This is a genomic window from Pseudomonas paraveronii (assembly GCF_963681955.1).
GTDB lineage: Bacteria > Pseudomonadota > Gammaproteobacteria > Pseudomonadales > Pseudomonadaceae > Aquipseudomonas > Aquipseudomonas paraveronii.
This window is the reverse complement of the sequence record NZ_OY817130.1, coordinates 4,615,998-4,672,544: the sequence shown is the minus strand read 5'-3', so window position 1 is coordinate 4,672,544 and position 56,547 is coordinate 4,615,998. Positions and strand designations below refer to the sequence as shown.

53 protein-coding genes and 1 riboswitch (2 of these 54 running past the window's edge) are annotated in these 56,547 nt (G+C 61.8%); of the genes, 33 read left to right on the top strand and 20 right to left on the bottom strand.

Translation table 11 applies throughout. From position 1 onward, the window contains the following. The 4 genes in view from U5A08_RS21510 to speB are tightly spaced (at most 34 nt apart) and all read right to left on the bottom strand, a layout consistent with a single transcriptional unit that may run on beyond the window. On the bottom strand, window positions 1-397 hold the 5' portion of the coding sequence (locus U5A08_RS21510; RefSeq protein ID WP_321848491.1) for a sodium:solute symporter family protein. Its footprint begins 986 nt before the window's first position; the window shows 397 of its 1,383 coding nt (coding positions 1-397); the start codon lies at window positions 395-397; the stop codon falls past the left edge of the window. A gap of 34 nt (window positions 398-431) precedes the next feature. Continuing rightward, window positions 432-1,943 carry a purine-cytosine permease family protein gene (locus U5A08_RS21505; RefSeq protein ID WP_321848489.1) on the bottom strand — a complete coding sequence of 504 codons (1,512 nt, stop codon included), beginning with the start codon at window positions 1,941-1,943 and terminating at the stop codon, window positions 432-434. 21 nt (window positions 1,944-1,964) lie between these two features. After that, complete coding sequence (locus U5A08_RS21500) at window positions 1,965-2,387, bottom strand: YybH family protein (RefSeq protein WP_321848487.1); 423 nt, start codon at window positions 2,385-2,387, stop codon at window positions 1,965-1,967. Then, complete coding sequence (gene speB / locus U5A08_RS21495; RefSeq protein WP_253397789.1) at window positions 2,387-3,337, bottom strand: agmatinase; 951 nt, start codon at window positions 3,335-3,337, stop codon at window positions 2,387-2,389. Before speB ends, U5A08_RS21500 begins: the two co-directional genes overlap by 1 nt. A gap of 149 nt (window positions 3,338-3,486) precedes the next feature. Here speB and U5A08_RS21490 point away from each other — a divergent pair, with 149 nt between their 5' ends. The 8 genes from U5A08_RS21490 to U5A08_RS21455 all read left to right on the top strand — a co-directional run bounded on the left by U5A08_RS21490 (window position 3,487) and on the right by U5A08_RS21455 (window position 17,214). After that, window positions 3,487-4,380 (top strand): LysR family transcriptional regulator, encoded by an 894-nt coding sequence (locus tag U5A08_RS21490; protein ID WP_017845303.1) that lies wholly within the window; start codon window positions 3,487-3,489, stop codon window positions 4,378-4,380. Window positions 4,381-4,386: 6 nt separating this feature from the next. Then, window positions 4,387-4,977, top strand: a complete 591-nt coding sequence (locus U5A08_RS21485; protein WP_321848486.1) for a tRNA-uridine aminocarboxypropyltransferase — start codon at window positions 4,387-4,389, stop codon at window positions 4,975-4,977. Window positions 4,978-5,048: 71 nt separating this feature from the next. Continuing rightward, window positions 5,049-10,916, top strand: coding sequence for an NEL-type E3 ubiquitin ligase domain-containing protein (locus tag U5A08_RS21480; protein WP_321848484.1), 5,868 nt, complete (start codon window positions 5,049-5,051; stop codon window positions 10,914-10,916). A gap of 107 nt (window positions 10,917-11,023) precedes the next feature. Next, window positions 11,024-11,926: a cysteine synthase CysM gene (gene cysM, locus U5A08_RS21475; RefSeq protein WP_253397781.1), complete on the top strand. Its 903-nt coding sequence runs from the start codon at window positions 11,024-11,026 to the stop codon at window positions 11,924-11,926. Then, entirely contained in the window at window positions 11,926-13,278 is a 1,353-nt protein-coding gene (gene rlmD / locus U5A08_RS21470; protein WP_253397779.1) for a 23S rRNA (uracil(1939)-C(5))-methyltransferase RlmD, read from the top strand. The genes cysM and rlmD overlap by 1 nt, the downstream gene beginning before the upstream one ends. A 134-nt stretch (window positions 13,279-13,412) precedes the next feature. Then, entirely contained in the window at window positions 13,413-15,656 is a 2,244-nt protein-coding gene (gene relA, locus U5A08_RS21465) for a GTP diphosphokinase (RefSeq protein WP_253397777.1), read from the top strand. 153 nt (window positions 15,657-15,809) lie between these two features. Further along, the gene (gene mazG, locus U5A08_RS21460) at window positions 15,810-16,643 is read left to right on the top strand and encodes a nucleoside triphosphate pyrophosphohydrolase (RefSeq protein WP_253397775.1); all 834 of its coding nucleotides are present in this window, start codon (window positions 15,810-15,812) and stop codon (window positions 16,641-16,643) included. 25 nt (window positions 16,644-16,668) lie between these two features. Continuing rightward, window positions 16,669-17,214, top strand: a complete 546-nt coding sequence (locus tag U5A08_RS21455; RefSeq protein ID WP_247397034.1) for a DUF2058 domain-containing protein — start codon at window positions 16,669-16,671, stop codon at window positions 17,212-17,214. Window positions 17,215-17,305: 91 nt separating this feature from the next. On the opposite strand, the gene U5A08_RS21450 is transcribed toward U5A08_RS21455, so the two are convergent. The 4 genes from U5A08_RS21450 to purM form a co-directional block, all read right to left on the bottom strand. After that, complete coding sequence (locus U5A08_RS21450) at window positions 17,306-17,494, bottom strand: hypothetical protein (RefSeq protein WP_247397035.1); 189 nt, start codon at window positions 17,492-17,494, stop codon at window positions 17,306-17,308. 311 nt (window positions 17,495-17,805) lie between these two features. Continuing rightward, on the bottom strand, window positions 17,806-18,519 hold the full coding sequence (locus U5A08_RS21445) for a DUF3108 domain-containing protein (protein WP_253397773.1): 714 nt from the start codon (window positions 18,517-18,519) through the stop codon (window positions 17,806-17,808). Window positions 18,520-18,527: 8 nt separating this feature from the next. After that, window positions 18,528-19,178, bottom strand: a complete 651-nt coding sequence (gene purN / locus U5A08_RS21440) for a phosphoribosylglycinamide formyltransferase (protein WP_253397771.1) — start codon at window positions 19,176-19,178, stop codon at window positions 18,528-18,530. Next, the gene (purM, locus tag U5A08_RS21435) at window positions 19,178-20,236 is read right to left on the bottom strand and encodes a phosphoribosylformylglycinamidine cyclo-ligase (RefSeq protein WP_247397040.1); all 1,059 of its coding nucleotides are present in this window, start codon (window positions 20,234-20,236) and stop codon (window positions 19,178-19,180) included. Before purM ends, purN begins: the two co-directional genes overlap by 1 nt. A 356-nt stretch (window positions 20,237-20,592) precedes the next feature. Here purM and U5A08_RS21430 point away from each other — a divergent pair, with 356 nt between their 5' ends. The 5 genes from U5A08_RS21430 (at window position 20,593) to U5A08_RS21410 (ending at window position 25,183) form a co-directional block, all read left to right on the top strand. After that, window positions 20,593-21,633 (top strand): DUF2066 domain-containing protein, encoded by a 1,041-nt coding sequence (locus tag U5A08_RS21430; RefSeq protein ID WP_253397769.1) that lies wholly within the window; start codon window positions 20,593-20,595, stop codon window positions 21,631-21,633. A gap of 43 nt (window positions 21,634-21,676) precedes the next feature. Continuing rightward, window positions 21,677-22,750, top strand: a complete 1,074-nt coding sequence (locus U5A08_RS21425; RefSeq protein WP_253397767.1) for an AI-2E family transporter — start codon at window positions 21,677-21,679, stop codon at window positions 22,748-22,750. A gap of 203 nt (window positions 22,751-22,953) precedes the next feature. Then, window positions 22,954-23,658 (top strand): DnaA regulatory inactivator Hda, encoded by a 705-nt coding sequence (gene hda / locus U5A08_RS21420; protein WP_247406650.1) that lies wholly within the window; start codon window positions 22,954-22,956, stop codon window positions 23,656-23,658. 214 nt (window positions 23,659-23,872) lie between these two features. Continuing rightward, window positions 23,873-24,502, top strand: a complete 630-nt coding sequence (locus U5A08_RS21415; RefSeq protein WP_253397765.1) for a C40 family peptidase — start codon at window positions 23,873-23,875, stop codon at window positions 24,500-24,502. Between the two features lie 144 nt (window positions 24,503-24,646). Beyond that, on the top strand, window positions 24,647-25,183 hold the full coding sequence (locus U5A08_RS21410) for a C40 family peptidase (protein WP_253397763.1): 537 nt from the start codon (window positions 24,647-24,649) through the stop codon (window positions 25,181-25,183). 77 nt (window positions 25,184-25,260) lie between these two features. On the opposite strand, the gene U5A08_RS21405 is transcribed toward U5A08_RS21410, so the two are convergent. Continuing rightward, window positions 25,261-26,574 (bottom strand): PQQ-dependent sugar dehydrogenase, encoded by a 1,314-nt coding sequence (locus U5A08_RS21405; RefSeq protein ID WP_321848468.1) that lies wholly within the window; start codon window positions 26,572-26,574, stop codon window positions 25,261-25,263. A 99-nt stretch (window positions 26,575-26,673) separates the two neighbouring features. Continuing rightward, a riboswitch (cobalamin riboswitch) is annotated at window positions 26,674-26,917 on the top strand. A 79-nt stretch (window positions 26,918-26,996) separates the two neighbouring features. Between U5A08_RS21405 and cobO the strand changes: the two genes are divergently transcribed. The 14 genes from cobO (at window position 26,997) to U5A08_RS21335 (ending at window position 38,331) form a co-directional block, all read left to right on the top strand. Further along, window positions 26,997-27,608, top strand: coding sequence for a cob(I)yrinic acid a,c-diamide adenosyltransferase (gene cobO / locus U5A08_RS21400; RefSeq protein ID WP_253397759.1), 612 nt, complete (start codon window positions 26,997-26,999; stop codon window positions 27,606-27,608). Continuing rightward, window positions 27,605-28,972, top strand: coding sequence for a cobyrinic acid a,c-diamide synthase CobB (locus U5A08_RS21395; protein WP_253397757.1), 1,368 nt, complete (start codon window positions 27,605-27,607; stop codon window positions 28,970-28,972). Before cobO ends, U5A08_RS21395 begins: the two co-directional genes overlap by 4 nt. Then, on the top strand, window positions 28,969-29,619 hold the full coding sequence (gene bluB / locus U5A08_RS21390) for a 5,6-dimethylbenzimidazole synthase (RefSeq protein WP_253397756.1): 651 nt from the start codon (window positions 28,969-28,971) through the stop codon (window positions 29,617-29,619). Before U5A08_RS21395 ends, bluB begins: the two co-directional genes overlap by 4 nt. Continuing rightward, window positions 29,616-30,524: an adenosylcobinamide-phosphate synthase CbiB gene (cbiB, locus tag U5A08_RS21385; protein WP_321848467.1), complete on the top strand. Its 909-nt coding sequence runs from the start codon at window positions 29,616-29,618 to the stop codon at window positions 30,522-30,524. Before bluB ends, cbiB begins: the two co-directional genes overlap by 4 nt. Further along, window positions 30,517-31,506, top strand: a complete 990-nt coding sequence (gene cobD / locus U5A08_RS21380) for a threonine-phosphate decarboxylase CobD (RefSeq protein WP_253397751.1) — start codon at window positions 30,517-30,519, stop codon at window positions 31,504-31,506. The genes cbiB and cobD overlap by 8 nt, the downstream gene beginning before the upstream one ends. Then, a complete protein-coding gene (locus U5A08_RS21375) occupies window positions 31,503-32,954 on the top strand; it encodes a cobyric acid synthase (protein ID WP_321848464.1) in 1,452 nt (483 codons plus the stop codon). Before cobD ends, U5A08_RS21375 begins: the two co-directional genes overlap by 4 nt. An 85-nt stretch (window positions 32,955-33,039) precedes the next feature. Continuing rightward, window positions 33,040-33,561, top strand: coding sequence for a bifunctional adenosylcobinamide kinase/adenosylcobinamide-phosphate guanylyltransferase (gene cobU, locus U5A08_RS21370; RefSeq protein ID WP_253397747.1), 522 nt, complete (start codon window positions 33,040-33,042; stop codon window positions 33,559-33,561). Next, a complete protein-coding gene (cobT, locus tag U5A08_RS21365) occupies window positions 33,558-34,613 on the top strand; it encodes a nicotinate-nucleotide--dimethylbenzimidazole phosphoribosyltransferase (protein ID WP_321848462.1) in 1,056 nt (351 codons plus the stop codon). The genes cobU and cobT overlap by 4 nt, the downstream gene beginning before the upstream one ends. Continuing rightward, entirely contained in the window at window positions 34,610-35,185 is a 576-nt protein-coding gene (gene cobC / locus U5A08_RS21360) for an alpha-ribazole phosphatase family protein (RefSeq protein ID WP_321848460.1), read from the top strand. The genes cobT and cobC overlap by 4 nt, the downstream gene beginning before the upstream one ends. A gap of 2 nt (window positions 35,186-35,187) precedes the next feature. Then, entirely contained in the window at window positions 35,188-35,916 is a 729-nt protein-coding gene (locus U5A08_RS21355; protein WP_321848458.1) for an adenosylcobinamide-GDP ribazoletransferase, read from the top strand. 42 nt (window positions 35,917-35,958) lie between these two features. Beyond that, window positions 35,959-36,363 (top strand): MarR family winged helix-turn-helix transcriptional regulator, encoded by a 405-nt coding sequence (locus tag U5A08_RS21350; RefSeq protein WP_247405041.1) that lies wholly within the window; start codon window positions 35,959-35,961, stop codon window positions 36,361-36,363. 63 nt (window positions 36,364-36,426) lie between these two features. After that, on the top strand, window positions 36,427-37,626 hold the full coding sequence (locus U5A08_RS21345; protein WP_321852266.1) for an MFS transporter: 1,200 nt from the start codon (window positions 36,427-36,429) through the stop codon (window positions 37,624-37,626). Further along, window positions 37,623-37,745 (top strand): hypothetical protein, encoded by a 123-nt coding sequence (locus tag U5A08_RS21340; protein ID WP_269816499.1) that lies wholly within the window; start codon window positions 37,623-37,625, stop codon window positions 37,743-37,745. Before U5A08_RS21345 ends, U5A08_RS21340 begins: the two co-directional genes overlap by 4 nt. A gap of 34 nt (window positions 37,746-37,779) precedes the next feature. Next, a complete protein-coding gene (locus U5A08_RS21335) occupies window positions 37,780-38,331 on the top strand; it encodes a glutathione peroxidase (protein ID WP_198718059.1) in 552 nt (183 codons plus the stop codon). 65 nt (window positions 38,332-38,396) lie between these two features. Here U5A08_RS21335 and U5A08_RS21330 read toward each other — a convergent pair whose 3' ends face one another. From U5A08_RS21330 to U5A08_RS21315, 4 genes are all read right to left on the bottom strand, one after another. Next, on the bottom strand, window positions 38,397-39,668 hold the full coding sequence (locus U5A08_RS21330) for an OmpP1/FadL family transporter (RefSeq protein ID WP_253397739.1): 1,272 nt from the start codon (window positions 39,666-39,668) through the stop codon (window positions 38,397-38,399). Window positions 39,669-39,813: 145 nt separating this feature from the next. Next, window positions 39,814-40,296: a hypothetical protein gene (locus U5A08_RS21325; protein ID WP_253397737.1), complete on the bottom strand. Its 483-nt coding sequence runs from the start codon at window positions 40,294-40,296 to the stop codon at window positions 39,814-39,816. Between the two features lie 280 nt (window positions 40,297-40,576). After that, window positions 40,577-40,801, bottom strand: coding sequence for a hypothetical protein (locus U5A08_RS21320; RefSeq protein WP_007898912.1), 225 nt, complete (start codon window positions 40,799-40,801; stop codon window positions 40,577-40,579). 443 nt (window positions 40,802-41,244) lie between these two features. Then, window positions 41,245-41,550 (bottom strand): hypothetical protein, encoded by a 306-nt coding sequence (locus U5A08_RS21315; RefSeq protein ID WP_321848456.1) that lies wholly within the window; start codon window positions 41,548-41,550, stop codon window positions 41,245-41,247. Window positions 41,551-42,007: 457 nt separating this feature from the next. Here U5A08_RS21315 and U5A08_RS21310 point away from each other — a divergent pair, with 457 nt between their 5' ends. Then, on the top strand, window positions 42,008-42,331 hold the full coding sequence (locus U5A08_RS21310; RefSeq protein ID WP_253397733.1) for an SEL1-like repeat protein: 324 nt from the start codon (window positions 42,008-42,010) through the stop codon (window positions 42,329-42,331). Between the two features lie 175 nt (window positions 42,332-42,506). Continuing rightward, entirely contained in the window at window positions 42,507-43,871 is a 1,365-nt protein-coding gene (locus U5A08_RS21305; RefSeq protein WP_198718061.1) for a DNA recombination protein RmuC, read from the top strand. 55 nt (window positions 43,872-43,926) lie between these two features. On the opposite strand, the gene U5A08_RS21300 is transcribed toward U5A08_RS21305, so the two are convergent. The 3 genes from U5A08_RS21300 to U5A08_RS21290 all read right to left on the bottom strand — a co-directional run bounded on the left by U5A08_RS21300 (window position 43,927) and on the right by U5A08_RS21290 (window position 48,521). After that, window positions 43,927-47,397, bottom strand: a complete 3,471-nt coding sequence (locus tag U5A08_RS21300; protein WP_321848454.1) for a hybrid sensor histidine kinase/response regulator — start codon at window positions 47,395-47,397, stop codon at window positions 43,927-43,929. 132 nt (window positions 47,398-47,529) lie between these two features. Further along, entirely contained in the window at window positions 47,530-47,913 is a 384-nt protein-coding gene (locus U5A08_RS21295; RefSeq protein WP_198718053.1) for a YbaN family protein, read from the bottom strand. 20 nt (window positions 47,914-47,933) lie between these two features. Continuing rightward, entirely contained in the window at window positions 47,934-48,521 is a 588-nt protein-coding gene (locus U5A08_RS21290; RefSeq protein ID WP_198718052.1) for a UPF0149 family protein, read from the bottom strand. Window positions 48,522-48,795: 274 nt separating this feature from the next. On the opposite strand from U5A08_RS21290, the gene recQ reads away from it, so the two are divergent. Together recQ and U5A08_RS21280 are read left to right on the top strand one after the other, a co-directional pair. Beyond that, entirely contained in the window at window positions 48,796-50,922 is a 2,127-nt protein-coding gene (gene recQ / locus U5A08_RS21285) for a DNA helicase RecQ (protein WP_198718051.1), read from the top strand. A 121-nt stretch (window positions 50,923-51,043) separates the two neighbouring features. Then, entirely contained in the window at window positions 51,044-51,478 is a 435-nt protein-coding gene (locus U5A08_RS21280) for a MarR family transcriptional regulator (RefSeq protein WP_198718050.1), read from the top strand. Between the two features lie 83 nt (window positions 51,479-51,561). On the opposite strand, the gene U5A08_RS21275 is transcribed toward U5A08_RS21280, so the two are convergent. Beyond that, the gene (locus U5A08_RS21275) at window positions 51,562-53,751 is read right to left on the bottom strand and encodes a patatin-like phospholipase family protein (protein WP_321852264.1); all 2,190 of its coding nucleotides are present in this window, start codon (window positions 53,749-53,751) and stop codon (window positions 51,562-51,564) included. A gap of 84 nt (window positions 53,752-53,835) precedes the next feature. Here U5A08_RS21275 and U5A08_RS21270 point away from each other — a divergent pair, with 84 nt between their 5' ends. Continuing rightward, the gene (locus U5A08_RS21270) at window positions 53,836-54,120 is read left to right on the top strand and encodes an Rdx family protein (protein WP_198718048.1); all 285 of its coding nucleotides are present in this window, start codon (window positions 53,836-53,838) and stop codon (window positions 54,118-54,120) included. Between the two features lie 44 nt (window positions 54,121-54,164). Here the strand turns inward: U5A08_RS21270 and U5A08_RS21265 are convergent, their stop codons facing one another. From U5A08_RS21265 to U5A08_RS21255, 3 genes are all read right to left on the bottom strand, one after another. Further along, window positions 54,165-54,446 (bottom strand): hypothetical protein, encoded by a 282-nt coding sequence (locus U5A08_RS21265; RefSeq protein ID WP_253397728.1) that lies wholly within the window; start codon window positions 54,444-54,446, stop codon window positions 54,165-54,167. Between the two features lie 127 nt (window positions 54,447-54,573). Further along, window positions 54,574-55,458 (bottom strand): DMT family transporter, encoded by an 885-nt coding sequence (locus U5A08_RS21260; protein ID WP_253397727.1) that lies wholly within the window; start codon window positions 55,456-55,458, stop codon window positions 54,574-54,576. A 96-nt stretch (window positions 55,459-55,554) separates the two neighbouring features. After that, a complete protein-coding gene (locus tag U5A08_RS21255) occupies window positions 55,555-56,307 on the bottom strand; it encodes an AraC family transcriptional regulator (protein ID WP_321848447.1) in 753 nt (250 codons plus the stop codon). A gap of 137 nt (window positions 56,308-56,444) precedes the next feature. Here U5A08_RS21255 and U5A08_RS21250 point away from each other — a divergent pair, with 137 nt between their 5' ends. Continuing rightward, on the top strand, window positions 56,445-56,547 hold the start of the coding sequence (locus tag U5A08_RS21250; protein WP_198718044.1) for a UDP-2,3-diacylglucosamine diphosphatase. The gene runs 707 nt beyond the window's last position; the window shows 103 of its 810 coding nt (coding positions 1-103); the start codon lies at window positions 56,445-56,447; its stop codon lies beyond the right edge, outside the window.

The following is a 56,547-nucleotide window of genomic DNA, read 5'->3' as shown; positions in this document are numbered from 1 at the left end:
AGGTCACGCCGATCATCAGCGCGTAGGCCAGCATGATCACCGCACTCGCCTGGCGGGCCATGGGGTTGTAGCGTTTTTCCAGGACCTGGGTGACGGTGAAGATTTTCAGCTTCAGCAACGGTTTGGCCAGGAACAGGTTCAGCGCAATGATCCCCATGCCCAGCGCTGCGCACAGCCAGAAGCCGGAGATGCCGTGCACATAACCCAGGCGCACGGTGCCGACGGTGGACGCACCGCCCAATACCGTGGCGGCCATGGTGCCCATGTACAGCGACGGGCCGAGATTGCGCCCGGCGACCAGGTAGTCTTCGTGGGTTCTGGCGCGGCGCATGCCGTAATAGCCGAGCACGAGCATGCCGGCGGCGTAGAGGAGTACGACGAATAAATCCAAAGCCATGATGGCGGGTCTCCGATTATCTTTTTTATGGAAATCAGGCGGCTTTTTGCAGCGCCGGTTCAGCGCGCACGTCCGTGCGTTCGCTGCGCGGATCGGTAGGGCCGTACACGGCAGCCGGTTCCGGGAACAGGCGCAGCAAGCTCAGGTACACCACCGAGGCCAGCCCCAAGGTCACCGGCAGGCTGATATCGATGCCCTCGGCGAGGTTGCCCAATGGCCCGACAAACTGCCCCGGCAGGTTGACGAAGCACAGCCCCACCAACGCGCTCGGAATCCAGGCCCCCAGGCCGCGCCAGTTCCAGCCGTGGCTGAACCAGTAGCGCCCGCCGCGTTCGCCGCGGGTAAATACTTGGAGGTCGTCCGGGCAGTAGAAGCCGCGACGCACGATCAGACCGATGATCATCATCACCATCCACGGGGTGGTGCAGGTGATGATCAGCACCGCGAAGGTCGACACGCTTTGCACCAGGTTGGCGGCGAAACGTCCGATGAAGATGAAGGCAATCGACATCAGCCCGATCAGCAACGTGGCCTTGACCCGCGACAGCAGACGCGGGAACACGCTGGACATGTCCAACCCCGTGCCATACAGCGACGTGGTGCCGGTGGACATGCCGCCGATCACCGCGATCAGGCACACCGGCAGGAAGAACCAGCTCGGCGCCACCGCCAGCAGACCGCCGACGTAGTTGTTGGCCGCGATGTAGTCCGGTGCCTTGACCGCGACGATGGTCGCGGTGGCCAGGCCAAACAAGAACGGGATCAAGGTGGCGATCTGTGCCGCGACCACTGCGAGCATGATGCGAATTTTCGGCGTTTCACGCGGGATGTAGCGCGACCAGTCACCGAGAAACGCGCCGAAGGAGATCGGGTTACTCATCGCCACCAGCGCCGCGCCGATAAACGCGGCCCAGAAGCCGCTCTGGCCGAGGGCCACGCTGCCGGCGAAGTGGCTGTCGAAGGTCGGCGCGAACGCGAAGATCCCCAACAGAAACAGCAGGCTCGCCGCCCATACCGCGATGCGGTTGACCCACAGCATGAAGCGAAAGCCGTAGATGCACACCGTCAGCACCAGAATGGCAAACACGCCGTAGGCCAGGCCCAGGGTCAGGTCGGTTTCCGGCAGGCCGATCAGCCGCTTCGCACCGCCGACCAGTGCATCGCCCGAACTCCACACCGACAGTGAGAAGAAGGCAATCGCCGTCAGCAATGACAGAAACGAGCCGACAATCCGCCCATGCACACCGAAGTGCGCCCCGGACGACACGGCATTATTGGTGCCATTGATCGGCCCGAACAGGCCCATGGGCGCCAGGATCAGCGCACCCACCAGCACGCCCAGCACAATCGCCCAGACACCGGCCTGGAACGACAGGCCGAACAGCACCGGAAAGGCGCCCAGCACCGCCGTGGCAAAGGTATTGGCGCCGCCGAAGATCAGGCGAAACAGATCCTTGGGCCCGGCGCTACGTTCGTGGTCCGGGATCTGTTCGACCCCGTTGGTTTCTATCTTGCGAATACTGTTTTCGTTGTTTTTATTATTCATGATCAGCTCCGATCACATTGGCTAATGGGGCGGCAGCCCTTCCGGCATAGCGGACAAATGTTCGTGACAGGCCAGCCACAGGCCTTGTTTTTGTTGTACGTCTAACCCTTGCCGTGTGAAGACAATGGTCTCGCGTTCCTGGCTATTGAATTGCTCCCCGTTCATGCGCAGCTCGGTGGCCACGTCATGCATAAAAATCGCCACATCACCCTGCAGGCTGACAACGGCGTTGCTCGAGACGCAGGACAGCACCTCGAACCCCTCGTCCCGGCGCCAGCTGTCCCACAACGCCTGGTAGGCATCGCGACTGAGCAGCGGCTGGGGCAGGGTGTAGAACACGAAGCTGGCGTCGGCGCTGAATGCGCCGAAGTAAGCCTCGCGGTCGTTGCGTGCGAAGGCCGACACTAGGTCGGCCGCCGCTTTCAACACCTCATGGGTGCTCATCAGCGGTGCACCACACCGGGCAGTACGCAAAGCATTTCGTACAGCAGGTTGGCGCCCAGCAGCGAGGTGTTGCCGGTGGTGTCGTAAGGCGGCGAAACTTCTACCAGGTCGCAACCAATCAGGTCGAGGCCTTGGCAGCCGCGGATGATTTCGATCGCCTGGATGGTGGTCAGCCCGCCGATTTCCGGGGTGCCGGTGCCGGGCGCCCAGGCGGGGTCGATACCGTCGATATCAAAACTCAGGTACACCGGGCCACCCCCGACTTTTTCGCGTACTTCGGCCATCAACGGCGCGAGGGAGTGGTGCCAGCATTCTTCGGCCTGCACCACGCGAAAGCCCTGCTTGCGGCTCCAGTTGAAGTCTTCGGCGGTGTAGCCCTGGGCGCGCAGGCCGATCTGTACCACGCGGTCGCAATCGAGCAAGCCTTCTTCCACCGCACGGCGGAAGGTGGTGCCATGGGCGATTTTCTCGCCGAACATATGGTCGTTGACGTCGGCATGGGCATCGATGTGTACCAGCCCGACCTTGCCGTGTTTCTTGTGGATCGCCCGCAGGATCGGCAGGGTGATGGTGTGGTCGCCGCCCAGGGTCATGGGGATCACGTTGTGCTCGAGGATCTCGTCGTAGGCTTCTTCAATGATGCGCACGGCGTCGAGCAGGTTGAAGGTGTTGATCGCCACGTCGCCGATGTCGGCCACCGACAGCGAGTCGAACGGTGCGGCACCGGTGGCCATGTTGTACGGGCGGATCATCACCGATTCGGCGCGGATTTCCCGCGGGCCGAAGCGGGTGCCGGCGCGCAGCGAGGTGCCGATGTCCAGCGGCACGCCGATAAAGGCCGCGTCCAGGCCCTTGGCCGATTGCAAATGGGGAAGACGCATCATGGTGGCGATGCCGGCGAAGCGCGGCATTTCGTTGCCGCCCAGTGGTTGGTGGAAAATCTTGTCCACGGGATTGCCTCATCGTGTTGTGTTTATTAGTGGCCGATTCTGCGAAAAGCCCGGGGTAGGAAGAATCGCTAGGGGTAAATACTTAGTTCAGATTTTTCTAAACTAATGCCGGCAGGTAGACTGCTGCGATCACCTCCCCGGAGCCGACCATGGCCAACGCCTTGCCCGACCTGAAACTCCTGCGCATCTTCGTCAGCGTCGTGCGCCACCAGGGGTTCGCCAATGCGCAGCACGAACTCAACCTCTCGACCTCGGCGATCAGCACCTATATGAGCCAGCTCGAATCGGCGTTGGGCCTGGTGCTGTGCCATCGCGGCCGGGGCGGGTTCAGCCTGACCAGCAAGGGCGAGCTGTTCCATCAGGAAACCCTGCGGCTACTGGGCGAACTCGAAGGCTTCGAGCAATACGCCGCCGCGCTCAAAGGCGAACTGCGTGGCACGCTCAAGCTCGGCGTGCTCGATTCCACCGTCAGCGACAAGGCCCTGCCGTTCGCCGAGGTGATCGGCGCCTACAGCCTGGAACACCCGGCGGTGCACCTGCATTTGTCGGTGCTGAGCCCTTACGAACTGCAACTGGGCGTGCAGGACAACCGCCTGGACCTGGCCATCGGCGCGTTTTCCAACCGCATGAGCGGGCTGATCTACATGCCGCTGTACCGCGAGCAGCACTGGTTGTATTGCAGCACCCGGCACCCGCTGTTCAATGAGCGGCGCATCCCTGAACAGGTGATCACCCAACAACGCATGGTCGGACGCGGCTACTGGAGCCAGGCGGAGTTGGCACGCCATGGCTTCAAGCACAGCGCCGCCACCGTGGAAAGTATGGAGGCGCAACTGATCCTGGTGTTGTCCGGCGCCTACATCGGCTACCTGCCCGAGCACTACGCCCAGGCGTGGGCCGACAAGGGCGACCTGCGGGTGCTGCTGCCGGCGACCTTCGGCTACCAGGCGCCGTTCTCGATGATCATGCGCCGTGGCCGTAGCCGTGAACCGCTGATCCAGACCTTTCGCGACTTGCTCAAAACCCAGCTCAACCAGGCCTGAAAAACCATGTCCAGACCCCAATGCTCCCGTTGCCTGCGGCCCGCCAGCCATTGCCTGTGCGCGCTGATCCCCAGCCTCGACAGCCGCACCCGCGTGTTACTGCTGCAGCACCCGAGCGAGGTCAACCATGCGCTCAATACCGCGCGGCTGGCGGCGTTGGGCTTGAAGAATGCGCAGTTGGTGGTGGGCGAGGTATTCGATGATCTGCCGAGCTTGTTGAACCCGCCTGGTTATCAGGCGCGCCTGTTGTTTCCCGCTGACGATGCCCAACCGCTGCAGGCGTATGGGCCGGGTGACGAGCCGGTGTTGCTGGTGGTCCCCGACGGCACCTGGCGCAAGGCGCGCAAGCTGTTGCACCTCAACCCGCTGCTGGCGGCGCTGCCCAGGGTGACGCTGGCCGCGGGCGCCGTCTCGCGCTACCGCCTGCGCAAGGCGCCGGGCCCCGGTGCGTTGTCGACGGTGGAGGCGATTGTGCAGGCGTTGCAGGTGCTGGAGGCGCCGACATCGTTCGAGCCGTTGCTCAACCCCTTCGATGCGTTGATCGAGGGCCAGATCGCGGCGATGGGGCCGGCGGTTTTCGACAAGAACCACAGCTGATCCATGGCGCTACATAGCTACCTGAGATGCTGACGGCGAGGCGCTAGGCTGAGCTTTTCAGGAGCGACACCATGGGCGAGCCGATTAACCCCGCGCCGCAGAACGAACTGACCGATTTTATCGCGCAGCAGCGCGCGCCCTTGATGGCTGGCCCGGAGTGGTCGGCCTTGCAAGCCCTGGATGCCTTGAGAACCGAGTTCGACGGCCTTCTGGGCGTGCTAAACCTCGCAGAACAACGCGAGTACGTGAGCCTGCAAAGGGCCTGGATCGATGCCCAGCACACCCTGGAGCGCGACATTCGCCAATTCACCGTTGCGTTCGAAGAACACGCCATGGCGTCGTTGCGCAGTGAATTGAAAGCCCTGACCGGCCAGGACATCGACCCTACGGTCGCGAAGATCCATACCCGTTACCTCAAGCCGTCCGGTCGAGTCCGGCGCGAATTTAAAGGCGATGAGATCCTGGTCTCGCACGTGACCCTATGGGACGCCGCCTGTATGAACTATGACGGCCTGACCGGTTGGAGCTACCCCGGCCGCACCGGCCTGGCCGATGCCAGTTACCTCGACCAGGGCGTCAATGCGACCGCCAGCGATTTCATTGCGCTGGTGCGCCGGCTCGATCTCGGCGGGCAACTGCGCGACCATCTCGACCAGGCGCTGCAGGCCAACGCTTCGCTGGGCAGCGGCATCATGCGGTTAGCCAATGCCGAGTTTGCGTTTGCCCTCATCGACGCCTTGAGGGACACCAAAGCCAGCCGCGTCGACCGGGACAAATACCAGCAGGTGAAACGTGCGTTGGCGGGAGAGGCGCGCTGGGAGCACGTAGAGGAAATGCTGTTGTTCGTGCCCCATGGGACGGACAACGTCAGTTGGCTGCCACAATCGATCGGCTTTGTCGGGCAGTACGTCGGCAAGCCTCCCGGCGACAGCTTGAGCATTCCCCACATCGTGTTTTCCGTCAGCGGTTGCAAGGGGGCCTTCAGTTTTATCCCGAATCGCCCCGGCGGGTCCCTGCGTCATCACGACAGCCATCGGGAAGCCTGCGAGGTGTTTCATGCGCAGTTTCATTCGGCCTACCGCGAGGGGCAGACCGGTTGGCTGTACCAGATCATGTGTCTGAGTGACTGTGCGCGGCTCAAGCAAATCGCCCAGACCGCGCAGCCGCGTCGCGACCTTGAGGGCCTGGAAAAGCTGGTCGACTGGCTGGCCCGAGCGATTCCGAAAGTCGATATCGTCGACAAGGTCGGCTATGTGCGCAACGCCGTGCAAAAGGTCCCGCCGGTGAGCTTGAACGATTTCTATCTCAAGCGCAGTCGCGCCAATCTGCAAGAACTGGCCCACCAGACGCCCGGGTTTATGTCCACGATGCTTGAGCTGTTCCAGACCCTCATCAGTGAAATTCTCGATGTGCTGTTGATCCCGGTGCCGGGGGCGTTGAAAGGGTTGGGGCGGGTAAGGGCCTTTGCGATGTTCGTGGCGATGGAGCAAGCGCTGGTCGAAGGTGGGCAGCGGGCGCTGCTGGGGGAGCCGGTCGAGTTGGTCCAGGGGTTTGCCGACCTTGCCGATTTGCTGATCAGTGGCCGATTGCATACTCGTTTGGCGCGCAGCGTGCAGCGTCGCCATCAGCACTTGTATCAACGCTTGTCCCGGCAGCACAGTGCAGGGCCCGAGCATCGGCAGCTGACGAGCCCGCAGGTGCTCGAAAGAATGCTCGGCAGTCAGGACGTACCGCTACGGGACATTGAGGTTGTCCTCGAAACGAGCGCTACCTCGGCGCAGACCTTGAGCCAGGTATGGGAGGGCGCGCCCGCGTCGGCGTCCCTGGTCGACGCGGTGCATCGGTTGCGCGCCGACCGGCTGATCGATTGGGTGGCCACGGCCGACCCCGAACGCCCCGCGCCGATCGACGCGCTGGACGTCATGGCGCCGCTGCTCACCCAACTGCAGGGTTGGCCGGTGGAGACCTGCTTGAGCATTGAAAACCATCAGGGCCTGGAGGTGCGTCGCTACAGCAAACAGGCAACGCGCGCGACAACCGCGGTGGTCACGCTGACCGCGCTGGAAAACCATGCGTTCGCCTATGCCACGCCGCGCCGCTTCACCGCCCATCCGGCACAGGCTATCGTGGCGTTGTTGCCGACGCTTGTTTCAGGGGGCGTGCAGGTGCTGTGCCAGCAATTGGCGACTAAAGCCAGGGCCTTGAGGATCGACCTGTTTGACGCGCTCACGCGGTTTGCCCAGACCCGGCGTGCTGACGCAGCGGGCGCGAGTGCGTCGGTGCTCAGCTTGTTGCCCGACCGTGTCAACCTCGATCAGCCCGTACCGGCGGTGATTGCCCAACTACGGACCTTGCACCCCGAATTGAGCCTGGCGCGGCTGCTGGAGGTGTTGCGCGAACACCCGTTATCGGCGCATCAGCAGACCCAATTGCTGCAGTCGCAACTGCAACCCGAGGCGCTTTACGACGCATTGCGCGCCGCGCGCCAGGTGGCGCGCCGCGAAGCCATCGTCGATGGTCTGTTTCATCCGCGCCGGTATGCCCGGCAAACCCAGGACTGGGCCGCGCATTTCGCCCACAGCGTGCTGCGCGACGGCAGCGCCCAGGCGTTGCTGGTCAGCCCGGCCACGCGAGCGGTGCCCTATGTTTCGCAGGGGGCGCAAGACCGCAGCGTGGTGGTCATTGATCAGGACCAAGGACGATTTTCACCGTATTACCACCGTGAGTCGCGCACCGGCGCCATGCTGAGCGGCGCCAACGCTTTCTATCTGGCGATCATGCGCCAGTTGTCCGACGATGAGCAGCGTCGACTCGGGTTGGATGCGCAGCACCGCGTCGCCGATTTTCGCAATCAGGTCGCTCGCGCCCTGTTGCGCCATCGTGCGCCGGACGGCTCGTTTTATCCCGACCGGCGCGACATCGCGCACTACGTCAGTCACGTCGATACGGCCCATATCGCCGCAGAGCCCGATGCCCTTGGCCTTTACCGTCAGGGGACGGAGCGCTACCTGCGGCTGGACGATGCCTATTTCAAGGTGGCGGAGCAGCCATGGCGCATCGTACACCCGTCCCTGAACGATGCGTATTCCCCGTTGTTGAGCCACAACGGCGCCGGCGCCTGGCGGCATGAATGGGAAAACCCGCTGACGTGGGACGGGCACAAGGCGTTCCAGCGTCTTGGCCCGTTTGCCCGCGCGTTGCCGGCGGATGCCATCGAGCAGATTCAGCGGATCAGCGGGGTGACAGCGGACATCCTGCGCCGGATACATACAGGCAATGAACGCCCGCCGGTGGCCGTGCTGGAAACCCTTGAGCGGTTCACGCTTCATCAACGGGTCAGCAGCGGCGTGGACGCGGGGCGGGACTTTTTCGACAGGGTGCTCGGTGAGGTCGGCAACGAAAGCGCCGAGGCGTTGGTGGGGCAGGCGGGGGGCAGCCGTGTCGAGCAAGTCGCGCTGATCGAGGCCAAGGTGGCGCGCGACCGGCCCCACATGGAGCGCCTGTTTTTCAAGGCGCTGAGCCCAAAACAGGCGCCATCGAGCGATCCGTTGGCGCAGGTGCTGCAGCGCGATTTTCCCAGTTTGACGGCGGCACTGGCCGAAGAACTGGTGCGCGACATCACCGCGCAGGAGCGCCTCAGCCTGCAGGCCGGCCGCATCCCCTTGAGCCTGATGTCGGCCGTGCGTTGGCGGGTGAGTGCGGCGCGCAAGATCAGGGCGCTGCAGGGATTGTATCTGCCGGCTGCAGCAAGTGAAGAGACCTCAAGACTGATCCTGCATACATTGCCGGACATCGACGGATGGCCGAGCCACCTGCGGGTCGAGGTGTGGGAGCGCGGTCGCCTGATCGATAGGATCGGCCCGGTCGACGCTGCGCTCAGACGGATATTGGAACCGGTCGACGTGGATTATCAGGCCTACATTCTTCTCGCGAACGGTGAGCGGCAACCGACGGGGCGTCCTGGGGCGTTCCTGGCTGTGCTGCTGGACGCATTACCGTCGATTGAACGTGACGCCCTGCACTACACCCACGATGCGCTGCGCCAGGAGATCGAACAGCGTTCGCAACACACGCTCAGCCGGTTCGACCCACAGCGACGCCCCTGGTACATCCCGCCGCAGCGCCTGGCGGATGGGCGCGTGGGTTACCCGCTGAGCGGCGGTGAGCATTGGGGACCGGTGGACCGTGAACAGGTCGCCCGGCTGCGGCAGTTGTTTCCAACGAAAACCGATGAGCAGGCCTTCGAGCTGCTCAATAACCTGAGTGATTCCGTTCAGGAGCGGGAAGCCTCGATCAACTTCATGTTCAAAGAGCGCGCCGTCTTGAATGACAACCTTGACCGATGGTGCCTGCTGGGGAAGCCCGAGCACTTGTCCGCACAACGTGAGGCGGCTGCGCGCATTCGGCGTTGCTGGGCTAAAGAAGACTCCATTCGCGGGGTACCGTATGAACTCGTCCTGGATGACTTGGCATTGAGTGACTTGCCGACGCTGGGCGCCTATTTCGGCCATGTCGAAGTGTTGAGCCTGAAAAATAATCGGCTGCAGGCCATTCCCGCGAATTTCCTCAGGTGTTTCCCGCAAGTGCGCTGGGCTTTTTTCAATGGCAATCATCTGCAGCGCTTTCCCGTCGGGTTGACACAGCTGGGCTATTTATCGCTGCTCAACCTCTCGAACAATCAGCTCAGGTTTCGACTGGGGGACGTGGAGCGGCTCGCGGACATGACCAGCCTGGTCAAGCTGGATTTATCGGTAAACCCATTGCGGCAGGGGCAACGCTTGAAGCTGCATCAGTTGAAGAAGTTGCGTGTGCTTAACCTGCGCAATACGCAAATTGAAAGCCTGCCCCTTGGCGCCACCAGCTTGCGATCGCTGGAGCGCTTTGATTTGCGTGACAATCGAATATCGGTCTTGACCAGCCTCGATTTGTTTATTTTCCCGAACGTCTATCGCGCGATGAATTTGCAAGGTAACCCGCTTTCACAGGGCTCCTTGCAAGTGATACGCCGCTACCGTGAGGTCCCAGGCCAATCGGATATCGATTTTGGCCTGGACACCCAGCCCACAGCGGCCCCCGCGGGCTCCGACAGATGGTTGGTGGTGCTGCCTTTCGATGAGGTTCCCCGCTATAAAGAACTCTGGAAACAACTGCAGAAACGCCAGATGGCGGAAGATTTTTTTGCGCTGCTGGAACGTATCGCTGCCTATCCTCCGCTCGTCGCTCCCGGCTTTCGGGCACTACGGAACGATCTGACGTACCGTGTGTGGCAGTTGATCGAGAGTGCGATCCATAACGAGCAACTGGCCGTGATCCTGTTTCAGCACCGCTTCGAGCTCAATCGCGGGGTGGATGGCTGGCTGTTATCATTCAACGCGCTGGAGCTTAAGTTCCTACCGATCGAACTGCTCGCCCGCGACGCGGACGGGGATGCCGCGCCACTCCTGAACTATTTTCGAGCGATGCGCCGGTTCCGGATCATTGATGTGATTGTGGAGCGTTCCCACGTCGCTCCAGAGCCAGAGGCGCAGAGCAGCATTATTCTTGCCTGCCGCATCGCGTTGGCGTACAGCCTGGATTTACCCCTGGGATTCGACGAGCGTTTGGCCAGGACAATGCCAGGCCCCAACGCAGACTTCATCGCCACGACGCACGGCTTCATCGTGGCCGCCGAGGCGGATGTCGACTGGCCGGCTTTATTCGCGCAAGAGGACTACTGGAGGCAATTTCTCATGCGTAAATACCACGCGCGGTTCGACGCGCAACTTGGGCGTTACGATCGAGAAATGGAGCGTGCGCAGGAGGGCGTCGAAAGCGGGGAGATGAGCGAAGGCGCGTATCTGCGGCGGGTGCGTCAGATTCAAGTCATGAGGACACGCGACGAGGAGCAATTGATTGATCAACTGACACGCGAGGAATGGACCCGCTTCGTGACCGGCTGATTGCGTGCTTATGCCTTTAAGCCATAAGCACCGCACTTTGCGTGATATGGCGCGCCAGGCTTTCCCGGTATGATGTTCGCCCCCGCAGTCTGGATTGCGAATACGCCATGACCTTGCAGTACCCTACAATCGCCGATTGCGTCGGCAACACGCCCCTGGTCCGCTTGCAACGCATGGCGGGTGAAACCAGCAATACCCTGTTGCTCAAGCTCGAAGGGAACAACCCGGCCGGTTCCGTGAAGGACCGTCCGGCGCTGTCGATGATCACCCGCGCCGAGCTGCGCGGGCAGATCAAGCCCGGCGACACCCTGATCGAAGCCACCTCCGGTAACACCGGGATCGCCCTGGCCATGGCTGCGGCGATCAAGGGTTACAAGATGGTGCTGATCATGCCCGACAATGGCAGTGCCGAGCGCAAGGCCGCGATGACCGCCTACGGTGCCGAATTGGTCCTGGTCACCCAGGAAGAAGGCATGGAAGGCGCCCGCGACCTCGCCGAGCGCATGGCCGCCGAAGGCCGTGGCCAGGTGCTGGACCAGTTCGCCAACGGCGACAACCCCGAGGCGCACTACACCACCACCGGCCCGGAAATCTGGCGCCAGACCCAGGGCACGATTACCCATTTCGTCAGCTCCATGGGCACCACCGGCACCATCATGGGCAACTCGCGCTACCTCAAGGAGCAGAACCCGGCGATCCAGATCGTCGGCCTGCAACCAATGGAAGGCGCGTCGATCCCCGGGATTCGTCGCTGGCCTGAAGAGTATTTGCCGAAGATCTACAACGCCACGCGTGTGGATCGCATCATCGACATGGCCCAGCGTGAAGCCGAAGACACCACGCGCCGCCTGGCGCGTGAAGAAGGCATCTTCTGCGGCGTGTCCTCCGGCGGCGCCGTGGCCGGCATGTTGCGATTGTCCAAGGAAGTGGAAAACGCAGTGATCGTCGCGATCATCTGTGACCGTGGCGACCGTTACTTGTCGACCGGCATTTTCGACGAACCCAACTGATGGCCAAGCACGAGAGAGGCCTGCGCTTCCAGCCGACGGGCGGCAGCCGTACCCCACAGATTCCGGTGGGCAAGAAGCAACGCCTGACCATCGAGCGCCTGGCCAATGACGGTCGAGGCATCGTGTTCTTCGAAGGCCGCACCTGGTTCGTCAACGGTGCGCTGGCCGGCGAAGAGGTGGAAGCACGGGTGTTGGGCGCCCACGGCAAAGTGGTCGAGGCGCGCACCGAGCGGGTGTTCAAGGCCAGCGAGCTGCGCCGCCCGGCACCGTGCGCGCACTTCGGCCGTTGCGGCGGTTGCAGCGTGCAGCACCTGCCCCATGCTGAACAACTTGCCCTGAAACAGCGCATGCTCGCCGAGCAGTTATCGCGTGTGGCGGGGGTCGAACCGCAAGCGTGGGCCGCGCCGTTGAGCGGGCCGGAGTTTGGCTATCGGCGTCGCGCCCGTGTGGCCGTGCGCTGGGATGCCAAGGCCAAGAAACTGGAAGTCGGTTTCCGCGCCGTGGCCAGCCAGGACATCGTCGCCATCGACGATTGCCCGGTGCTGGTACAGGCCTTGCAACCGATCATGCAGCGCTTGCCCGGCATGCTGCGCCGCCTGAGCAAACCGCAGGCATTGGGGCATGTGGAGCTGTTCAGCGGGTCGTCCATCGCCGTATTGTTGCGGCATATGGCGCCGTTGTCGGACGCCGACCTGCAGATCCTCAACGAATTTTGCGCCTTCCATGAGGCCCAGTTGTGGCTGCATGGCGAGGGCCAGCCGGAGCCGGTCGCGCCTGACCAGGCCCTCGGTTATCGGTTGGAACAGTGGGATCTGGAACTGGCGTATCGGCCGGGCGATTTTGTCCAGGTCAACGCCGGGGTCAACGCGGCGATGGTCGCCCAGGCCCTCGAATGGCTGGCGCCGCAAGCCGATGAGCGGGTGCTGGACCTGTTTTGCGGCCTGGGCAACTTCGCGCTGCCACTCGCTCGCCAGGTGCGTGAAGTGGTGGCGGTGGAAGGTGTACAGACCATGGTCGAGCGCGCGGGGCTCAATGCCATCAGCAATAATTTGCATAATGTGCAGTTTTTTCAGGCCGATTTAACCCAGTCGTTGACTGACGCGGAATGGGCCAAACAGGGCTTTTCTGCGGTACTCTTGGACCCACCCCGCGATGGTGCCCTGGAGGTTGTGCGCAAGCTCGCCACTCTGGGAGCCAAGCGCCTGGTGTACGTGTCCTGCAACCCGGCAACGCTGGCGCGGGACACGGTTGAGCTGGTCAAGCAGGGCTACCGGCTAAAACGTGCCGGGATTCTCGACATGTTTCCGCAAACTGCGCATGTTGAGGCGATGGCGTTATTTGAAGCGGGCTAGGATGCCCGTTTAATCCGACTGGCCTGCATTCTCCTGGGCCGTGATCTGCCTGGGAGTGTGTGAGCTTTAGTGATAAAGCAGGTCAGCGATGATTTTTGGCGCATCGAAGGTGCGTCGTAGGGAAGGTAAGCAAGATGGTACAGGTGAGAGCACACCAGCCGATCAACACCGACGGTAGTATCAATCTCGAGGCATGGCTGGATCATGCCGTCAGTGTCGACCCGGCACTGGACCGTGAAGCCTTGAAAGCAGCCTGCGAGTTCGCTCGCGAGTCTGAACAGCAAGACAATGCGGCCAAGAACCTGTGGGCGGAGGGCACTTCAAGCTTTCGTACCGGGTTGGAAATCGCTGAGATCCTCGCCGATCTCAAACTGGACCAGGATTCACTGATCGCCGCCGTGCTCTATCGCGGCGTGCGGGAAGGACATATTGCCTTGCCGCTGGTCAGCCAGCGTTTTGGTACGCTGGTGGCCAAGTTGATCGACGGCGTGCTGCGCATGGCCGCCATCAGCGCCAGCCTCAGCCCGCGCCAGTCCATGGTACTGGGCACCCAGGGCCAGGTGGAAAACCTGCGCAAGATGCTGGTGGCGATGGTCGACGACGTGCGCGTCGCCTTGATCAAGCTGGCCGAACGCACCTGCGCGATTCGTGCGGTGAAGACCGCCGACGACGAAAAGCGCAACCGCGTCGCCCGCGAAGTCTTCGACATCTACGCACCCCTGGCGCACCGCCTGGGTATCGGCCATATCAAGTGGGAGCTGGAGGACTTGTCCTTCCGCTACCTCGAACCCGACCAATACAAACAGATTGCCACGCTGCTGCATGAGCGCCGGCTCGACCGTGAGCGTTTCATCACCGACGTGATGGGCCAGTTGCGTGCCGAGCTGCAGGCCACCGGCGTCGATGCCGACATCAGCGGCCGCGCCAAGCACATCTATTCGATCTGGCGCAAAATGCAGCGCAAAGGCCTGGCGTTCAGCCAGATCTACGACGTGCGCGCCGTGCGGGTGCTGGTGCCGGAAGTGCGCGACTGTTACACCGCGCTGGGTATCGTCCACACCCTGTGGCGGCACATCCCCAAGGAATTCGACGACTACATCGCCAACCCCAAGGAAAACGGCTATCGCTCGCTGCACACTGCGGTGATCGGCCCCGAGGGCAAGGTGTTGGAAGTGCAGATCCGCACCCACGCGATGCACGAAGAGGCGGAGTTGGGGGTGTGCGCGCACTGGCGCTACAAGGGCACCGACGTCAAGGCCGGGTCCAACCAGTACGAAGAGAAAATCTCCTGGCTGCGCCAAGTGCTGGAATGGCACGAAGAACTCGGCGACATCGGCGGCCTGGCCGAACAACTGCGGGTGGATATCGAACCGGACCGGGTCTACATCTTCACCCCCGACGGCCACGCTATCGACTTGCCCAAGGGCGCCACGCCGCTGGACTTTGCCTACCGCGTCCACACCGAAATCGGCCACAACTGCCGGGGCGCCAAGATCAACGGGCGCATCGTGCCGCTCAACTACAGCCTGCAGACCGGCGAACAGGTCGAGATCATCACCAGCAAGCACGGCACGCCGAGCCGCGACTGGCTGAACCCGAACCTGGGCTACATCACCACGTCGCGGGCGCGGGCGAAGATCGTCCACTGGTTCAAATTGCAGGCACGTGATCAGAACGTCGCCGCCGGCAAAACCCTGCTCGAACGCGAACTGGCGCGCCTGGGCCTGCCCCAGGTGGACTTCGACAAGTTGGCCGAAAAAGCCAACATGAAGATCGCCGAAGACATGTTCGCCGCCCTCGGTGCCGGCGACCTGCGTCTGGCGCAACTGGTCAACCTGGCCCAGCAACTGGTGGAGCCGGAGCGGGGCAACGAACAACTGGAGTTGATCCCGCGCAAAGCCACCGGCTACAAGCCTGGCAAGCGTGGCGATATCCAGATCCAGGGCGTCGGCAACCTGATGACGCAAATTGCCGGTTGCTGCCAGCCGCTGCCGGGCGACGCCATCGTCGGCTACATCACCCAGGGCCGTGGCGTGAGCATTCACCGCCAGGACTGCGCCTCGGTGCTGCAGTTGGGCGGGCGCGAGCCGGAGCGGATCATCCAGGTCAGTTGGGGGCCGGTGCCGGTGCTCACCTATCCGGTGGACATCATCATCCGTGCCTACGACCGTTCCGGCCTGCTGCGTGACGTGTCGCAAGTGCTGCTCAATGAGCGGATCAACGTGCTGGCCGTCAATACCCGCTCGAACAAGGAGGACAACACCGCGTTGATGTCCCTGACCATCGAGATTCCGGGGCTGGACGCGTTGGGGCGGTTGCTGGGGCGGATTTCCCAGTTGCCGAACATCATCGAAACCCGGCGCAACCGCACGCCATGAACATCTGGATGAACACAGTCTGAAAGGTGGGAGGCGGCTTGGCCCCGAAAGCGGAGTGTCAGGTACCCGATTCTTGGTTGACCCACCGCAATCGGGGGCAAGCCCCCTCCCACATTAGATCGGCGGCGTTCTGAACTGATCGGATAGAGATCGATGTATTCACTTGAAGACCTGCTGCACCTGATGAGCCGCCTGCGCGACCCGAAGTACGGGTGCCCGTGGGACATCAAGCAAACCTACGCGAGCATCGTCCCGCACACCCTGGAAGAGGCCTACGAAGTCGCCGACGCCATCGAGCGCGGCGACTTCGATCACCTGCAAGGCGAACTGGGCGACCTGCTGTTTCAAGTGGTGTATTACAGCCAACTGGCGCGCGAAGAAGGGCGCTTCGAGTTCGCGGGAGTGATCGACAGCATCACCCGCAAGCTGATTCGACGTCATCCCCATGTATTCCCCACCGGCGATCTGTACGCGCCGCTGGATGTCCCGCAACTGAGCGAGGAGCAGGTCAAGGCGCGCTGGGAGCAGATCAAGGCCGAGGAGCGTGCGGAAAAGTCCGATGCCCCCGAGCAACTTTCCCTACTCGACGATGTGCCCACCGCTTTACCGTCCCTGTCCCGTGCCGCCAAATTGCAAAAGCGCGCCAGCCAGGTCGGTTTCGACTGGCCCGCTGCTTTGCCGGTGGTGGATAACGTCCGCGAAGAGCTGGATGAAGTGCTCGAAGCCATGGCCGATAACGATGCCGTGGCCATCGCCGATGAAGTCGGTGACCTGCTGTTTGCCGCGGTCAACTTGGCCCGGCACCTCAAGGTCGACCCGGAAACTGCCTTGCGCGGTGCCAATGCCAAGTTCGAGCGACGTTTCCGATTTATCGAACAGGCATTGCGCGATACGCGCCAATCCATGGAAGATTGCACCCTCGAAGAGTTGGACGCCCTGTGGGGCGAAGCCAAACGCCAGGAAAAGAATGTGTCCAGCTGCGGTTGAGCAGTTGCCTAAGTGAGTAAGCACCATGAGCCTTTCCCTTCGCGACCAGTTGCTCAAAGCAGGTCTGGTCAACCAAAAGCAGGCCAAGCAGGTCGGCAAAGACAAACAGAAACAGCAACGTCTGGTCCACAAGGGCCAGGCCGAGGCCGATGACACCCAGGCACGCCTGGCCCAGGAAGCGATGGCCGAGAAGGTCAAGCGCGACCAGGAGCTGAACCGCCAGCAGCAGGAAAAAGCCGAGGCCAAGGCCCGCACGGCCCAGGTCAAGCAACTGATCGAGACCTCGCGCCTGCCCAAGCTAACCACCGAGGACTACTACAACTTCGTGGATGACAAGAAGGTCAAGCGCCTGTCGGTCAACACGCTGATGCGTAACAAGCTGAGCAACGGTTCCCTGGCGATCGTGCATCACGCTGGCAGTTACGAGGTGATCCCGCGCGAAGCGGCGCTGAAGATCCAGGAGCGTGCGCCGGAGCGTATCGTCCAGCTCAATATCCTGACGGAAAGCCAGGTGCCGGATGAGGATGATCCATACGCCGCCTACCAGATCCCGGATGATCTGATGTGGTGAGGCTGTAGAGCCAACAAAACCCGCTCAAAGGCGGGTTTTTGTTTTCAGGCAACCAAGCTGCGTAGGCCTGGCGCCTGAGTCTTGCGAATATTCAGACGCTTTGTGCCTGGCGTTTCATCTCAAGGCTTTCGAGCTCGTTCTTATAATTATGAGCGTCGCTCTCGTTATGAAACATGCCGACCAGCAGGTCTTGTTGGTGTACATCCCAGATGTGAATCCCATGGCCCAATGCTTCGTGGGACATATGTTCGTCGTCGCGTTCAGTTACTTTTACAGTCATCTGCTTGCTCCAATCTCTGGTTGATCTGCGGCAAGTCGTCGCAGGCTTTTGTTATATGTTTTGTTAGCTTGCTAGGTAAACTGATTTTTCCTGCAACAGTTCTTTGCAGTATTCGCAACAATCCCGCAGGCCGCGTAAGCCGCGACATTGCGCCGCAGGCTGCTGAGTTTTATGACAAAAGTTTCATCTTGGCGTAAGGCTTTGGCATTGGATTGGCGTTGTTCGCGATGGCGATAGTGGCCTTGCCTAAAAAATCCCAGGCGAAAAAAAGCCCCGCATTGCGCGAGGCTCTTTTTAACTCATCGGCGCTATCAGCTACCTTTGACAGACTGACCGTCAACCGTACCGTCTTGCAGCATGATGTTGTATTCCTTGCCGTCGGTTTCCACCTGACGCAGAGCAACCAGGATGCCGCCCCAGTCCTTGGCAAACCACATCTGGGTGATGCGCTTGCTTTGAGTCGGATCGCGCACGCGCTCGACCTTGATCGCGTCGATGGAGCCGGCTTTGGTCTGGACCTTTTCCGGGCCGATCACGCGGAAGTCGTAGGTGTCGACGTCGGTGCCTTCAACCACGTTGTAGCTCATGCTCTTCTTGCCAGCCGCGACATCGCGCTGCAGCGCCAACTGGTAGGTCGACTTGTCGAGCATGCCGCTTTGCAGGGCAACGTTGACCGGATCTTTGTTTTCAAAGCCGGTGACTTTCTTGGCCGTCTGGTCGAAGTCCAGGTTGATCTTCTTCGCCTTGCCCAGGCCGCCGCGTTCGAAGGTGTAGCTCTTCGGTTGCAGGGCGTCCTTGTCGAAGTGGAGCACGCTGGTTTCGGTGAGGCTGGCGATCATCATGGACGCCTTGAAATTCAAGGTCCAGGTGCCGTCGCCATTGTGGGTCAGGCTGCGCTCGGCCGAGCCGCTCATGGGCAACTGTTTCCAGTCGGCGGTATAGCTGGCGGAGAAAGGATGTAAATCTGCTGCTTGCACCGCAGGCAAGGCGAACAGCGCAAAAGCGAAGAGCAAGGCGCGACGCATAAAAACTCCTAGGTTCGAATCAAGTGGCCGCTGGCCGCGAGTAACTGGCCGTCCAATAATGCACCCTGTTTACCAAGAATCAACCGTCCCTCGGCAAACCAGCGAACAGCCAGCGGGTAAATCCTGTGTTCCTGGGTATGAACCCGTTGCGCAAGCGTCTGCGCCGAGTCGTCAGACTCTACCGGAACCACTGCCTGTACGACCAGAGGCCCGCCATCGAGTTCCTCCGTCACAAAATGCACGCTGCAGCCATGCTCGCTGTCGCCCGCGTCGAGGGCGCGCTGATGGGTGTGCATGCCTTTGTACTTGGGCAGTAGGGAAGGGTGGATATTCAGCAGCCGCCCTGCGTAGTGCCGCACGAAATCCGCGCTGAGGATGCGCATGAAGCCGGCCAGTACCACGAGTTTGGGGTTAAAGGTATCGATCAGTTCGATCAAGGCGCTGTCGAAGGCCTCGCGACCTTCGAAAGCCTTGTGATCCAGGGTGCGCGTGGCAATGCCAGCGTCCCTGGCGCGTTGCAGGCCATAGGCGTCGCTGCGGTTGGAGATCACCGCAGCGATGCGCGCCGGGCTGTCGCCGGTGCGCGTGCTGTCGATCAGGGCCTGCAAATTACTGCCGGTGCCGGAGAGCAGCACCACGACATCACAGGTTGCAGGCATCAGTGCGCCTTAAGGTTCTTCAGTTCAACCTGAGCCGCGCCTTCAGCAGCGGCGGCGATCTGGCCGATGACCCAAGGCTGCTCGCCGGCTTCGCGCAGTACGTTCAACGCAGTTTCCACGTGCTCTTGCGCCACGCAGATCACCATGCCCACGCCGCAGTTCAGCACGCGGTGCATTTCGGTTTCGTTGACGTTGCCTTTCTCTTGCAGCCAATCGAATACCGCAGGACGCTGCCAACTGGCCACGTCGACAATCGCCTGGGCGCCTTTGGGCAGGACGCGCGGGATGTTGTCCAGCAGGCCGCCGCCGGTGATGTGGGCCATGGCTTTGACCGCGCCCGTGTCCTTGATCAGCTTGAGCAGTGGCTTGACGTAGATGCGCGTCGGGGCCATCAGCAGGTCGGTCAGTGGCTTGCCGTCGAGCTGGATGTTTTCGATGTCGGCGCCGGACACTTCGATGATCTTGCGGATCAGCGAGTAACCGTTGGAGTGCGGGCCGGACGATGGCAGGGCAAGCAGGGCGTCGCCGGCAGCGACTTTGGAGCCGTCGATGATCTCGGCTTTTTCTACCACGCCGACGCAGAAACCGGCCAGGTCGTAGTCTTCGCCTTCGTACATGCCCGGCATTTCAGCGGTTTCGCCGCCAACCAGGGAGCAACCCGACAATTCACAGCCGGCGCCGATACCGGTGACCACCTGGGTGGCGGTCTCGACGTTGAGCTTGCCGGTGGCGTAGTAGTCAAGGAAGAACAACGGCTCGGCGCCGCACACCACCAGGTCGTTGACGCACATGGCGACCAGGTCGATGCCGATGCTGTCGTGTTTGTTCAGGTTCAGTGCCAGGCGCAGCTTGGTGCCCACGCCGTCGGTGCCGGAGACCAGCACCGGCTGTTTGTAGCCGGCCGGGATTTCGCAGAGGGCGCCAAAACCGCCCAGGCCGCCCATGACTTCGGGGCGCGCAGTGCGCTTGGCGACGCTCTTGATGCGTTCGACCAATGCTTCACCGGCGTCGATGTCTACACCGGCGTCCTTGTAGCTCAGGGAGGGTTGCTTGCTCATGATCCAGGCCTTTAGGGGGGATTCAGGGGTAACGACCGAGTGGGCAAGGGCGCTTGTGAAAAGGCCCAGCCGCTGACGGTCTGCGAAGGCGCGCGATTTTATCAGGCTTGAGGGGCAGCGGCCATCCTCGGGCCGACGGGCAGGGCCATATAGATTAAAAAAGCCGATTAAAAAAATGCTAATCGGGTCTGCTTCGGTGCGTATTAAGGTATAGCCTTGAACCCGCTATCGTTATGACAGTAGGAAAACTTACCGAGACTCCGTGAATGTTTTACCGGTCGCTGGGGTCACAGCCTTGGCAAACCGAGATCACGCGGTCTGTTCCAGTCGCTAATTTTGTCGTTCGGGAATCTTCCATGCGTCTGTGTAATGTCTTTTTTGTAGGCTGCTTGTCGTTGGTCAGCCTGGCGAGTCATGCCGAAACCCTCAATGGTCTTTATCAAGTACTCGAACCGGTCAGCAGCCAGTCCCCGCAAGAACGCGACCAGGCGACCCAGCGCGCCGTTCAAACCCTGGTGCTCCGCCTGACTGGCGACGCCAAGGCCGCCGATGGCCCTGGCCTGGCGGCGGTGCGCAAGGACCCGCAACAAATCATCAGCCAATACGGCTACGACGCCGGGCCACCGGAAAGTCTGCAAGTGGATTTCGATCCGGTCAGCACCGATCGCGCGTTGCGTGGGGCGGGCTTGTCGATCTGGGGCAGCAATCGGCCGTCGATCCTCGGTTGGTGGCTGAACGACTCCACCGACGGCAGCAACCTGGTAGGGGATGGCCAGGCCGTCGCCCAGGCGCTGCGTCGTGCGGCGCAACACCGTGGCTTGCCGCTGCGCCTGCCGTTGGGGGATCTGGATGAACAGGTGGTCGCCACTGCGCCGAATCTGGAAAGCGCGGACGCCACGCCGTTGCGTGCGGCCTCGGAACGCTACGGCGCCGATGCGATGCTCGCGGTGCATGCGCGCCAGGAAGGCAGCCAATGGCAGGCCAAATGGCGCCTGTGGCTGGGCGACAAGAGCGAGCAGGGCACCGCGCAAGGGGCCGACACCGCCGCCGTGGCCGATGCCGTGATGCTGGCCGTCAGCCAAAAACTGGCGCCCCGCTTTGCCGTCAAGCCGGGCGTGAGCACCGAGCAATTGCTGGAAGTGCAGGGCATGACCCTGGAACGCTATGCGGCGCTGGGCCACTTGCTCGAGCCGTTTGGCGGCCAGCCGCAGCGTGTGGATGGCAATCGTATTGTGTATCGCGTCAATGGCAGCGCCGATCAGTTGCGTACTCAACTGAGCCTGGCCAGGTTGCAGGAGATTCCCGCGGGTGAAGCACTGGCTGCGCAACCGCCAGTGGACGGCACGCAGCCGGCCGCCGCCCCTGAGCCGCAGGCGCAACTGCGTTTTCGTTGGTAAATGTTCTGCTTTATATAGCAGCCGATAAAAGATGGAGTGGTGTATGGCGGATACGCGTCGTTGGGTTTGGCTTGGCGGGATCGCCCTGCTGTGCATTTTTGTGTTCTTGCTGCATTCGATCCTGACGCCGTTCCTGATAGCGCTGTTGCTCGCCTATCTGTTCGATCCCGTGGTGGATCGCCTGGAGAAAGCCGGCCTGTCACGGACCTTGGGCGTGGTCACGGTGTTTGCGCTGTTTACGCTGATCATCACGGCGCTGGTGCTGGTGCTGGTGCCGATGCTGGCCAAGCAATTGTTCCGTCTGTATGAGCTGGCGCCGCAAATGCTCGACTGGCTGCAGCATACGGCGATGCCGTGGGCCCAGGCCAAGCTGGGGCTGGCGGATGGCTTCTGGAAGTTCGACAAGGTCAAGGCCGCGATCAGCGAGCATATGGGCCAGACCACCGACATCGTCGGCGTGGTTCTCAGTCAGGCCACGGCATCCAGCCTGGCGCTGATCGGCTGGTTGACTAACCTGGTGTTGATCCCGGTGGTGGCGTTCTACCTGTTGCGGGACTGGGACATCATGATGGCCAAGATTCGCAGCCTGCTGCCGCGCGCCCGTGAGGCGCGCATTGTGTCCCTGGCCGGGGAGTGTCATGAGGTACTGGGGGCGTTCGTGCGTGGCCAATTACTGGTGATGCTGGCCCTGGGAATTATCTATGCCGCCGGCTTGATGGCGATCGGTCTGGAGTTGGGCCTGTTGATCGGCTTGATTGCCGGCCTGGCAGCCATCGTGCCGTACATGGGCTTTGTGATTGGCATCGGTGCTGCGCTGGTCGCCGGGCTGTTCCAGTTTGGCGGTGACCTGTACCCGATGCTTGGGATTGTCGCGGTGTTTATGGTCGGCCAGGCCCTCGAAGGCATGGTGCTGACCCCGCTGCTGGTGGGCGACCGCATCGGCCTGCACCCGGTCGCGGTGATCTTTGCGATCTTGGCCGGCGGTGAGTTGTTCGGCTTTACCGGCATCCTGCTTGCGCTGCCGGTGGCGGCGGTGATCATGGTGCTGGTGCGTCATGTACACGATCTGTACAAGGATTCGGATGTGTATACGGGTGTCGAAGACCCCGACTTGTAATCGCGGTGTCACAAACCCGGCTCAGGCCGGGTTTGTTGTTTCTGGCACTGTCGCGTCAAACAATTCGCGTAAATCCAGCAAGTTAACGCAAACCTTTGATTTTGCTTGTGGTCTGCTGCATTGTGCGCCCAGCGTCACGGGTATAAACTTTGCAAACTTTTCACAGAGGCCACTAACGGTTCGATCGGAGCCGTTCAGTCAGCATGAAACCGATTCAGCTGCCCTTAGGTGTGCGTCTGCGTGACGACGCCACCTTTATCAATTACTACCCAGGCGCCAATGCCGCTGCACTCGGCTATGTCGAGCGGCTCTGCGAAGCCGACGCCGGGTGGACTGAAAGCCTGATCTATCTGTGGGGCAAGCAGGGCGTGGGGCGCACCCACCTGTTGCAGGCCGCGTGCCTGCGCTTCGAACAAATGGGCGAACCGGCGGTTTACCTGCCGTTGGCCGAGTTGATGGATCGCGGGATCGGGATTTTCGACAACCTCGAACAATACGAACTGGTGTGCCTGGATGATCTGCAGGCCATCGCCGGCAAGGCGGATTGGGAAGAGGCGCTGTTTCATCTGTTCAACCGCCTGCGCGACAGCGGCCGCCGCCTGTTGATCGCGGCTTCGACCTCGCCCCGTGAGTTGCCGGTCAAGCTGGCCGACCTCAAGTCGCGCCTGACCCTGGCGCTGATCTTCCAGATGCGCCCATTGTCCGACGAGGACAAATTGCGCGCCCTGCAATTGCGTGCGTCCCGTCGCGGCCTGCACCTCACCGACGAGGTCGGGCACTTTATTCTCACCCGTGGCACCCGCAGCATGAGCGCGTTGTTCGATTTGCTCGAACAGCTCGATCAGGCCTCTTTGCAGGCCCAGCGCAAGCTGACGATTCCCTTCCTCAAGGAAACCCTTGGCTGGTAGCAAACCCTTGTATTTCGTAGGGCTTCAGCAGATTTCAGGCGCCAGAAAACCTGCGTTTGGGCCGGCTTGGCCACGCAAAACACGTGCATAGGGTATTAAGGGCTTAGATGTCATAGCGCAAACAATAAGTCACATAGGTCACGATTGAATTTGCAAATCGATGTGATAGAAGGCATAGTCTCGACTTCTTTACACATTTGCCACGGTCGTGCCCATGCTAAATCGCTTCGCACCCCTCGTGCCTCTCGCACTTGTAGCTCTGTTGTTTGGTTGCGCCTCCCACCCTCAACAAGTGGCCGAGCAGCACGCTCAACAGTATAAAAATCAGGCAAAATTCGTTGCTGCGCAGTCTTCCACTGTTTATGAGGAAGAGCTGGCAACCGAAAAAGAACTGGCCGCCTTCGCTGGCAACAAGCCTTATCAGCTTCCCGTTCTGGCCGACAGCATTCTCGAGCGCGGCATGTCCCTGATCGGTACCCGTTACCGTTTCGGCGGTACTTCCGAAGCCGGTTTCGATTGCAGCGGTTTTATCGGTTACCTGTTTCGTGAAGAAGCTGGCATGAACCTGCCACGCTCCACTCGCGAAATGATCAACGTGAATGCACCGTTGGTCGCGCGTAACAACCTCAAGCCGGGTGATCTGCTTTTCTTCAGTACCAGTGGTCGTGGTCGCGTCAGTCACGCCGGTATCTACCTGGGCGATAACCAGTTTATCCACTCCAGCAGCCGCCGCAGCGGTGGTGTTCGAGTCGACAGCCTGGGCGACAGCTACTGGAGCAAAACCTTCATCGAAGCCAAACGCGCACTCGCCATGGCCCCGACGACGATTACCGCCAGCAAGTAAAGTTAAAGTGATACTTGAAGTTTGACGTGTAAGCGCTAGAATCCTTGAATATTGTTGTAATCCGTTCGCGCAAGCCTTGCTTGCGCGTTCTGGTTTTCAGCGTTCGGCAGCGAAAGCCGCATCCAGACCAGGATTGTTCTGCACATGTCGACCTCGGCCCGCCTGATTCTTATTGTTTGCGCCGCGCTGATCAGCGCCTGCGCAAGCCGACCGCAGCCTGCGCCCGTAGCGGCCAAGCCTAAACCGGTGTTCAACACCAGCCAGAGTTTCTCGCCAGCCGCCGAAGACGTGCTCTTCCGAGCGCTGGGCCTGGTCGGTACGCCTTATCGTTGGGGTGGCAACACGCCAGACTCGGGGTTCGATTGCAGCGGGCTGATCGGGTTTGTCTACCGTGATGCCGCCGGCATCTCCCTGCCGCGCACCACGCGCGAACTGATCGTGATGCGTGGCCAGGACGTCAGCGAGCAGAACCTGCAAACCGGTGACCTGTTGTTCTTCGCCACGGGCGGTGGCTCGCAGGTCAGCCACGCCGGGATCTATGTCGGCGAAGGGCGCTTTGTGCATGCGCCGCAAACGGGCGGTACGGTGAAGCTGGACACCTTGTCCAAAGCCTATTGGCAGAATGCCTACCTGAGTGCCAAGCGTGTGTTGCCGGCTGAAAATCTGGCGCGTAACCCTTAAGTCAAACCAGGATCCCAATGTGGGAGGGAGCTTGCTCCCTCCCTCCCACATTTGTTTTGTGGCGGTCTTGAGAATAGTTACTTAGCCGCAGAAACCCGCCACACCTTATTCCCCACATCATCCGCCACCAGCAAACCGCCTTGCTTGTCGATGACCACGCCAACCGGTCGGCCCATGGCTTGCCCGTCGCTGTTGAGGAACCCGGTCAGCACGTCGACCGGCGGCCCCTTCGGCTTGCCGCCCTCGAACGGTACGAAGATCACCTTGTAGCCGCTGTGCGGCTTGCGGTTCCACGAACCGTGCTGGCCGATAAACGCGCCGTTGATAAAGGGCGCCGGGAGTTTGCTGCCCTCGGCGAAGGTCAGGCCTAGCGAGGCGGTGTGTGGGCCTACGGCGTAGTCCGGCGCAATGGCTTTGGCCACCAGATCCAGGTTTTGCGGCGTGACGCGTACATCCACATGCTGCCCGTAGTAGCTGAAGGGCCAGCCATAAAAGGCGCCATCCTGGACCGAGGTGATGTAGTCCGGCACCAGGTCGCTGCCGATCTCATCGCGCTCGTTCACCGCAGTCCACAGCTTGCCGCTCTGCGGTTCCCAGGCCATGCCGTTGGGGTTGCGCAGGCCGGAGGCGAAGATGCGGTGCTGGCCGCTGGCGCGGTCGACTTCCCAGATCGCCGCGCGGCCTTGTTCCGCTTCCAGGCCGTTCTCGGCCACGTTGCTGTTGGAACCGACGCTCACATACAACTTGCTGCCGTCCTTGCTGGCCACCACGTTTTTCGTCCAGTGATGGTTGATGCTGCCCGCTGGCAGGTCGATGACCTTGCTGCCGGCGGTCTTGATCGCGGTTTCGCCGGTCTGATAGGCAAAGCGCAGCAGCTTGTCCGAATCGGCCACGTACAGGTCATTGCCGACCAGCGTCATGCCGAAGGGCGAGTTGAGGTTTTCCAGGAATACCGTGCGGGTCTCCGCGACCCCATCATGGTCGGCATCGCGCAGCAGGGTGATGCGGTTTGGGCTCGGCACACCGGCGCCGGCGCGGCCCATGACTTTCTCCATCACCCAGCCACGAATGCCTTTGGAGTCATCCGGCTTGGGCGGCGCGTTGGTTTGCGCCACCAGCACATCGCCGTTGGGTAATACGTACAGCCAGCGCGGGTGGTCCAGGCCTTCGGCGAAGGCCGCCACCTGGGTGCCGGCGGCGGCCGTGGGCTGGGTGCCCGCCGGCCAGCCAATGGCCGGGGCGATGTTCACCGTGGGGATCAGCGTCTTGTTCGGTTCCGGCAATCGCGGCGAGGGCCCGGTGCCGTCGGATACCTTCAGGGTCGAGCTTTCGCCGCAGGCGGCAAGGCTGCCCGCGAGCATGATCAGTAAGGCGAGTCTTGTTTTATGCATGGTTTTCTCCTGGATGCCTGTAAGGGTAGAGGTGTGCGTTGCGGCGATGGTTCAAGTACAAGGCCAGCTTTAATTGACGCTCCACCCCCAACCCACTAACCTTCGCGGCTTGTTCCAGGTGCTCTGTGACCTACGGGTCGACTGAGTGAAACAGGGAAGCCGGTGAGTGAGCGCACTTGTACACAGTGCTGCCGCGATTCCGGCGCTGCCCCCGCAACGGTAAATGAGTCAAAACGGTGCTGTTTGCCACTGTATCGCTCGCGATATGGGAAGGCGCGCCGTCGGCGTGCGCTCTAGCGCGCCACTCATGAGCCCGGAGACCGGCCCGGATCATCCAACAGCATCACGGTGGGCGATGCTTGGCTGTCTGTTTTTGATTTTTCCTGCCCGCCGTTTTTGTCCAGCCCCAACGGAGAGCTGCCATGACCGATTCCCCCGAGCGCGACGAACGCCACCTGGCGCGCATGCTGCGTAAAAAAGCCGTGATCGATGAGCGCATCGCCAATTCCCCGAACGAATGCGGCTTGCTGCTGGTGCTGACCGGCAACGGCAAAGGCAAGAGCAGCTCGGCATTTGGCATGCTGGCCCGTGCCATGGGCCATGGCATGCAGTGCGGTGTGGTGCAGTTCATCAAGGGGCGCAACAGCACTGGCGAAGAACTGTTCTTCCGCCGCTTCCCCGAGCAAGTGCGTTTCCATGTGATGGGCGAGGGCTTTACCTGGGAAACCCAGGACCGCCAGCGTGATATCGCGGCCGCCGAAGCCGCCTGGGCGGTGTCCCGCCAATTGCTGCAAGACCCGTCCATCGGTCTGGTGGTGCTGGATGAGCTGAACATCGCGCTCAAGCACGGCTATCTCGACCTGGATCAAGTCCTTGGCGATCTGCAAGCCCGCCCGCCGATGCAGCACGTGGTCGTCACCGGCCGTGGCGCCAAGCCCGAGCTGATCGAAATGGGCGACACCGTCACCGAGATGGGCATGCTCAAGCACGCGTTCCAGGCCGGTATCAAGGCACAGAAAGGCGTCGAACTTTGAATCAGCCCCGTCATTGCCCGGCCGTCTTGATCGCCGCACCGGCGTCCGGCCAGGGCAAAACCACGGTCACCGCCGCGCTGGCCCGTTTGCACCGCAACCTGGGGCGTAAGGTGCGCGTGTTCAAATGCGGCCCGGACTTCCTCGACCCGATGATTCACGAGCGCGCCAGCGGTGCGCCGGTGTATCAATTGGATATGTGGATGGTGGGCGAGCAGGAAAGTCGTCGCTTGCTGTGGGAAGCAGCGGGGGAGGCGGACCTGATCCTGATCGAAGGCGTGATGGGCCTGTTCGACGGCACGCCTTCCAGCGCTGACCTGGCGCGACACTTCGGTGTCCCGGTGCTCGGCGTGATCGATGGCACGGCCATGGCGCAGACCTTCGGCGCCCTGGCCCTCGGCCTGGCACGCTACCAGCCGGACTTGCCGTTCGCCGGGGTGCTGGCCAACCGCGTCGGCACCCTGCGCCATGCACAACTGCTTGAAGGCAGCCTCACCGAAGGCCTGCGCTGGTATGGCGCGCTGTCCCGCGAGACCGCTATCGAATTGCCCAGTCGCCACCTGGGCCTGGTGCAAGCCAGCGAACTGAATGACCTCGACCTGCGCCTGGACGCTGCCGCCCAGGCGTTGGGCAGCAGTTGCGAGGTCGCGTTACCGCCGCCGGTGACCTTTGCCGCACCGCCCGTGACCCGCGCCGAACCGTTGCTGGCCGGCGTGCGTATTGCCATCGCCCGTGACGAAGCCTTCGCCTTCACCTACGGTGCGAGCCTCGATCTGCTGCGGGCGATGGGCGCTGAGTTGAGCTTCTTCTCGCCGATCCACGATCGCCAATTGCCCGATGCCGACAGCCTCTATCTGCCGGGCGGTTACCCCGAATTGCATCACCAGGCGCTGTCGGAAAACACCGCGATGCTGGATGCGATCCGTGCCCATCACGCTGCCGGCAAACCGCTGCTCGCCGAGTGTGGCGGGATGCTTTATCTGTTGGACTCGCTCACTGATGTCGACGGCATCCGCGCCGAGCTGGTCGGCCTGCTGCAGGGCGATGCGGTGATGCAAAAAAAGCTCGCGGCCCTGGCCCTGCAAAGCGTCGAATTGCCCGAGGGTGTGTTGCGCGGTCATACCTATCACCACTCGCTGACCAGCACCGAATGGCAGCCCGTTGCCCGTGGCGTGAGCCCCAATGGTGGGCGCGGGGCCGAGGCGGTGTATCGGCAGGGGCGGCTGACCGCGTCCTACGTCCACTTCTATTTCCCTTCCAACCCCCGCGCCGTTGCTGCGCTGTTTGCGCCCGGCGAAGGCAAATCGCACTCGGCTAAACACCACGAATCCACTGCGGGAGCGGGCTTGCCCGCGATAGGCTCATGACCGACAACGCCTTCCCCGAAGCCGAGCGCCAGGCCGTCTACCGCGCCATCGCCGAGCGCCGTGACATGCGTCACTTCAGCGGCGGCGATGTGGCTCCCGAACTGCTGCACCGTTTGCTCCAGGCCGCACACCAGGCGCCGAGCGTTGGCTTGATGCAGCCGTGGCGGTTTATCCGCATCAGTGACCGCCAACTGCGTAGCCGGATTCAACAGTTGGTGGAGGAAGAACGCATACGCACCGCCGAAGCGTTGGGCGAGCGTTCCGATACATTTATGAAGCTCAAGGTCGAAGGCATCCACGACTGCGCCGAAGTGCTGGTGGCGGCGCTGATGGATGACCGCGAGCGGCATATCTTCGGCCGACGCACTTTGCCGGAAATGGACATGGCCTCGTTGTCCTGCGCGATCCAGAATCTGTGGCTGGCGGCGCGTGTCGAAGGCTTGGGCATGGGCTGGGTCTCGCTGTTCGAGCCGCAGGCCCTGGCCGACCTGCTGGGCTTGCCGCCCGGCGCGAAACCCCTGGCGGTGTTGTGCCTGGGGCCGGTCGAGGCGTTCTATCCGGCACCGATGTTGCAGCTCGAAGGCTGGGCCGAACCGCGGCCGCTGAGTGACATGTTGTATGAGAATACCTGGGGAGTGCGTCAATGAGTGTGGCCTTGCTGTGTGTCGCTGCGGTGGCGCTGGATGCGCTGCTGGGCGAGCCCAGGCGCTGGCATCCGCTGGTGGCGTTCGGCAATTTTGCCGCGCGTATCGAGCAGCGTTTCAACAGCGGTGGCCGTGGCTGGCGCAGCCATGGTGTGACCGCGTGGTTTATTGCGGTGGTGCCGCTGACGCTGCTGGCCACTGCGTTGTCGTGGGCGCCTTATATCGGTTGGGTGCTGGAGATCCTCGCGTTGTACTGTGCCCTCGGCATGCGCAGCCTCGGCGAACATGTGATCCCGGTGGCCCAGGCCTTGCGCAGCGATGACCTGGACGAAGCCCGTCGACGCGTGAGTTACCTGGTGAGTCGCCAGACCAGTGAGCTGGATCGCACTGAAGTGGCCCGCGCCGCCACTGAATCGGTGCTGGAGAACGGCAGTGACGCCGTCTTTGCCGCGCTGTTCTGGTTTGTCGTCGCGGGTGTGCCGGGCGTGGTGCTTTACCGCTTGAGCAACACCCTTGATGCGATGTGGGGCTATCGCAACGCACGCTTTGAGCGCTTCGGTTGGGCGGCGGCCAAGATCGACGACGTACTGAACTATATTCCGGCACGCCTGGTGGCGTTGACCTACGCCGTACTCGGTAAAACCCGGCTGGCGATCAAATGCTGGCGCCGCCAGGGCCCGACCTGGGATAGCCCCAACGCCGGTCCGGTGATGGCGGCGGGGGCAGGTGCCTTGGGCGTCGAGTTGGGCGGTGCCGCGATCTACCACGGTGAGCTGCACCAGCGCCCGCCACTGGGCGAAGGCCCGGCGGCGGATGCAGACGCCATCGACCGCGGCTGGCAACTGGTGCAGCGCGGCGTATGGTTGTGGCTGCTGATTCTATGCATCGGGGGGCAATTGTATGCTTGAGCACGGTGGCCGCCTGCGCAAGGCGGCGATTGAATACGGGATTGCCGAAGCCGAATGGCTCGACCTGTCCAGCGGCCTGGCGCCCTGGCCGTGGCCGGTCCCCGAGATTCCGTTGCGCGCCTGGGCGCGCCTGCCGGAAACCGACGACGGCCTCGAACAAGCCGCCAGCGAGTATTACGGCACCGCGCATTTATTGCCGGTGCCCGGTTCCCAGGCGGCGATCCAACTGCTGCCGCGTCTGCGTCGGGGTGGCAAGGTCGGTGTGCTGTCACCTTGTTACGCCGAGCACGCTGAGGCTTGGCGCCGCGCCGGCTACGTGGTGCGCGAAGTGCAGGAGCAGGAAGTCGACTTCTTTCTCGACAGCCTGGACGTGCTGGTGGTGGTCAACCCGAATAACCCGACCGGCCTGAGCCTGACCCCGCAACGCCTGCTGGATTGGCACGCGCGGCTGGCCCAGCGCGGTGGCTGGTTGGTGGTGGACGAAGCGTTCATGGACGTCACGCCGCACCTGAGCCTGGCAGGCCAGGCCCATCAGGTCGGCCTGATCGTGCTGCGCTCGTTCGGCAAGTTCTTCGGCCTGGCCGGTGTGCGCCTGGGGTTTGTGCTGGCGGAGCGCCGGTTGCTCAAGCTGTTGGCCGAACAGGTCGGGCCATGGGCGGTCAGCGGGCCGACGCGGGTGATCGGCCAGGTGTGTCTGCGCGATACCGCCGGGCACACCCGGCAACGTAATCGTTGCCTGGAAGCCGGCCAGCGCTTGTTCGAATTGCTGGAACGCCAAGGCTTTCAACCCCAGGGCGGCTGCGCCCTGTTCCAATGGCTGATCACACCTCACGCCGAACGCATGCACAACTTCATGGCCCAGCGCGGCATTCTGCTGCGCCTGTTTGTCCACGACAGCAGCCTGCGTTTCGGCCTGCCCGACACCGATGCCGACTGGCTGCGCCTCGAACAGGCGCTGATCGCCTACAAGGAAGCGCCATGAGTACGCTGATGGTGCAAGGCACGACGTCCGATGCCGGTAAAAGCACCCTGGTCACCGCCCTGTGTCGCTGGCTGGTGCGCCAGGGCGTGGCGGTGGTGCCGTTCAAACCGCAGAACATGGCGCTCAACAGCGCGGTAACGGCCGAAGGCGGCGAAATTGGCCGCGCCCAGGCAGTGCAGGCCCAGGCCGCCAACCTGGCGCCGCACACCGACATGAACCCGGTGCTGCTCAAACCCAACAGCGATACCGGCTCCCAGGTGATCATCCATGGCCGTGCCGTGACCAGCATGAACGCAGTGGCCTATCACGACTACAAAGCCATCGCGATGCACGCGGTGCTGGCGTCCCACGCGCGCTTGAGCGAAGCCTACCCGGTGGTGATGGTGGAAGGCGCAGGCTCCCCGGCGGAGATCAACCTGCGCGCCAATGACATTGCCAACATGGGCTTCGCCGAAGCCGTGGACTGCCCGGTGCTGCTGATCGCCGACATCAATCGCGGCGGCGTGTTCGCGCATCTGGTCGGCACCCTCGAATTGCTTTCGGCGAGCGAGCAGGCGCGGGTCAAGGGCTTCATCATCAACCGTTTTCGCGGTGATATCGCTTTGTTGCAGCCGGGGCTGGATTGGCTGGAAGCACGCACCGGCAAGCCGGTGGTCGGCGTATTGCCCTACGTGATGGACCTGCATCTGGAAGCCGAAGACGGCATCGACCAGCGCCAGATCGACAAGGCTGCCCAGGTGCTCAAGGTGGTCGTCCCGGTATTGCCGCGCATCAGCAATCACACCGACTTCGACCCGCTGCGCCTGCATCCCCAGGTGGACTTGCAGTTCATCGGCCCGGGCCAGCTGATTCCTGGCGCCGACCTGATTATCTTGCCGGGCTCGAAAAGCGTGCGCAGTGACCTCGCGTACCTGCGTGCCAATGGCTGGGACACGGCGGTGGCGCGGCACTTGCGCTACGGCGGCAAGGTGCTGGGGATTTGCGGCGGGTTGCAGATGCTCGGCGAGCAGGTGCATGACCCGCTCGGGCTCGAGGGGCCGGCCGGGTCGAGTGCAGGCCTGGGCTGGCTGGCGTTCAGTACGACGCTGGAGGAGCACAAGCAACTGCGCAATGTGCGTGGGCGCCTGCTGCTGGAGGACGCCGAGGTCAGTGGTTATGAGATCCACGCAGGGGTGACGTCCGGCGCGGCCTTGTCGAACGCGGCCGTGTTGCTGGACGACGGCCGCAGCGATGGCGCGCAGAGCCCCGACGGGCAAATCTTCGGCACCTACCTGCACGGCTTGTTCGAAACCCCTGCCGCGTGCAGCGCCTTGTTGCGCTGGGCCGGTTTGCAGGCGGTACAGGAGGTGGATTACCACGCCCTGCGTGAGCGCGATATCGAGCGCTTGGCCGACCTGGTGGACAACCATCTGGATACCGCGCTGTTGCGCACATTGTGTGGGGTTTGACGGTGTACATGCGCTCAAACGGTGGGAGCTGGCTTGCCTGCGATGGCTTCAATCGGATTTCCCTGAGGCAGCGAGGTGCCCTCCCATGCTCCAACTGATCCTCGGCGGCGCCCGTTCCGGCAAAAGCCGCCTCGCCGAAAAACTTGCCGGCGACAGCGCGTTGCCCGTCATTTATATCGCCACCAGCCAACCGCTGGACGGCGAGATGAACCAGCGCGTCGCCCTGCATCGCCAGCGTCGCCCAGATGCCTGGGGCCTGATCGAAGAACCGATCGAACTGGCACGGGTGCTGCGTGAAAACGCCGCGCCCGAGCGCTGCCTGCTGGTGGATTGCCTCACGCTCTGGCTGACCAATCTGCTGCTGCTCGATAACCCCGAGCGCCTGGCTTTTGAGCGTGACCAATTGCTGGAAAGCCTGGCCTCATTGCCCGGTGAAATCCTGTTTGTCAGCAACGAGACCGGTTTGGGTGTCGTGCCGCTGGGCGAATTGACTCGCCGCTATGTGGATGAAGCCGGTTGGCTGCATCAAGCCTTGGCCGAACGGTGTCAGCGTGTTGTCCTGACCGTTGCCGGCCTGCCCCTGACTTTGAAAGGTACTGCGTTATGACGGAAACCTGGTGGCTCAACCCGTGCAAGGCCAGCGACGCTTTGGCGTATCAACAGGCCTTGGCGCGCCAACAGCAATTGACCAAACCGGCCGGCTCCCTCGGCCAGTTGGAAGCGTTGGCGGTGCAGTTGGCCGGCTTGCAAGGCCGGGTCAAACCTATGCTGGAGCAGGTGTGGATCGCCATCTTTGCCGGCGACCACGGCGTGGTGGCCGAAGGCGTGTCGGCGTATCCCCAGGAAGTCACCGGGCAGATGCTGCATAACTTTGTCTCCGGCGGTGCGGCCATCAGCGTATTGGCGCAGCAACTGACGGCGCAGTTGGAAGTGATCGACCTCGGCACGGTGACGCCGTCGCTGAACCTGCCCGGCGTGCGTCACCTGAATATCGCAGCCGGCACCGCCAACTTCGTCAACGCCCCGGCGATGACCGAGGCACAAGGGCGGCTGGCGCTGCAGGCCGGTCGCGACAGCGCGCGCCGTGCGTTGGCGAGCGGCGCGCAGTTGTTTATCGGCGGCGAGATGGGGATCGGCAACACCACCGCCGCCAGTGCGTTGGCGTGTGCCTTGCTCGATTGCCCGGTCAGTGATTTGACCGGGCCGGGCACCGGCTTGGATGCCCAGGGCGTCAGCCACAAAGTCGCGGTCATCGAACGTGCGCTGGCCGTGCACGCCGCGCAACGCGGTGACGCGCTGCAAACCCTGTTCAACCTCGGCGGGTTGGAGATTGCAGCGTTGGTCGGTGCCTATCTGGCCTGCGCCCAGGATGGCATTGTGGTACTGGTGGACGGCTTTATCTGCAGCGTCGCGGCGTTGGTCGCCACGCGGCTGAACCCGGCATGCCGTGAGTGGCTGGTGTTCGGCCATCGCGGCGCCGAGCCGGGCCATCGCCACGTACTGCACAGCCTCGACGCACAACCGTTGCTCGAACTCGGTCTGCGACTCGGCGAAGGCAGCGGCGCGGCCCTGGCGGTGCCGCTGCTGCGCCTGGCCTGCGCGTTGCACGGGCAGATGGCCACATTTGCCGAAGCCGCCGTGGCGGACCGCCCGGCATGACCTTGCACCTGGACCTGTTGCGCCACGGCGAAACCGAATTGGGCGGTGGCCTGCGCGGCAGCCTCGACGATGCGCTCACCGCAAACGGCTGGGCGCAGATGCGTGCTGCGGTGGCCGGGCAGGGCCCGTGGGATCGCCTGATCAGTTCGCCGCTGCAACGGTGCGCGCGGTTTGCGCAAGAGCTCGGCGCAACACTCAACGTGCCAGTGAGCCTGGAAAAGGCTCTGCAGGAATTGCACTTCGGCGCCTGGGAAGGGCAGAGCGCAGCGGCGTTGATGGAGACCGATGCCGAAGGGCTGGGCGCGTTCTGGGCTGATCCCTATAGCTTCACGCCACCAGACGGTGAACGTGTCAGCGACTTTTCCGAACGGGTCCTCGGCGCGGTCTCACGCTTGCATCAGGCTTATGCCGGCCAGCGTGTGTTGTTGATCAGCCACGGTGGCGTGATGCGTCTGCTGCTGGCCCGGGCGCGCGGTTTGCCCCGAGCGCAGTTGCTGAATGTCGAAGTCGGCCATGGCGCACTGTTCAGCCTGCAGGTCGCGGCCGACGGCGTGTTGAAGGAAGGGCGCTGAACATGCTGCCGTTCTGGATCGCCCTGCAGTTCCTGAGCAGCCTGCCGATTCGTCTGCCGGGCATGCCGCAACCGCAGGAACTGGGGCGCTCACTGCTGTTTTATCCGCTGGTGGGCCTGTTGTTCGGCCTGCTGTTGTGGGGCCTGAACCTCGCGTTGGCGGGCGCGCCGTTGTTGCTGCACGCCGCGTTGTTACTGACGGCCTGGGTGTTGCTCAGCGGCGGCTTGCACCTGGACGGGCTGGCGGACAGCGCGGACGCCTGGCTCGGTGGGTTCGGCGATCGCGAGCGCACCCTGACCATCATGAAGGACCCGCGCAGCGGGCCGATCGCCGTGGTCACCCTCGGCCTGGTATTGCTGCTCAAGTTCACCGCGCTGGTGGCGCTGATCGAGCAGCACAATGGCGCAGCGCTGATCCTCGCGCCGCTGATCGGGCGTGCGTCGATGCTCGCGCTGTTTCTCACTACACGCTATGTGCGTGCCGGAGGATTGGGCCAGGCATTGTCGGATCACTTACCGAGGATTGTCGGCCAGCAGGTGCTGATCCTCAGCGGTCTGGCCTGCCTCCTGATCGGTGGTTTCAGCGGCGGGATCGCGGTCCTGCTCGCGGCGCTGTGCTTTATCGGCCTGCGCCACCTGATGGTCAAGCGCCTCGGCGGCACCACGGGCGACACCGCCGGCGCGCTGCTGGAGCTGTTGGAAGTGGCGGTTCTGGTCGGGCTGGCGCTGTAACACTTGCTTGCATTTGCTGAATCGCGGGTATATACACGTTCCATGCTTGCCTCCCAATGTTTATGCACCAACCTGCGACGCGCCGCCCGTGGCGTCAGCAGGCATTACGACGGCGCTCTCGACGGCTTCGGGATCAACGTCGCCCAGTATTCTTTGCTGTGCAATCTGCAGCGTCTCGATCAGCCGAGTATTTCCAGCCTGGCCGACGCCATGGGCCTGGATCGCAGTACGTTGGGGCGCAACCTGCGTGTACTGGAAGGCGAAGGCCTGGTGCGGTTGGTCGAGGGCGACGATCTGCGCAACCGCCTGGTGCTGTTGACCGAAGCCGGCGCGGCGCGATTGGCGGCGGCCTTGCCGGCCTGGGAGGCGGCGCAGCAGAAATTGATTGATCGGTTGGGCGCGGAAAAACGCGAAACCCTGTTGGCCTTGCTGGATGAGCTCGCCTGAACGGGGGTTTGTTCGACTACAAGCGGGTATATACCCGTAAATGGAGAATAAGAAATGACTTCGATGTGGCGCACCAGTGGCTGGATTCTTGTGGGGAGTGCGCTGATCCTGGCGTTGTCCCTGGGGGTGCGGCATGGCTTCGGGCTGTTCCTGGCGCCGATGAGCGCCGAATTCGGCTGGGGGCGTGAGACGTTTGCCTTTGCCATTGCTTTGCAGAACCTGATCTGGGGCCTGGCGCAGCCGTTCACCGGCGCCCTGGCCGACCGCTTTGGGGCGAGCAAGGCGGTGTTGGTTGGCGGTGTGTTGTACGCCGTCGGCCTGGTGCTGATGGGGATGTCCGATTCGGCGTGGTCGTTATCGTTGAGCGCCGGTTTGCTGATTGGTATTGGCCTGTCCGGCACCTCGTTTTCGGTGATTCTGGGCGTGGTCGGCCGTGCCGTGCCGCCGGAAAAACGCAGCATCGCCATGGGCATTGCGAGTGCCGCCGGTTCTTTCGGCCAGTTCGCCATGGTGCCGGGCACCCTGGGCTTGATCAGTTGGCTGGGTTGGTCGGCGGCACTGCTGGCGCTGGGCTTGATGGTGGCGTTGATTCTGCCGCTGGTGAGCATGCTCAAGGATCGGCCGCTGCCTGTCATGGCCGGGCAGCAAACCTTACGTGAAGCGCTGAAGGAAGCCTGCTCCCACTCCGGGTTCTGGCTACTGGCGTTCGGTTTTTTCGTCTGCGGTTTCCAAGTGGTGTTTATCGGCGTGCATCTGCCGGCTTACCTGATCGATCAGCATTTGCCGGCGACTACCGGCACCACCGTCTTGGCCTTGATCGGCCTGTTTAATATCGCCGGCACCTACACCGCCGGCTGGCTCGGCGGGCGCATGTCCAAGCCGCGCCTGCTGACCGGCCTGTACCTGTTGCGGGCGGTGGTGATCGGGCTGTTCCTGTGGGCGCCGGTGACTGAAGTCACGGCCTACCTGTTCGGTATGGCGATGGGCTTCCTGTGGCTGTCCACGGTGCCGCTGACCAACGGCACGGTTGCCACGCTGTTTGGTGTGCGAAACCTCTCGATGCTCGGTGGGATCGTGTTCCTGTTCCACCAGCTCGGTTCGTTCCTCGGCGGCTGGTTGGGTGGGGTGGTCTATGATCGAACCGGCAACTACGATTTGATCTGGCAAGTGGCGATTCTCTTGAGCCTGCTCGCCGCCGCCCTGAACTGGCCGGTGCGTGAGCGGCCGGTGGCGCGGTTGCAGACGCAGATGGAGGTAGCATGAGTTCCAATGGCTATTGGCTGGTTGGGGCAGGGGCGGCAACGCTTCTGCTGCTTCTGGCGTGGTGGGGCTGGCAGCGCGGTGGGCTGGCGTTGATGCAACTGGGTATGTCGATCTGTTAAGTTCGTGGTCTGACTCCTTTGAAGGACACACGATATGCAGATGCGCTGGCTTGCAGTACCCGTCCTGATGGCTGCTTTTGGCGGTGCGGCCATGGCCGCCAGTTGCCCGCCGTTGCTGGAAGGGCAGTTGCCCAAGTTGCGCGCCAAGGAATCCATCGACCTGTGCCAGCGCTTTGCCGGTAAGCCTCTGGTGATCGTCAATACCGCCAGCTTCTGTGGGTTTGCGCCGCAATTCAAAGGCCTCGAGGCGTTATACCAGCGCTACAAGGGCCAGGGCCTGGAAGTGATTGGCGTGCCTTCCGATGACTTCAAGCAGGAAGCCAAGACCGGTGAGGAAACCGCCAAGGTTTGCTACGTGAATTATGGCGTTACCTTCACCATGACCGAGCCGCAGACGGTCAAGGGGCCGGATGCTGTGCATCTGTTCAAGATACTGGCGCAGCAGAGCAGCGCGCCGAAGTGGAATTTCTACAAGTACGTGGTGGATCGCCAGGGCAAGGTGATCGCCAATTTTTCCAGCCTGACCAAGCCGGACAGCCCGGACTTGCTCAAAGCGGTGGAAGAGGCGTTAGCGTCGAAACCCTGATCGTTACCCATTGAAAAGCCCCGCCTCCTTTGCAGGAGAGCGGGGCTTTTTTTCACCGGTCTGAATCAGAAGGTGTAAGTCATGCCCAGGCCGAAACCGTTGGCACTGTTGTCGTATTTGGCGTGGTAGCTCGGCGCGGTGCTGCGATCAATATTGACCTTCTCTTCCTTCAGGTAGGAGTAAGCCAGGTCGACGGTCATGTTATCCATGACTTTGTAGCCCAAGCCCATACTGAAGATCGTGCGGTCGCCGGTCGGGATACGTGGCGAACGATCGGTGTTGTTGGTCGGCGACTGGTCGAAGGACAGGCCGGTACGCAGCACGACCTGCTTGGTCAACTGATACGAGGTGCCCACAGCGTAAGCCCAGGTGTCGTGCCAGTTTTGCGGCTCGCTGATGCTGGTGAGTTGGCTCGGCGCGGCGATGCCGCCGGCACTGGTCACGCCTTGGTTGTTGACGGTGATTTCTTTCAGGCGACTCCAGCGTGTCCAGGTGGCACCGCCGTAGAGTTTCCAGGCATCGGTCAGGTCCTGAGTCACCGACAGGTCGTAGGACTCAGGTGTCTCGATCTTCAGCGAAGCGTCGTAACGGTTGTTGCGCAGGACCGCTTGGGTCTGGGCCGGGCCGCTGATTGTGGTGTGGCCTTCGAGCTTGTAGTTGACCTTCGAGTGGTAGGTCAAGCCGACTCGGGTGGTATCGGTCGCCTGGACCAACACGCCGACGTTGAAGCCCAGGGCGGTGTCGTCACCCTTGATCTTGACGTTGGTGTCTGCAACATTCGGGTTGAGGGTTTTGTCCGACTCAAGCACACCGGAAATCCGGTTGATGGTCGGGCCGAAACCGATGGACACCTTGTCATTGAACGCATAGCTGACAGTCGGCTGGAAGGTCATGACCTTGACTTCGCTTTTGCTGCCGTAGCCCTTGCCCTGATAGCCGCGTTCATAATCGGTCACCAGGCCGAACGGTGCATAGACACCGAAGCCGACTGACCACTGATCGTTGAGTTTGTTGGTGTAGAAGCCGAACGGAACGGCGATAAATGGAACCATGTCGCCTTTGTTGGTTCCGCGCGCGGTGCCGCTGGTGTCTTTGATATCGGTCGATGCATCAATGGCTGCAACGCCACCAGTGATTTGCTGGCCGTTCAGGCGAGACATGCCGGCAGGGTTACCGTAGACAGTGCTTGCATCATCGGCAGAGGAGGAGCGACCTGCGAAACCCGTACCCATCCCGCTGACGCTCTGTTCGTTGAGTGCAAAACCGCTTGCGAACAGTTGGGAGGATGCCATGGCAACGGCGAGGCTAAGTGTGGTCTTGAGCATTACTTTTTTCATTATTAGAACTCCGTGTGATCACCGCAGCGGAAAGTATCAACAAATTACACATCACGCTATAGGCTGTAACACTGGAGATAGAGCGGTTTTGTAGGACAATCCTACCAAAATCGCGGCTTTTTAGCGAATATTGAAAATTTCCCGATCAGCAAGCCACCTGATTCATGGATGAAACACAGGATTTCCAGGCATGGGTGAAATCGCGAAGGCGGCCTTGAGGGTGAAATATTTCTTTCCAGATACGCGCCATGGCCAATACATCTCCCGGTGCGGGCAAGACGAGGCGCTGTTGTTCCACCAGCAGCCAGGCGATGGCCGTGGCGTAACGCAGGTTAACGGTCAGCTCAAGCTGGGGCGCGCTGAGGAAAGCATGCTGGCTGGCCAGGCCGCGCACCAGGCTGGCGCGCTCCGGGTCCAGCGCCAGGTAGGTGTCCCATAGGGCGCGGTGGCGTGGTTCGGTGATGCTATACAGGCCGTGGCCGCGACGGTCGTGCAAGGCGGAGCCGAGTTCCGACTGGCTGGCGGCAATGCCCAGCAACAGAGATTCAGCCGTCTGGTCGTGGCGCCCGAGGTAAATAAGCGTCGGCTTGATCACATAACGACACAATTCGCTGGCAGCGATACCCATACTCGCCTCAATCCGTGAAAGTGGTCGACGAAGCCTGAGCGGGTGGGGGCTTGGCAGCGGTGGATCGGATCTCAGGCCCGTCGGAAGCGGATCAAGCCGCTTGAGTTGAAGTGTAGTGTCATATTCGTGGTGTAAAGGACTGTTTTTAAAACATCTTCTTTAATCAGTTATAACGTTTATATCTATTTGTGCTGAGTGAAAACATTCAAATCCTGAATATCAGGCAATAAAAAACCCTGCGTTTTAAACAGGGTTTTTGTGTTTCAGCAGCTCGGGTCGATCAGGCAACCAGTGCCTGACGGGTACGCTCGATCACGGCCTGCAGCGGTTCTGCGCTGGAGTATTGATCGGGGTACAGGCGTTCGCTGTGACGAGCGATACCGTGTTCGTTGACCAGGGTGAAGCTGAAGCAGCCTTTGCGAGCGGCCATGATCAGACAGTTCATTGGTGCAAAAGCGTTGGTGAGGGTGCGAATGGCATCCTGAGTATGGATTTGAGTGGACATATTATTGGTGTTCCTACAAATAACACGGTTAAGAACCGCGCAACGTTAAAACGTTCCAGTGACGTTGATCACCATTGATCGAACGAAGAACCCGACTGGAACAAAGCAGCCAGTTTGAAGCGCTAATAGTTTAGGCGCGCTTGGGCTGGCAGGTAGGTACTTAGGAGGGCAGGCAACACAACAGGGGCAAAGGTTCTGGGCCCAGGGTGAAGATCCTGATCAATTGGCAGGTTGGTTCGGTCAGAGTATTGATACTTCGCGACACCCTTTGCTTGTTCAAAGGCTGTGTCGTCGCAAGTGATACCTGGAAACCATCGAGGTGGTCGATCCCGTGTTGTTCAGGGGAGTTGTTCGACCAGAATTGACTTTCAGCTTGGTACTAACACTGCCGATGATAACGGATTGAAGCGATGAATGAAAGCGTGCTAACAAAAAAACTTCAATCAGCCGTCCAGCAGCCCGTGATACACCAGTACCGTGACGGCTGCCGCCAATGAACAGCCCAGTGCATACGCGGCCAGGGTCAGTCGCAGGGACTGGCCGGTCTCGACCACTTTTATCACATCGCCCATGTCGTTGATCCTGCCTTCGCCCAACTCAATGCTCAGGCTGATGGCGGTGAATGCCGCAGAGAGCAGGATCGCGATGGCGAACAATGCGCCGTCGGGCGAGGGTAGTGCGGCATTGATTCCCAGGGAGGTCGCGCAGATAGCCAGCAGCAACACAGTGAATAACAGAATTCCTTTCATCGACCCGCACATGGTTGCGTTGTAGGTGGGGCAGTGTGGCGACCTGCACTGAATTTGAAAAGTCCCTGCCTGGCCGTGCCGGTAACATATTCAAGCAGTGTCGGATCAAAAAACACCGACGATATAACCAGGGAAGAGGGGCTTGTACACATTGTTCACAGTATGTGTCACCGGCCTGTCAAGTGTTTCGAATTGGCTCCGTTTGCCTGCAATGAAAATTTAAGTCAATGAAAAATATCGCTTTTTTTTATTGGTGAAAAAATCGTCAGTTTGACTGCGGCCCCCATTCCATGGGGCTTTGCGCGAGTTAAAGGTGGGTTGTCCACTGAGTTATCCACAGCTTCTGTGGATTGTCCCAAGCGCTTGCTCTAGTACGGGCGTGCAGGTTTTTTTCGGCTTTACCTGTACGAAAAAAAGAGTAGAGTTGCGCGCCTTCCGTTCTGTCCCGCAGTGCTTTATGAAGTTTCGCTCAGTGTCACCTTCTGCTACCGACACCCCTCCGGCTGTTACCCCACCCAAGCGTTTCTCCTTGAAAGTTGCATTGTGGTTGCTCGACAGCCCGCGCCTAGGCCACAGCACCAACGTCAAACATTTTGCCGGGCGCTTGCTCAAACAGCCGGCCCGTGACGGCGTTGTCGCCGCGCAAAGCCGACTCGGCCAATTGATGTGCCGCGAATGTGGTAATGCCCGCGACCGCCGCATCGGCCACGACCTCCTGCGCCTGGCCGCTCGCGCTGGCGACCGCCGCGCCCAGCGTGAATTGGGCCAGGTCGAAGACTGAGCTGTCCTCAACTCCCTTGCTTGGTTAACCTTGCTCTTTTTCGGTGATGGCAGACATGGTTATGGCTTTTGACTGGACCAGTATTGCCCTGGGACTTGCTGGCGCGGCAGTGCCGTTATTGGCCGTGTGCTGGCAGCTTCAGGGGCGCTTGGCTGCGCGCATGGCCGGCTGGGAGTTGCTTGAAGAGCGCCTGGCCACTGCGCAACTGGCCCAGGAAGGTTTGGCTGCCCAACTGGACGCCAGTCGTGACGAGATCAGCGACCTCAGCCAGGCCAATGCCGCCAAGCAGGCTGACTTGGCCGCCGTGCGTCGCGAAGTCGAATTGCTGCAGATCGATCGCGACAACGCCCGCGACGCGGCCCACGCCTGGAACCTCGACCGCAGCGCCAAGGAAGCCGAACTGCGCCGCCTTGACGCGTTGTCGGCGGCCTTGCGTGCGGAGCTGCGCGAGCAACAGGAAAGCCATCAACAACGCCTCGCTGACCTGCAGGGCGCGCGGGACGAGTTGCGGGCGCAGTTCGCCGAACTGGCCGGGAAGATTTTCGACGAGCGTGAACAGCGCTTTGCCGAAACCAGCCAGGAGCGCCTCGGGCAGTTGCTTGATCCCTTGAAAGAACGCATCCAGTCTTTTGAAAAGCGTGTCGAAGAAAGCTATCAGAACGAAGCCCGCGAACGCTTTTCCCTGGGCAAGGAGCTTGAACGCCTGCAGCAACTGAACCTGCGTCTGTCGGACGAAGCCACGAACTTGACCCGCGCGCTCAAGGGCCAGAAGACCCAGGGCAACTGGGGCGAGCTGATCCTTGAGCGTGTGCTGGAACACGCCGGCCTGGAGAAGGGCCGCGAGTACCAAACCCAGGTCAGCCTGAAAGGCCCGGACGGTGAGCGCTTCCAGCCGGACGTGCTGATTATGTTGCCCGATGACAAACAGGTGGTGGTGGACTCCAAAGTCAGCCTGACCGCCTATCAACAGTATGTGGCGGCGGACGATGATGTGATCGGCCAGGCCGCGCTCAAACAGCACGTGCTGTCCCTGCGCAATCACGTCAAGGGCCTGGCCGGTAAGGACTACAAGCGCCTGGAGGGCTTGCACAGCCTGGATTTCGTGTTGCTGTTCGTGCCGATTGAAGCCGCTTTTTCCGCAGCCTTGCAGGCCGAGCCCAATCTGTTCCAGGAAGCGTTCGACCGCCATATCGTCATTGTCAGCCCCACCACCTTGCTCGCTACCCTGCGGGTCATCGACAGTCTTTGGAAACAGGAGCGTCAGAGCCAGAACGCCCGGGAAATCGCCGAGCGCGCCGGCTGGCTGTACGACAAGTTCGTGCTGTTTATCCAGGATCTGGATGAAGTGGGCAACCGTCTGCAGCAGTTGGATAAGGCTTACAGCGCCGCGCGGAATAAGCTGACAGATGGTCGCGGTAATCTGGTCAGCCGCACCGAACAATTAAGGTTGCTCGGCGCCCGCGCCAGCAAGAGCCTGCCCGCCGATCTGCTGGAGCGGGCAATGACCGATGCCGACGGTGTGGCGCACTTACCCGAATAGAGTCGGGTCAATGTCGGAGCTATCGAGCCTCGGCAGTGGATTGAGTTCAGCCTGATTAAAGCGGTAGATGCCGACTGAGCAACGCCCGCAACGCCGCGGGCTTCACCGGCTTGGCCAGATAATCCAGCCCCGCGGCATGCACTTGCGCCACCATCTCCGGACGGCCGTCGGCGCTGATGACCACGCCGGGGATCGGCTCAGCCAACTGCGTGCGCAGCCAAGCCATCAGCTCCGTGCCGGTTTCGCCGTGGTCCAGGTGGTAATCCACCAGCGCCAGTTGTGGGCGCACGCCGTCGGCCAGCAGCGCGGCGCACTGCGCCTGGTCGGTGGCGGTCCATACTTCGCAGCCCCAACGCGTCAGCAGGCTGCGCATGCCTATCAGGATGCTTTCTTCGTTATCCACACACAGCACCTGCGCGCCACTCAGGGGCAGGCCATTTTCCTGCACGGTCTTGATCGGCGGGCTGGTCTGGTTGCGAGCCAGCGGCACGCGCACGCTGAACACGCTGCCCTTGCCCGGCCATGAACGCACGCTCAGGTGATGGTCCAATACGCGGCACAGGCCATCGGCGATCGCCAGGCCGAGGCCGAGGCCTTTTTCAGCGCGGGTCTGGTGGCTGTCCAGACGCTTGAACTCCTCGAAAATCACCTTCTGTTTATCCTGCGGGATGCCAGGACCGCGATCCCATACTTCCAGGCTCAGCTCGCCCTCGTGTCGGCGTACGCCCAGCAGCACCGGGCCGTCGGCATAGCGGAATGCATTCGTCAGAAAGTTCTGCAAAATGCGCCGCAGCAACTTGATGTCACTGTCGACCCGCAAATGACTGCCGCGCAAGCGGAAGCGCAAGCCTTGTTCCTGGGCCAGTGCCTTGAATTCGGCACCGAGTGTGTCGAACAGTTCGTTGAGCACGAACGGCTGGCGTTGCGGGTTGATCTTGCCGTTTTCCAGGCGCGAGATGTCCAGCAGGTCGCTGATCAGGTCTTCGGCGGAACGCAGCGAGCTGTCCAGGTGTTGCACCAGTTGCCGGGCTTCGCTCGACAGGCCATCGTTCTGGTGGGAGAGGGCGGCGGAGAACAGGCGTGCAGCGTTCAGCGGTTGCATCAGGTCATGGCTGACCGCTGCGAGAAAGCGGGTCTTCGATTGGTTCGCGGACTCGGCCACGCCCTTGGCATCGGTGAGCGCCACGTTGAGCTGCGACAGCTCGTGTGTACGCTCGGTGACCCGTCGTTCCAAGCCCTCGTTCGCCTCGGTCAGTGCGTGTTCGGCCTCGCGGAACGCGGTGATGTCGGTGAAGCTCATGACGAAACCGCCGCCGGGCATCGGGTTGCCGATCAGTTCGATCACCCGTCCATTCGGGAACAGGCGTTCGGAGGTGTGCGCGCGGCCTTGGCGCATCCAGTGCAGGCGTCGCGCCACATGCACTTCGGCCTCGCCCGGACCGCACAAGCCGCGCTCGGCGTTGTAGCGAATGATGTCGGCAATCGGCCGGCCGACGCTGATCAAGCCTTCGGGGTAGTTGAACAGCTCCAGGTAACGGCGGTTCCACGCCACTAACTTGAGAGACTGATCCACCACGCTGATGCCCTGGGTGATGTTTTCGATGGCGCCTTGTAGCAAGGCTCGATTGAATTGCAGCACTTCGGAGGCTTCGTCGGCGATCCGTACTACGTCCTCCAGCAGCATGTCCCTACCTTCAATCGCGGCCTTTACGACGGCGCGAGTCGAGGAGGCGCCGAGTACGCCCGCCAGCAGGCGTTCGGTATGCGCGATCCAATCGTTATCGGCATTCTGGTTGGGGTTGAAGCCTTTGCCTTGGCGATAGGCGAAGCGGATAAAACTTTGCTGGGCGCGTTCTTCCCCGACAAAGCGTGCGGCCAGGCTCAGCAGGTCGCTGATCTGGACCGACAACATGGAGCGAGTGCTGGCGCGTTGGCTGGTTTCCTGGCCGATGAAGCGCCCGGCCTGCCAGTGTTCGGACACCCGGGTACGCGAGAGCATCGAAACCCAGACGAACAGCGTGAAGTTGCCCGCCAGGGAGAACACGGTGCCCAGGGTCAGCGAGGTGAGGGGCAAGCCGAGCGGGTGGGAATGCAACCAAGTCAGGCCCGGGAAAAGGCTGAGCGACCAGCCCAGGCTTTTCGCGGTAACCGGTAGGACCAAGGTGTAGAACCACAGGAACGTGCCCGCCGCCAAGCCGGCAAACACGCCGCGCCGATTCGCCGGTTTCCAATACAGCGCGCCGAGCATGGCGGGTGCCAGTTGGGTCACTGCGGCGAAAGCGATCTGGCCGATAGTCGCCAGGCTCGCGCTGGAGCCCAGCAATCGGTAGCTGACATAAGCCAGCAGCAGGATGATCACGATGCTGACGCGGCGTACCGACAGCAACCAATGGCGGAACACTTCAAACGGCCGTTCCGCGCTGGAACGGCGCAACAACCAAGGCAGCACCATGTCGTTGGAAACCATGGTCGACAACGCAATGCTCGCAACAATCACCATGCCGGTGGCGGCCGATGCACCACCAATGAACGCCAGCAAGGCGAGAGCCGGATGGGCCTCGGCCAAGGGCAGGCTGATCACGTAGGAATCGGGCGGCACCGAGCCGGGCAAGAGCATTTTGCCGCCGAGGGCGATCGGCACGACAAACAGTGCTGCGAGGATCAGGTACGCAGGGAACACCCATTTGGCCAGGCGCAAATCCTGGGGGTCGATGTTTTCCACGACGGTGACGTGAAACTGCCGGGGCAGGCAGATGATCGCCATCATCGCGACGCCGGTCTGTACCACCATCGTTGGCCAGTTGACGGTTTCTTTCCAGTATTCCTCCAGCCGTGGCGCCAGCATCGCCTGGCTGAACAAATCGCCGAAACCGTCGTAGAGGCCGTAGGTCACAAACGCACCGACCGCGAGAAACGCGAACAGCTTGACGATCGATTCAAAGGCAATTGCCAGCACCATGCCGCGGTGGTGTTCGGTGGCGTCGAGGTTGCGCGTACCGAAGACAATGGTGAACAACGCCAGCACCAGCGACACGATCAGCGCCGTGTCCTGAGCTCGGGTGCCGGTAGCATCCGCGCCAGCGCCGATCAGCAGGTTCACCCCAAGTACGATGCCCTTGAGTTGCAGGGCGATGTAAGGCAGCACGCCGACCATGCAGATCAGCGCGACCACCACCGCCAACGATTGGGATTTGCCGTAGCGTGCGGCGATAAAGTCAGCGATAGAGGTGATGTTTTCCTGCTTGCTGATCAGAATCATCTTTTGCAGGACCCAAGGGGCCAATACCAGCAACAGCACCGGTCCCAGGTAGATCGGTATAAACGCCCACAGTTGTTCGGCCGCCTGGCCTACGGCGCCGAAGAAGGTCCAACTGGTGCAATAAACGGCCAGCGACAGGCTGTACACACAGGCACGCATACGCGGCGGCAGCGGCGCATGGCGGCGGTCACCGTAAAAGGCGATGGCAAACATAGTGGCCATATAGGCCAAGGCAACGGCGGCGATCAGCCCGCTGGACAGCGTCATGGTAACTCCGGACATAAACACACCCAGGCGTTTCGAGCCCGGTCGGACAGTCTCGCATGATGCCTGGGGATTAGTCAGTGTCGACCAAGGTCTCGTGAGCACTAATGTCGCAGGGGCTGGTGTTAAAGAGGCTCAGCGCGGCGGCAGGGTTTTCTGGCGCAGGATGTAGATCGTCACCAGCACCGCACTGGTCAGCATGAAGCCCCGCGCCCAGGGTAGAGGCACCAGGTAGCAGGAAAAACCGATGCTCAGCCACATCAGGCCGATGGCGTAGACCTTGCCCTTGAGCGGGATGCCATTGCCGTCCAGGTAGTCACGAATCCATGGGCCCAGGCGCGGATGTTCCACCAGCCAGTCGTAGAAACGTGGGGAGCTTCGCGCGAAGCAGGCGGCGGCAAGAAGCAGGAAGGGGGTGGTAGGCAATACCGGCAGGAAAATACCGATCACTCCCAGCGCTACGCTCAGCCAACCGATGGCCAGTAGTGCATAACGCAGGAGCGGCGAGCGCTTGCCCATGGGTATCACGGGCAGGCGACTCAGTGGTGACGGGGCTTGAGGAGCGCCGGTTTTTCGTCAGGGGCGTTGCACAGCAGGTACAGGGCGGTCAGGGCTTCCGGGATCTGTACGATCATGTCGTCCATCAGGTTGGCGTCGGTGGCGATGTCGGAGAACTCCGGCTGGTCGTCGAACAGGCCTGAACCGACCATGATTGGCAGCAGCATTTCGCTGACTTCTTCTTCGGCGGTTTCGAACCAGGCGGCTTCGCGCAGGAACACGCCTTCCATGAAGCCGATGCACCAGCCGCGCAGGTCGGAGTCGTCCGGATCTTCGCCCAGGTCCAGGTCGCACGGCAGCTCGAATTCCTCATCGGAGGCCAGTTGGCGACCGATGTGGGCCTTGAGGGCGAGCAGGGTGGCTTCGATCTCTTCGCGCTGGGCGGCGTCAGCGTAGTGAGGTTCTTCGGCGAACAAGGCGTCGATCCACTCACGGTCCGGCACGATGTCGGAAGAAATCGACAGGGCGGTCAGGTAGCCGTGGGCGGCCACGTAGTCCAGCGCCTCGTCATGCAGCTCATCGGCGTCGAGGAAGGCTTGCAGGCGGGTTAGTTGCTCAGCGAAGGACATTGAAGGACTACCTTGGGAATAAACGATGCTGAATTCTAGGCTTTCTTGAGCGCCCCGGCCAGCCACACTGCATATTTGACCGGTTTTCGATAGCGGCCGCTGTTCGTCAGCCGCGCCCTTTGCCGGCCGACGCTCGGGTATACTGCCGCGTTTTGTGATGCCCCTGCAGGCCAGTGCCAACCCGAGAAAACTTCGCTTACGGATTATTTTCCGTAGAACAGCGTTTTTTCGGCCAGCCTGTAGAGAGGGATTTCGGCGATATTTGGAGTTTTACATGCTCGAGCAGGCTCAACGCGTCCTCAAGGACATCTTCGGCTACGACAGTTTTCGTGGCCGCCAGGGTGCGATCATTGAGCGCGTGGCCAATGGCGGTGATGCCCTCGTCCTGATGCCCACCGGTGGTGGCAAGTCGTTGTGTTTCCAGGTGCCGGCGTTGCTGCGTAACGGTCTCGCCGTGGTGGTGTCGCCGTTGATCGCGCTGATGGACGACCAGGTGGCGACCCTCGAAGAGCTTGGTGTTGCCGCCGCCGCGTTGAACTCCACGCTCAGCGCCGAACAGCAGCGCGACCTGGCCGCGCGTATCAAGCGCGGCGAAGTGAAAATGCTCTACCTGGCCCCCGAGCGCCTGGTGCAGCCGCGCATGCTGGCCTTCCTGCAGAGCCTGGAAATCGCCCTGTTCGCCATCGATGAAGCTCACTGCGTATCGCAATGGGGTCACGATTTCCGCCGTGAATACCTGCAGTTGGGGCAGTTGGCGGAACTGTTCCCCGACGTTCCGCGTATCGCCCTGACGGCCACCGCCGACAAGCGTACCCGCGAAGAAATCGTCGAGCGCCTGCATTTGCAGAACGCCGAGCGCTTCCTGTCGAGCTTTGACCGGCCGAATATTTTTTACCGCATCGTGCCTAAAGAACAGCCGCGCAAGCAGTTGCTGGCGTTCCTGTCCGAGCGGCGCAGCGATGCAGGCATCGTCTATTGCCTGTCGCGCAAGAAGGTCGACGAAGTGGCCGCCTTCCTGTGCGAGCAGGGTTATCCGGCGTTGCCCTATCACGCGGGCTTGCCCAACGAATTGCGTGCTTATCATCAGAAGCGCTTCCTCAACGAGGAAGGCCTGATCATGGTGGCAACCATCGCGTTCGGCATGGGCATCGACAAGTCCAACGTGCGCTTCGTGGCTCATATGGACCTGCCCAAGTCCCTCGAGGCTTATTACCAGGAAACCGGGCGTGCCGGCCGTGATGGCCTGCCGGCCGATGCGTGGATGGTCTACGGCCTGCAAGACGTGGTGATGCTCAAGCAAATGCTGCAGAACTCCGAAGGTGACGAGCGCCATAAACGCCTGGAGCAGCACAAGCTCGACGCCATGCTGTCACTCTGTGAAGAGACGCGTTGCCGCCGCCAGACCCTGCTGGCGTATTTCGACGAAGACATGCCCGAACCCTGCGGCCATTGCGACAACTGCGTGGACGGCGTGCAAACCTGGGATGCCACTGAGCCGGCGCGCCAGGGCTTGTCCGCGATCTACCGCACCGGTCAGCGTTATGGCGTCGGCCATCTGGTGGATGTGTTGCTGGGCAAGGACAACGAGAAGGTGCGCAGCTTCGGCCACGAGAAACTCTCGGTCTACGGGGTGGGCAAGGCCCGTGCCGAAGGCGAATGGCGATCACTGTTCCGCCAGATGGTCGCGCGCGGCTTGGTAGACATCGACATTGAAGGCTACGGTGGCCTGCGCCTGAACGACAGTTGCCGGCCGTTGCTCAAGGGCGAAGTCAGCCTGGAACTGCGCCGCGACCTCAAGCCGCAGACCACCGCCAAGAGCAGTACCAGCCAGGCCAGCCAACTGGTGCGCTTTGAGGAGCGTGAACAGTGGGAAGCCCTGCGTACCCTGCGGCGCAAACTGGCGCAGGAACACAGCGTGCCGCCTTACGTTATTTTTCCTGACTCGACCTTGCTGGAGATGTTGCGCGAGCAGCCGACCACCCTGGCCGAAATGGGCCGGGTCAGTGGTGTGGGGGCGCGCAAGCTGGAGCGTTATGGCCAGGCCTTCCTCGAAGTGCTCGGTGGCCAGGCCGAAGCGCCGAAGGAAATCGCCGATATTCGCCACGAATTGATCAGCCTGGCGCGGGCCGGCATGACCCCGATCCAGATCGCTGGCCAACTGCAATGCTCGGAGAAAAACGTCTATACGCTGTTGGCCGAATCCATCGGTCAGCAACAGTTGTCGTTAGAGCAGGCTCTTGATTTACCAGAAGATTTGCTCAGCGAAATCCAGGATGCCTTCCTGGACGGTGAGGGCGAATTGCCACCAGTTGCGGAGATCGCACCGCTGTTCACCGGGCGGGTTCCCGAGGGGGTTTTGTACTGCGTGCGTGCTGCGTTGCAGTCTGAGTTCGAAATTTAGTGTGCCAATTGCGACAATGTAACGAATCAGTACAGACGAGCGCTTGCCTACTGACATGGCTCATGCTTAGCTGACTAATAATTAGCCATACTTTGTTTTCAGTCTAAACCATGAGTTTTTTATGCCGTTAACCGATCAACACCGTTTTGGCATGCAGTTGGCGCAAATGTCCCGAGGTTGGCGCGCCGAACTGGACCGCCGTTTGGCGGGGCTAGGCTTGTCCCAGGCACGCTGGCTGGTGCTGCTGCACCTGGCTCGTTTCGAAGAAGCGCCGACTCAGCGCGAACTGGCACAAAGTGTCGGCGTTGAAGGGCCGACCCTGGCGCGGTTGCTCGACAGCCTGGAAGGCCAAGGACTGGTTCAACGTCAGGCCGTGGTGGAAGATCGCCGGGCCAAGCGCATCCTGCTGTGCGACACCGCCCGACCGTTGATCGAGCAGATTGAAACCATCGCCACTGCGTTGCGCCATGAGTTGTTCGTGGGCGTGGATGAAGAGGACCTGCGGGTGTGCATGCGTGTGCATGGGCACATTCTGGCGAATCTGGAAAAGTCCTGACCTCAAGTACACGGCAGATCAACATGTGGGAGCCGGCTTGCCACTGCAAGCCAGCTCCCACATTGGGTTTTACGGTCGGCGTTTTAGAAGGTCTGGCCGAGGTTCAGGTACACCGCTTGCTGATTGTCATCATTGAACCCGTAGCTGAAATTCAGCGGTCCCAACGGTGTGTCAAACCCCAGGAAAATGCTCGCGGCGTTGATATAGCCGCTGTCGAACTCATTGTCGTTGTTCCACGCCCGTCCGCGTTCCAATGACGCGCCCAGGTACAGCGGGAAATCCAATGGCAGGTACGAGCGTGGCGTCAGCCGGCGGTAGTACACGGCGCGCATCAAGCTGACGTTCTGCCCCGAGATCGCATCCTGGCGAAAACCCGACAGCTGCCGTGCGCCGCCCAGCAGGAAGCTGGATATCACCACGTCCGAATTATCCATGGTGCGCCCGTAACGGCCGCCCAGTACGAGCGTGTCCGGACCGTGGCTCATGGCCTTGTCCAGCTTGAACTCCCATTGTCGGTAGCGTTGATCCGAACCCAACCCCGGTTCGAATTCGCGCAAAGCCAGGCCGATGTCTTCGCCTGTGTGGGGGAAGTACACGTTGTCCAGGGAGTCGAAGGAGTACTTCAGTTCGTAGAAGCCTTCGCTGAAGCTCACGCTTGGCAGGTCACGGTCGCCGATGCGCACATCGGCCTTGCCCCAGGCCTCGCCGACGCCGAAGCGGATCTCGCCGCTGGTGCCGATCTGGCGCCCCACGTTCAGGCCGAAACCGTAGCGTTCCAGGCGGTATTCGGAGATGGGGTCGTTGTCCAGAATCAGTTCCACATTCTGCGCCTGGGCCTTGAGGTAAGGTGCGACGAAGTAGCGCGAGCCGGTGTCCATCGGTTGGTAGAACTCGCTGTACAGCTCCTGCCGATCGCCGATCTGCACCCGCGTCAGCCATTCCGCGCCGAGGCGGTTGATGCCATTCATGCGGTAGCTCGCGCCGAGGTTGAAGGCGCTGTCGCCACGCATATCGTCCGACAGGTTCAGGCCCAGGCGCAGGTAGTCGGTGCCGCTGCGTTTGCCGCGGGCACTGATCACCAGGGTGTTGTCGTGGCCTTTTTTCACCACGCGGTATTGCACCTGTTCGAAGTAATCCAGGCCATACAAGGTGCCCATGTCCACTTGCAGGCGATCCAGGTTCAGCGGCTCGCCCAGGGTTTGGCGGATGTAGTAGCGGATCACGTCGTCGCTGACTTTCGAGTCGTTCTCCACGCTGATCGCGGTAATGATCGGGGTCCGTTCGCCCGGGGTGCGCGCGGCCACCAGTTCCGGGTCGATCGGTTCGGCGGGGCGCAAGTGGGCCAGGCGCACATCGAGGGCGCGGGTGGCGCGGTAGCCGGCGTCGATCATGTCCTTGGCGCGGCCGAAGTCCGTGACGCCATAGGCGGCCAGCGGCGGCTGGATCAGCACATCTTTAGGGTTCAGGGCCTTGAGTTGTTCTTCGGAATTGCGCCGGGTCATCAGGGTGATGGACTGGTTGAGCACGTCCACCACCGTGGCCAGTTGCTTGCGTGAGCGCAGCGGCGTGCCGATGTCCACCACGATGGCAATGTCGACACCCATCTCCCGCGCCACGTCCAGCGGGATGTTATCGGTCATCCCGCCGTCCACCAGCAGCCGGCCGTCGAGTTCCACCGGCGCGAATACGGCAGGGATCGACATGCTCGCGCGGATTACCTGGGGCAGGTGGCCTTTGCTGAAGACTACTTTTTCGCCGGTGGTGATATCGGTTGCGACGGCGCGAAAGGGGATCGGCAGCTTGTCGAAATTTCGCGTGTTGCTGCTGTGGGCGAACATGCTTTCCAGCAGCAGCGCCAGGTTCTGGCCCTGGATGACGCCCAGCGGCAGGCCGAGGCTGCCATCGTCGCGGATACTGAGTTTCTGCTTGACCAGGAAATCGCGGTCATCCTGCTTGCGTCGAAACGGCACATCTTCCCGAGGAGGCGCATCGGAGAGCGCCCGCTGCCAATCGATACCCAGCGCGAGCTTTTCCAACTCATCGATCTTGTAGCCCGACGCGTACAACCCGCCGATCACCGCGCCCATGCTGGTGCCGGCAATCGCATCGATATGAATCCCCTGTTCCTCCAGGGCCTTGAGCACGCCGATATGGGCGAGCCCGCGCGCGGCACCGCCGGACAGCACCAGGCCGATTTTCGGGCGTGGCGTTTCAACCGCCTCGGCAAGAAGGGGCAGCAGGCAGAGCAACAGGCAGGACAGCAGGCGGTGCATCATGAATCTCGGGGCTGGACGATAAAGGCCGGTATTATAGCCACCCGACCCTCCCAGCCCGTTACGCCAGGAACCTGTCAAATTATGTCGCCGAATAAACCCGAGATCGTCATCACCTATTGCACCCAGTGCCAGTGGTTGCTGCGCGCCGCGTGGCTGGCCCAGGAACTGTTGAGTACCTTCGCTGAAGACCTAGGCAAAGTGGCGCTGGAACCGGCTACCGGCGGCGCGTTTCGCATTACCTGCGACGGCGTGCAGATCTGGGAGCGCAAGGCTGATGGCGGTTTCCCGGAGGCCAAAGTGCTCAAGCAACGTGTGCGCGACCAGATCGACCCGCAGCGCGACCTGGGGCACAACGATCGTAAGTAATGAAGGCCACCGCCGCACAAGGGCGGTGACCGGTTGGTACGTGCTTACTTGGCGGCCATCTTGCTCTTGATGAAGCCGATGACCCACGTCAGCAACAGGCCGCCGACGCCACCGCCGACAATATTGCTGCCGACCGTCGCGACATCCAGCGCTTCGCCACCGGGCGTGCCCGTCAGCGCCGAGACGATCTGGCCCAACACCAGGCCACCGACGCCGCCGAGGAGGGTATTGAGCCCGGTGCCCAGGCTCTGTTTGGTCATCCCCGCCAAATTACCGCCGACGGCACCGCTGATGATCTGAACGAGCAAGCTGATAAACATTTCCATGATGCAACTCCTGCATAGCGTTAATGGAGTGACCACTCGCTTGCAGCAACTTCATACATCCTGGCTGTCGTCGAGGAGTCTTTATCCGTAGACGACGACACACTGTTGCGGATGGGCAGAGTATAGATCAGGCCGCTGCAGCCGGCTGTTTGGCCTGGCTGGCGCTGCCCATCAGGCCGGACAGCACGATGGCGACGATGATCAGCGCGCCGCCCAGCAGCATGCGCAAGGTTGGGGTTTCGGCAAACAACAGCCAGGCGACGCTGATGCCGTAGACCGGTTCCATGGCGAACACCACCGAAGCGGTGCGGGCCTTGATCACCGCGAGGCTGGCGACAAACAGGCTGTGGGCCAGGCCGGTACAGAACACGCCGAGCAGGCCGATCCACAGCCAGTCGAGCGCGCGCACGTCCGCCAGCCCCGGCGCGGCCACGGGCAACAGGCACAGCGCGACCACCACGTTCTGGCACAACGCCGCCTGCACCGCTGGAATCCGCCCGGAGCTGGCGCGGTTATTCAGTGACAGCAGGGAGAACAGCAACCCCGAGGCGATGCCCCAGAGCAGGCCGCCCGTGGCTTGGCTGGCGAGGTTGAAGTCTGGTGTCACCAGCACCAGGCCGACCGTGACCAGAGCCACCAGCAACACTTCATTGGCGCGAATGCGCTCGCGGAAGATCAAGCCTTCGAGGATCACGGTAAATGCCGGGAACGCGGTAAACCCCAGGGTGGCGACGGCCACGCCGGCGACTTTGACCGCAATGAAGAATGTGACCCAATGCGCCGCCAGCAACACACCGCTGATCACCAGCCGACGCCAGTCGCGCATTTGCAGTTGTTTCCAGGGGGCGTTGCTGGCGAAGCGCGCAAAGATCGCCAGGGCAATCACCGCAAACGCGGCGCGGCCGAACACGATGATGGCCGGTGAGGCGGCCGCCAGCTTGCCGAATACGCCGGTGAGGCCAAACATCAATGCGCCGATATGCAGGGCGCCGAGGGCTGAGCGGGGAGTCATTGCGATCCTTGTACCAACGGGGTGACAGGCTTGCAGTCTAGAGACTGGGTGCGTGAGTGTCTGTCGCCTGGCTCGCGATTTTTAGCGCAGGACTCGCTATTTTGTCGTGCGCCGCAGGGCGCTCGGCGCGGCGCCGAATTCGCGCAGCATTGCAGCGGCAAACGCACTTTGCGAGGCATAGCCGACGCGCTCGGCAATCTCGCCGATGGGCAGCGGCGTTTCCCGCAACAGGCCCAAGGCCTTATGCAGGCGGCGACTGCGGATGTAGTCCATGGGCGTCTGCCCACACTCGGCAACAAACCGCGCATGCAGGCGTGCGACGGACAAGTCGGCGATGCGTGCCAGGTCAGCGACTTGCAGGGGGTGGGCGACATGCTGTTCGATATGCGCATTGAACGCGGTGTAGGGCAGGCGGCGGCCCGGCACGCTGGGGGCCAGCGGATGATTGAGGCTGGCCAGCAGCAGCACCGCGCCTTGCTGGACGATCAGCGGGTCATCCACCGGGCTGTGCGCCAGCCATTGCACCAACTGGCTTTGCCGCGAATCCAGGGCCAGACGCGTCGGTTGGTCGAGCAGACGGCGGCTGGCATCGGCATGCTCGCCCAACGATTGCAGCACCCAGTGTTCGGTGGGCACATCCAGCACCAGGCATCGGCTGCCGTCGCGACTGCCGCAGGTGTGGTGGGCCGAGAAGGGCAGCACCATCACACTGCTCTCGCGGACCTGGCTGCCGTGCCCATCCACTTCAAGGTCCAGGTGCCCGGACAGGCCGAAGACCAACTGCGCATGGTCATGGCTGTGGGCAATCGGCGCTTCGATGTAATGGCGTAGCGTGAGGGACGCGCTCATTGCGTTCTCCTGGGCAGCAGGTTGCCAGTCTACAACGCTTCGCCGTCGGCGGGCGCTGTCATCAGACTGACGCACAGCTGTCATGGGCTATTAATCGCCAGGGCGCAAGCTCGCGAAAACACCGTCGAGGGATGCCCATGACCCGTGCCGAATTCGCCACACCCAGCCGCAAGCAACGGGTTCGTACCCTGTGGATTTCCGATGTGCATCTGGGCACCCGGGATTGCCAGGCCGAACACT

Coding starts and splice junctions, on each gene's coding strand:
- U5A08_RS21450 (WP_247397035.1), bottom strand. CDS start 17,494: ATGACTGTAAAAGTAACTGAACGCGACGACGAACATATGTCCCACGAA.
- purN (WP_253397771.1), bottom strand. CDS start 19,178: ATGCCTGCAACCTGTGATGTCGTGGTGCTGCTCTCCGGCACCGGCAGT.
- cobO (WP_253397759.1), top strand. CDS start 26,997: ATGACCGATTCCCCCGAGCGCGACGAACGCCACCTGGCGCGCATGCTG.
- U5A08_RS21315 (WP_321848456.1), bottom strand. CDS start 41,550: ATGAAAGGAATTCTGTTATTCACTGTGTTGCTGCTGGCTATCTGCGCG.
- purM (WP_247397040.1), bottom strand. CDS start 20,236: ATGAGCAAGCAACCCTCCCTGAGCTACAAGGACGCCGGTGTAGACATC.
- U5A08_RS21405 (WP_321848468.1), bottom strand. CDS start 26,574: ATGCATAAAACAAGACTCGCCTTACTGATCATGCTCGCGGGCAGCCTT.
- U5A08_RS21500 (WP_321848487.1), bottom strand. CDS start 2,387: ATGAGCACCCATGAGGTGTTGAAAGCGGCGGCCGACCTAGTGTCGGCC.
- U5A08_RS21350 (WP_247405041.1), top strand. CDS start 35,959: ATGCTTGCCTCCCAATGTTTATGCACCAACCTGCGACGCGCCGCCCGT.
- U5A08_RS21425 (WP_253397767.1), top strand. CDS start 21,677: ATGGCGGATACGCGTCGTTGGGTTTGGCTTGGCGGGATCGCCCTGCTG.
- cobU (WP_253397747.1), top strand. CDS start 33,040: ATGCTCCAACTGATCCTCGGCGGCGCCCGTTCCGGCAAAAGCCGCCTC.
- U5A08_RS21445 (WP_253397773.1), bottom strand. CDS start 18,519: ATGCGTCGCGCCTTGCTCTTCGCTTTTGCGCTGTTCGCCTTGCCTGCG.
- U5A08_RS21310 (WP_253397733.1), top strand. CDS start 42,008: ATGAAGTTTCGCTCAGTGTCACCTTCTGCTACCGACACCCCTCCGGCT.
- cobT (WP_321848462.1), top strand. CDS start 33,558: ATGACGGAAACCTGGTGGCTCAACCCGTGCAAGGCCAGCGACGCTTTG.
- U5A08_RS21345 (WP_321852266.1), top strand. CDS start 36,427: ATGTGGCGCACCAGTGGCTGGATTCTTGTGGGGAGTGCGCTGATCCTG.
- U5A08_RS21270 (WP_198718048.1), top strand. CDS start 53,836: ATGTCGCCGAATAAACCCGAGATCGTCATCACCTATTGCACCCAGTGC.
- relA (WP_253397777.1), top strand. CDS start 13,413: ATGGTACAGGTGAGAGCACACCAGCCGATCAACACCGACGGTAGTATC.
- U5A08_RS21415 (WP_253397765.1), top strand. CDS start 23,873: ATGCTAAATCGCTTCGCACCCCTCGTGCCTCTCGCACTTGTAGCTCTG.
- rlmD (WP_253397779.1), top strand. CDS start 11,926: ATGGCCAAGCACGAGAGAGGCCTGCGCTTCCAGCCGACGGGCGGCAGC.
- U5A08_RS21320 (WP_007898912.1), bottom strand. CDS start 40,801: ATGTCCACTCAAATCCATACTCAGGATGCCATTCGCACCCTCACCAAC.
- U5A08_RS21355 (WP_321848458.1), top strand. CDS start 35,188: ATGCTGCCGTTCTGGATCGCCCTGCAGTTCCTGAGCAGCCTGCCGATT.
- U5A08_RS21265 (WP_253397728.1), bottom strand. CDS start 54,446: ATGGAAATGTTTATCAGCTTGCTCGTTCAGATCATCAGCGGTGCCGTC.
- mazG (WP_253397775.1), top strand. CDS start 15,810: ATGTATTCACTTGAAGACCTGCTGCACCTGATGAGCCGCCTGCGCGAC.
- cbiB (WP_321848467.1), top strand. CDS start 29,616: ATGAGTGTGGCCTTGCTGTGTGTCGCTGCGGTGGCGCTGGATGCGCTG.
- U5A08_RS21490 (WP_017845303.1), top strand. CDS start 3,487: ATGGCCAACGCCTTGCCCGACCTGAAACTCCTGCGCATCTTCGTCAGC.
- U5A08_RS21260 (WP_253397727.1), bottom strand. CDS start 55,458: ATGACTCCCCGCTCAGCCCTCGGCGCCCTGCATATCGGCGCATTGATG.
- U5A08_RS21410 (WP_253397763.1), top strand. CDS start 24,647: ATGTCGACCTCGGCCCGCCTGATTCTTATTGTTTGCGCCGCGCTGATC.
- U5A08_RS21295 (WP_198718053.1), bottom strand. CDS start 47,913: ATGGGCAAGCGCTCGCCGCTCCTGCGTTATGCACTACTGGCCATCGGT.
- U5A08_RS21505 (WP_321848489.1), bottom strand. CDS start 1,943: ATGAATAATAAAAACAACGAAAACAGTATTCGCAAGATAGAAACCAAC.
- U5A08_RS21330 (WP_253397739.1), bottom strand. CDS start 39,668: ATGAAAAAAGTAATGCTCAAGACCACACTTAGCCTCGCCGTTGCCATG.
- recQ (WP_198718051.1), top strand. CDS start 48,796: ATGCTCGAGCAGGCTCAACGCGTCCTCAAGGACATCTTCGGCTACGAC.
- U5A08_RS21300 (WP_321848454.1), bottom strand. CDS start 47,397: ATGACGCTGTCCAGCGGGCTGATCGCCGCCGTTGCCTTGGCCTATATG.
- U5A08_RS21485 (WP_321848486.1), top strand. CDS start 4,387: ATGTCCAGACCCCAATGCTCCCGTTGCCTGCGGCCCGCCAGCCATTGC.
- U5A08_RS21290 (WP_198718052.1), bottom strand. CDS start 48,521: ATGTCCTTCGCTGAGCAACTAACCCGCCTGCAAGCCTTCCTCGACGCC.
- U5A08_RS21325 (WP_253397737.1), bottom strand. CDS start 40,296: ATGGGTATCGCTGCCAGCGAATTGTGTCGTTATGTGATCAAGCCGACG.
- U5A08_RS21340 (WP_269816499.1), top strand. CDS start 37,623: ATGAGTTCCAATGGCTATTGGCTGGTTGGGGCAGGGGCGGCAACGCTT.
- U5A08_RS21375 (WP_321848464.1), top strand. CDS start 31,503: ATGAGTACGCTGATGGTGCAAGGCACGACGTCCGATGCCGGTAAAAGC.
- cobD (WP_253397751.1), top strand. CDS start 30,517: ATGCTTGAGCACGGTGGCCGCCTGCGCAAGGCGGCGATTGAATACGGG.
- U5A08_RS21430 (WP_253397769.1), top strand. CDS start 20,593: ATGCGTCTGTGTAATGTCTTTTTTGTAGGCTGCTTGTCGTTGGTCAGC.
- cobC (WP_321848460.1), top strand. CDS start 34,610: ATGACCTTGCACCTGGACCTGTTGCGCCACGGCGAAACCGAATTGGGC.
- hda (WP_247406650.1), top strand. CDS start 22,954: ATGAAACCGATTCAGCTGCCCTTAGGTGTGCGTCTGCGTGACGACGCC.
- U5A08_RS21455 (WP_247397034.1), top strand. CDS start 16,669: ATGAGCCTTTCCCTTCGCGACCAGTTGCTCAAAGCAGGTCTGGTCAAC.
- U5A08_RS21255 (WP_321848447.1), bottom strand. CDS start 56,307: ATGAGCGCGTCCCTCACGCTACGCCATTACATCGAAGCGCCGATTGCC.
- U5A08_RS21275 (WP_321852264.1), bottom strand. CDS start 53,751: ATGCACCGCCTGCTGTCCTGCCTGTTGCTCTGCCTGCTGCCCCTTCTT.
- cysM (WP_253397781.1), top strand. CDS start 11,024: ATGACCTTGCAGTACCCTACAATCGCCGATTGCGTCGGCAACACGCCC.
- U5A08_RS21480 (WP_321848484.1), top strand. CDS start 5,049: ATGGGCGAGCCGATTAACCCCGCGCCGCAGAACGAACTGACCGATTTT.
- U5A08_RS21335 (WP_198718059.1), top strand. CDS start 37,780: ATGCAGATGCGCTGGCTTGCAGTACCCGTCCTGATGGCTGCTTTTGGC.
- U5A08_RS21280 (WP_198718050.1), top strand. CDS start 51,044: ATGCCGTTAACCGATCAACACCGTTTTGGCATGCAGTTGGCGCAAATG.
- bluB (WP_253397756.1), top strand. CDS start 28,969: ATGACCGACAACGCCTTCCCCGAAGCCGAGCGCCAGGCCGTCTACCGC.